This is a genomic window from Corynebacterium yonathiae (assembly GCF_027570195.1).
GTDB classification, from domain to species: Bacteria; Actinomycetota; Actinomycetes; order Mycobacteriales; family Mycobacteriaceae; genus Corynebacterium; species Corynebacterium yonathiae.
Genome location: NZ_JAKMUZ010000009.1, coordinates 56932 through 102354 on the forward strand (window position 1 = coordinate 56932; position 45423 = coordinate 102354).

Genomic DNA, 45423 nt, shown 5'->3' on the forward strand with positions numbered 1-45423 from the left:
TCCTCTTCCAAGCGGTTGCGGCGAGCACCCATCAAGGAGAACTCGATAATCACAAAGAAGCCGGATGCAGCGATGATAAGCAGGGTAACGAGGAGGTTAAACCACCAAGATTCAGTCATTATGCGTCCTCCTTTTTATCCGCGTCATCATCGGAGCGGTCGGAATAATCCTCCACCAGCTCGATGGCAAGGACGGACGGCACGTGGCGGTCCACCTCTTGCACCCGCAGGCGGATGGAGCGAACGGGCGCCTCATCGTGGTCCACCCAGTCATCGGGCTCAGCCTCGAGCTGGATGGTGTGTTCCTCGCCTACCTCAGGCAGCGAACCAGAGTGGGCAATGACCAGGCCGGCGGCGGTCTCGAAGTCGCCCTCGGGCAGGTCGTGGCCGATGGCGCGCTCGATCTCATCAATCGGCGTATCGCCGTCGACCAACCAGTGGGAGTCATCCTGCTCGGTGATTTCCTCGGTTTCTTCGATATCGTGCTCATCGGTGACATCGCCCAAGATTTCCTCGGCCAAGTCCTCCATGGTCACGATGCCTACGAAGCCACCGTATTCATCGATAACACAGGCCATCTTTTGCTCGCTATCGCGCAGCTCCACCACCACATCTGGAAGCGGCATCAGTTCAGGGACCACCACGGGTTCCTGCATGATGCTGGTGGCCTTGGTGGCGGCGGGAAGGTCGCTTCCCAGGACGTCGATAAGATGCACCACGCCCACCGGGTTATGTTCGTCATCGATGACGGGGTAGCGGGTGTGGTCGGAAGACATCATCTCGCGGACCTCGCCGAGGGTGGTGTCTGGGTCAATGACGTCCACGCGGGAGCGCGGAATCATGGCATGCTCTACGTCGTGCTCAGGGAAGTCCAGCAGGCGGTCGAGCACCATATAAGTATTCTCATCCAAATCGCCGGCCTCATGGGAGGAATCCACGATGGACTCCAAGTCATCGGCGGTGGCGGAGGAGTCCACGTCTTCTACCGGTTCAATGCCAAAGACCTTGAGGATGGCATTGGAAGAATACTCAAAAAAGTGGATGAGCCAGCCGAAAAGGCGTAGGTAAATTTGCGTGGAAGCGGCCAGCCAGCGCGCCGTCTTCATGGGGGCAGCGATGGTGTAGTTCTTGGGGAAGAGCTCCGCGAAGAGCATCGTTGCAATCGTGGAGATGAACAGTGCCGCGATGGTGCCCACGGTGACAGATACCGCGGAGGGAACACCGACGCCGCCGAGCAGGGTACCTAGTCCCTGGCCTACGAGGGGTTCTGCTACATAGCCGATGAGCAGGCCGGTAATCGTAATACCAAGCTGTGCGCCGGAGAGCATGAACGAGGTCTGCTGGGTAATGGCCAACGCGCGTTGGGCTGTTTTATCCCCCTCAGCAGCCTGAGTCCGTAGCTGCGTGCGGTCCACGGACATAAAGGAAAATTCTTGGGCCACGAAGTATGCGTTCGCGACGATGATGAGGCCAATGACTACGAATCCGGCCAGTATCATCAAAATAGCCGATAACATGATTTACTCCCCACCGCCTAGAAGGTGGTAGGGACATCGACTCGGAGGTTCCACTGAGGATGCCTTTCTACTTGGGAAGATGCAAATATACTACATGCTTAACCCCGCTTTCGGCCATTTTGTTCCCGTCCTATTAGGGTTTTATCCATGACTGAACCCTTCGGGCTGTATATTCACGTTCCCTTCTGTGCCACTCGCTGTGGCTATTGCGATTTCAATACCTATACTCCAGGCGAGTTAGGCAGCCCGCGCGATCTCACCGGGCCCTATCTGGATGCTTTGGACCGCGAGTTGGAGTTGGCGGCCGCGCGGGTGGGGCGGCCGGCCGAGACTGTCTTTATCGGCGGCGGCACGCCTTCCTTGCTGGGAGGGCGGGGCCTTGCCCGCATCCTTAATACCGTCCGTTCCACCTTCGGCTTGGCGCCCGGGGCGGAGGTCACCACCGAATCCAACCCGGAGTCCACCTCACCGGAGTATTTTGCCCAGCTTGCCGACGCCGGCTACACCCGCATCAGCCTCGGCATGCAGTCCGCATCTCCCGGCGTCCTTCAGGTTCTAGAGCGTGCCCACACCCCCGGCCGCGCCTTCGATGCCGCTCGCGAGGCCCGGGCCGCTGACTTCGAGCACGTCAACCTAGACATGATTTATGGCACGCCCACCGAAACGGATGACAATGTGCGCGAAACGCTAGACCGCGTATTGGAGACCGGTGTGGACCACGTCAGCGCTTACTCGCTCATCGTGGAAGATGGCACCCGCATGGCCCGCAAAGTCAACAAAGGCATCTTGCCCGCGCCTGATGAGGACGTGCTGGCTCGGCGCTACGAGATGATTTCAACCACCCTCGAAGCGGAAGGTTTTGAGTGGTACGAGGTCTCCAATTGGTCTAAGCCCGGCGGCGAGTGCGAGCATAACCGCATCTACTGGGTAGACGGCAATTGGTGGGGCGCAGGCCCCGGCGCCCACTCGCACTTAGGCAACGAGCGTTTCTTTAACGTCAAGCACCCCTCGCGCTATATCGACGCCCTTGGCCGCGGCGAGCTGCCCATTAAGGAAACCGAAACCCTCACTGAGGCCGACCGCCACATGGAAAAGATCATGCTTGGCCTGCGCCTACGCGAAGGCATCCCGGAGACCTGGCTCGATGCCCACGCCGCTCCCGCCCTCGAGCGTTTCATCGGCCGCGGCCTGCTCGAGCGCGCCGGCGAACGCATACGTATAACCAAGCCCGGCCGCTTGCTGGCCGATGGCATCATCACCGATCTCCTCGTCGCGGAAGAAACCTAATCTTCGTCCCGTCTACACTCGAAAGCACGTGAAAGAGCCAAGCGAATAGGAGTGACAAAGTGTCTACCTCAACCGATGCTCGTCGCAAGGAAGTCCTGCGCGCCATCGTGGCGGACTATATTGCCTCCCAAGAACCGGTCGGTTCCAAAACGCTGCTGGAGCGCTACCAGTTGGGCGTATCCTCGGCCACTATCCGCAACGACATGGCAGTGCTGGAATCGCAGGGGCTAATCTCCCAGCAGCACGCCAGCTCCGGCCGCGTGCCCACCCAGCAGGGCTACCGCCACTTTGTTGACTCCCTCCATGAGGTCAAGCCGCTTTCAGCCCCGGAGCGCCGCGCGATGCTCAGTTTTTTGGAAGGCGGCGTGGACTTGGAGGACGTACTGCGTCGCTCGGTGCAGCTATTGGCGCAGGTGACAAAGCAGGCGGCCGTCGTCCAGCTGCCCAACCTCAAGGTCTCGCGTGTTAAGCACTGCGAGGTTGTGGCGCTGTCCTCGGTGCGCCTGCTGCTGGTGCTTATTACCGATAACGGCCGCGTGGACCAGCGCAACGTGGAGCTCGATGAAATTATTGACCAGGATCAGACCTTTCGCCTGCGCGACATCGTCAATAGTGCGCTAGTGGGCAAGACGCTTAGCGACGCCTCCGTGGAACTTGCCCACCTCGTCGATGACGCTCCCTTGGATATCCGCCACCATGTGCTCAAGGTGGCCACCACGCTCATCGAGACCCTAGTGGAGCAGCCTTCCGACCGGCTTATTATGGCCGGTGCTTCCAACCTGACACGCGTGGCCCGCGAGTTCCCGGAAGGTTTGCCCAAGATTATTGAGGCGTTGGAAGAACAAGTCGTCGTCCTCAAGCTGCTTGCCCGCGTGCCGGATCTAGGCAACGTCTCCGTTGTCATCGGCGAGGAAAACGAAGAAGACCAGTTGCGCCAAGCCTCCGTTGTGGCCACGGGCTATGGCCTCGGCACCGGCGATGAGGTGGCCACGCTCGGCGGCCTTGGCGTGGTGGGGCCTACCTTTATGGATTACTCGGGAACAATCTCTAAGGTCTCTGCTGTTGCACGGTATGTGAGCGAAATTTTGGCCGGCGAGCAGTGCGAGTAAACTAGCTGGCCGCGCATTATTTTTTCAAGTTAACCCCAACAAGACGATTTAGAAGGAATATCTCTTACAGTGGCTCGTGACTATTACGGCATCCTCGGTGTTGATAAAAACGCAACTGACCAGGAGATTAAGAAGGCCTACCGCAAAATGGCCCGCAAGTATCACCCGGATCTAAACCCGGATGATGAAACCGCGGCTGAAAAGTTCCGCGATGCCGCGCTGGCCCAGGAGGTCCTGCTGGATCCGCAAAAACGCCAGATTGTGGACATGGGCGGCGACCCCATGGAACAGGGCGGCGGTGGCGCCGGTGCCGGCGCGGGTGGTTTTGGCGGCTTCGGTGGCGGCGGCCTCGGCGATATCTTCGCCGAGTTCTTCGGCGGCGGTGCTGGTGGCTCCCGCGGCCCGAAGTCCCGCGTCCAGCCGGGCAATGATGCCCTGCTGCGCACCCGCATCACCTTGGAAGAGGCCTATACCGGCCTGAAGAAGAAGGTCACCGTGGATACCGCCGTGCTGTGTGATAGCTGCGGCGGCACCGGCTCTGAGTCCAAGTCCAAGCCGGTTACCTGCGATAATTGCAATGGCATGGGCGAAATCCAGGAGATGCAGCGCAGCTTCTTGGGCAACGTGATGACCACCCGCCCGTGCCCGAAGTGCCAGGGCTTTGGCGAGGTCATTACCGATCCATGCAATCACTGCGCTGGCGATGGCCGCGTGAAGAAGCGCCGCGATATTACCGTTAATATCCCGGCCGGCATCAATGACGGCATGCGCATCCGCATGGCGTCCCAGGGTGAGGTCGGCCACGGCGGCGGTCCGGCCGGTGACCTCTATGTTGAGGTCCATACGGAGGAACATCCCGTCTTCCAGCGCAATGCCGATGACTTGAACCTCACCGTCCGCGTGCCGATGATCGATGCCGCACTGGGCACCAACTTCACCATCGACCAGCTCAATGGCGAAGAGCTCACCATCGATATTGAGCCGGGCACCCAGCCGGGCGAATCCATCAAGGTGGACGGTGCCGGCATGCCGCGCTTGCGCACCGATGGCTATGGCAACCTCTTTGCCCACGTGGACGTCGTTGTGCCCAAGGACCTGGACCGCAAGACCCGCGAGTCCCTGGAGAAGATCCGCAACTCCCGCGACGAGGGCGCGCGCGTGCGCACCACCGGCGATGGACAGGAGGAATCCTTCTTCAGCCGCATCCGCGATAAGTTCCGCCGCTAATGTCGCTGCCCGTCTTCATCCACCCGGACCTTTCCACCGCGCGCACCGGCGAGGCCTTCAGCTTTTCCGGACCGGAGGCCCGCCACGCCGTGACGGTCAAGCGTATGGGGGAGGGCGAGCGCCTCGAGCTTATCGACGGCACCGGTATCCGCCTCACCCTCACCATCACCGCCGCCACGGGCAAGGACTCCCTGGAGGGAATGGTCGAGTCCATCGCCACCACGCCTGAGCCCATCCCGCGGGTGACCGTGGTACAGGCCATCCCGAAATCCGAGCGAGCCGAGCTCGCCGTGGATCTGGCCACCCAAGCCGGCGCCGATGAGATTATCGCCTGGCAGGCAGACCGCTGCGTGGCTAAATGGGACGGCAAGAAGGCACCCAAAGCGGTGGCCAAGTGGCAGGCGGCCGCAGATTCTGCGGCCAAGCAATCCCGCCGCGCCCGCATCCCGCAGGTGCGCGGCCCGCTGACCACCCCGCAGCTCGTCCAAGAACTCAGGCGCGACCGTGCCGCCGGTGATGCGGCGGCTGCACCCACCGTGCTCGTCCTGCATGAGGAAGCTACTGCTTCTATCAAAGACGTGCCGCTAGCAGATGATGTCGTGGTGTTTGTAGGCCCCGAAGGCGGCATCGGCGACGCTGAGCTCGATCGCCTCAAGGAGGCCGGCGCAACGCCTATCAAGCTCGGCCCGGAAGTGCTGCGCACAGCCAGCGCGGCAATGGTGGCGCTAGCGGCTATCGGCATGCGCACCCAGCGGTGGTAGCAGGCGCTGATAGCAGGCGCTGGTAGCCTAAAGCACGTGCCTATCATCACGAAGAAATGTGAGCTAGATTCCGCCTACGTTAGCAGCGTGCTGGGTAGCGCGGACGATAACTTGCGCGTGCTCAATAACCGCCTGGATGCGGACCTTTTTGCCCGCGGCAATGTCGTTACTATCACCGGTCCCGATTATGAGGTAGCCCGCGCCGTCAAGATCCTCGACGAGCTCGAAGCCATCGCTCGCCGCGGCCACGCCGTATCCACCGATACGGTCAAGCACACCATGGACATGGTGGCGGTAGAGGCGCCGCAGTCGGTTTCGGCGGCGCTGGCGGCGGACATCGTCAAGCGCCGCGGCAAGGCTATTCGCCCGAAGACGGTGGGCCAGTCTGAATACGTGCAGGCCATCGACGATAATACAGTGGTCTTTGGTATCGGACCAGCCGGCTCCGGTAAGACCTACCTCGCGGTAGCCAAGGCGGTGCAGGCGCTGCAGACCAAGCAAGTCTCGCGCATCATCCTTACCCGCCCAGCCGTGGAGGCAGGGGAGAAGCTGGGCTTTTTGCCGGGCACGCTCAATGACAAGATTGACCCGTATCTGCGCCCGCTTTACGACGCCCTGCGGGACATGCTCGACCCAGAGATGATCCCAAAGCTCATGGAAGCTGGCATCATTGAGGTTGCCCCGCTGGCTTATATGCGCGGCCGCACGTTGAACGATGCCTTTGTCATACTTGACGAGGCCCAAAACACCACGCCCGCGCAGATGAAAATGTTCCTTACCCGTCTAGGTTTTGGCTCCAAGATCGTGGTCACCGGCGATGTCTCCCAGGTGGATCTCCCACATGGCCAGGTCTCCGGCCTGCGCATCGTCCGCCGCATCCTGCGCAACGTGGATGATATTCACTTCGCGGACTTGGGTTCCAAAGACGTGGTTCGCCACCAACTGGTGGGGCGCATTGTCAATGCGTATGAGACCTTTGATAATAAGAAAGCCGCAGAATACGAGGGAATGGAATGAGTATCGAGTTTCTCAATGAATCCGGCTTCGAAGGCGTCAATGAGGAGATGCTGATTGACGTCGCCTCTTTTGCTTTCGGCGCCATGGACATCAACCCCGATGCCGAGTGCACGATTACCTGTGTGGATTTGAAGACCATTGAGGATCTCCACGTGCGCTGGATGGATCTGGAGGGCCCCACCGATGTCATGAGCTTCCCCATGGATGAGCTCACCCCCGGTGCCATTGCTGGTGGCGGCCGTCCCGATGCCGCCGATCCAGGCCCAGCCATGTTGGGCGATATTGTGCTGTGCCCCGAATTTGCTTTGCGCCAAGCAGAAGCCGCCGGACACTCCCTGGGCCACGAGCTCGCCCTGCTCACCGTGCACGGCTGCCTGCACCTATTGGGCTATGACCACTCCACTCCGGCCGAGGAAAAGGAAATGTTCGGCCGCCAAAACGAGCTGCTCGCGGATTGGTATGACGATGTGGCCGAGCGCGGCGTTTCTTATCAGCCCAAGCCTTCTGGTCCGAAGGCTTTTCCCGACGCCGCTGAGCGCGCCAACCTGGACAAGCAGGTTCCTGGTGGGGGCATACCTGCGGTGGGGGAACCACAAGATCGCCCGGAAGAATAATTTTTCGGTTTCTTTTGTGGGCGCGTGCGCCGCGTAGCACAATGGACACTTATGACTATCCTTTCCATCCAGTCCCACGTCACCTACGGCCACGTTGGCAACTCCGCGGCCGTCTTCCCTCTGCAGCGCGCTGGCCACGAGGTTTGGCCGGTTCACACGGTGAATTTCTCCAACCACACTGGCTACGGTGACTGGGGCGGGCCGATGATTCCGGCCAGCGATGTCACCTCCATTATTGATGGCATTGAAAAGCGCGGTGCCTTCCCGCAGATCGACGCCATTCTTTCTGGCTACCAGGGCGGCGCCGACATTGCCGACGCCATCGTGGAAACCGTCCGCCGCATCAAGGCAGCTAACCCAAAGGCCCTCTACGCCTGTGATCCGGTGATGGGCAACGCTAAGTCTGGCTGCTTCGTTTCCGATGAGATCCCGCCACTGCTGCGCGATCGCGTCGTACCCGTTGCCGATATCATCACCCCCAATCAATTTGAGCTGGGCTACCTCACCGATTCCGAGGTCGGCACCCTTGATCAAACCCTCGCCGCGGTGAAGAAGGCTCAGGAAATCGGCCCAAAGACCGTTCTGGTTACTTCCGTTAAGCGTCCCGAAACCCCAGAGGACCAGATCGAGATGCTCGCCGTCGACGGCGAGCGCGCCTTCCTGGTATCCACGCCACTATTGCCGTTTAAGCGCAACGGCTCCGGCGACGTTACCGCCGCTTTGTTTACCGGCCACTACACCGAGACCAGCGACGTCAATGAGTCTCTGCGCCGCACTGCCTCTTCCGTCTACGACCTGCTAGAAAACACCTATGAGGCCGAGACTGCCGAGCTTCAGCTCATCCAGTCCCAGGATGTATTCGCACATCCGCGTATGCAGTTCCACGCGGAGGAGCTCTAAGTTCTAACGGTACCGCTTGTACTAGGCCAGTAGAACTCCAACCGAGCCGGGGAAGCTTTCCTCGCTCGGTTCTTTTGTTTTGCTCCGTTCATTTTCGAGGACTGCTCTTTGCGGTTTCCCGTTGACTTCAAGCCGGTCTCAAATACGAGACCATTCCTCCAGATTAGAGTTGTGATGTAATCCTAAATTTTCAGTAATATGGTCGTCGTCACATACTTCGGTTTGCGATAGGAGCTCCAATGTCTAGTACTGGTAGCATCAGTGCATCCCCCGACGGCCTTTTGATGGCCCTCATTCAGTACCCCGTCCCCGTGGTTAACACCCCAGAGGACGTCCAAGCCAGCGTGGATGAAATCTGCCGCATGGTTGCCTCCACCAAGGCGGGTTATCCAGATCTTGACCTCATTGTCTTCCCGGAATATTCTTCCTCCGGTCTCAATACCAAGATTTGGTCTTATGATGAATTCCTCATTGGTCTCGATGATCCCAAGGTAGATCAGTTCAAGCAGGCTTGTAAGGAAAATAACATTTGGGGCGTCTTCTCCATCATGGAGCCCAACCATGAGGAAGGAAAGCCGCCATTTAATACCGCGATCATCATCAACTCCGATGGCGAAATTGCGCTGCACTACCGCAAGCTCCAGCCATGGACTCCCATCGAGCCTTGGTATCCGGGCGATTTGGGTATGCCGGTTTGCGACGGCCCCAAGGGCTCCAAGCTTGCAGTGAATATCTGCCACGACGGTATGTTCCCTGAGCTGGCACGCGAAGCCGCATACAAGGGTGCCAATGTTTATATCCGAATTTCTGGTTACTCCACGCAGCCCCAGGATCAGTGGATCATGACCAATAAGACCAATGCCTTCCAGAACCTGATGTTTACCGCTTCGGTGAACCTGGCTGGCTATGACAACACCTTCTACTACTTCGGTGAAGGCAATATCTGCAATTACGATGGCCACATGATTTCTGAGGGGCACCGCAACCCGGGTGAAATCGTCACCGCCGAAATCTTCCCAGAATTGGCCGACAAGGCGCGCATCAATTGGGGCCTTGAAAACAACATCTTCAACCTGGGCAACCGCGGGTACGTTGGCTACCCCGGCGGCAAGACCGAAAACTATCTCACCTGGGTCGAGGACCTGGCCAAGGGCGAATACAAGCTCCCTTGGGCTGACGACGTCCGCATCAAGGACGGCTGGAAGTACTACCCAGACGGCCCGCAGCTTGGCCCGCTGCCGGACGAGTTTAAGTAAGCTTTACTAATCTAGCCGCAAGCCCTGCACCCGTTTCGACGGGCGCGGGGCTTTGACGTTGTTCAGCGTGCGGTCTTTTACCTGCTAATACTCTTAGCCTTCTACGGCACCTGTATCGGCAAAGGCTGGAGTATCTAACACAGCGTCATACTCTGGTGTGTACCCAGCATCTACGTCGCCATAGTCATTAAACGAATCTGAATCTGACGGTGGAAGGCCTCCATTGCACAGTTCAGCCCATTCCTCGGGGTACTTATACCGGCCGTCTAGACTGCCGCACACTCCTTCTGCACGTACAGATCGGCGATGAGCGGGGGTGTCGCATAGCTCTGTGGGCCTTTCCGTGCCGTCAGAAAATGTACCGATGATGGTCAGGTTTCCTGGATCGCAATACAGTAACTCCGGCTCCGCAGCCGCAGCCTCGGCCTGGGTTTCCGGCTCGGGAGCAACGCTATGTGCAGGTTTTTCAGCCACGCTCTCTTCGCTGCTGCTGGTAGCGGCAGAAGAGGCCGTACTCGAAGAACTGGTGGCGGTCGAAGAAGAGGTCGTCGAAGAGGTAGCGCTCGTCTCCGGTGATGTTTCAGAATCGGGCGAAGAGCACGCGGAGAGGAAGAGAGTGAGTGCAACGCCCACAAATAGGGCAGGGGACTTGCGGGGCATGAAGGGGCCTTTCGGAGAGTGAGCACGGTGTGTGCTGGGAAGAGAGGTTTCTTCACAGATTAGCGCTATGTCGTGTCACCGGTGCGATTTGACCGTGAACTAATCGGAGATCTTGACTCTGTGGGCTATTATTGCGGGTAATGAGTTCTGATTTTGATGCACAGTTTGATGCGGCATTCGAGGGTCTTCCGGAAGACCCTGATGATGCCGTGCCGGAAGACGCCGAGAATGCGGCCGCCCCGCTTGATTATTCGCAGTACACCGATACTCCTGAGGGATTCCGTTCCGGCTTCGTGTCCTTTGTCGGCCGCCCGAATACCGGTAAATCGACGCTGACTAATGCCCTGGTAGGCCAAAAGATTGCGATCACAGCCGACCAGCCGGAGACCACCCGCCACACCATCCGTGGCTTGGTACACCGCGAAGACGCCCAAGTTATCGTCGTGGATACGCCGGGCCTGCACCGCCCACGCACCCTGTTGGGCGAGCGCCTTAACGAGGTAGTCAAGGATACCTATGCCGATGTGGATGTTATCGGCTTGACCATTCCGGCCGATGAGAAAATCGGCCCGGGTGACCGCTGGATTTTGGAAAACGTGCGCTCCATTGCGCCGAAGACGCCGATTATCGGCATCGTCACCAAGCTGGATAAGGCCAGCAAGGACCAAGTAGGTGCCCAGCTTCTGGCCCTGCACGAGCTACTTACCCAAGATGATCCGAATGCGGTAGTCATTCCGGTGTCCTCCAAGGAAGGTGTGCAGCTCGATGAGCTCGTGCAGGTTATCGTGGATCACCTGCCAGAAGGCCCGAAGTTCTACCCGGATGATCACATCACTGATGAGGGCCAGGAAAAGCGCATCGAGGAACTCATTCGTGAGGCCGCATTATCCGGCTTGAAGGCGGAACTGCCGCACTCGGTGGCAGTACAAGTAGACGAGATGCTGCCATCGCGCACCCGCGAGGGGGTATTGGATATCCACGCCATTTTGTATTTGGAGCGGCCTGGCCAAAAGCGCATTATTGAGGGCAAGGATGGTTTGCGGTTCCGCCGCATTGTGGGCAATGCCCGCAAGGAAATAATTCAGCTGCTGGGCCAGAACGTCTACCTAGACTTGCGCATTAAAGTGTTGAAAAATTGGCAGTCTGACCCGAAGTCACTGGGCAGGCTCGGTTTCTAAGCAGATATGCGCGAGAACTATCGTGACCGCGCAGTGGTCATTCGAACCTACGATTTTGGCGAGGCCGATCGCGTCATTGTCCTGCTCACCCGCGATCACGGCCTTGTGCGCGCGGTGGCCAAGGGTGTGCGACGCGCCAAGTCGCGCTTTGGCTCGCGCCTGCAGCTCTTCGTCAACCTTGATGTCCAGCTGTATGTGGGCAAAAATCTAGCCACCATTTCCCAAGCGGATACGGTGGATTACTTTGGCGCGCGCCTCATCGAGGACTATGAGCGCTACACGGCAGCCTGCGCGGTGCTGGAGTCAGCCGAGCGCCTTGCGTTCGCCGACGCCGCCCATGACCCCTACCTCTACGAATCCGTTACCGCGACTTTGGGGCGGCTGCAAACCGCGGACCCAACCATGACGTTGGATGCCTTTTTGCTGCAGGCAATGGCGCATGCCGGTTGGGCGCCGAGCCTCTTTAACTGTGCCCAGTGCAACCGGCCAGGTCCACACCACGCCTTTCATCCGGCAGTTGGTGGGGCGGCGTGCCACGAATGCCGGCCTCCGGGTGCCGCGGAGGTGGATCCGGAGACCCTACATCACCTGTGGCTTTTAGAGCATAATTATCCGACGAATCCCACGAATGCCCAAAAGCAGGAGGGGCATCGCCTAGCGCGGGCGCACCTGCAGTGGCACATGGAGCGCAATGTTTCCGCATTGCAGGTTATGGAGCAGTAGAATATAGCCCGTGATTACGCCAGATCCGAACCGCACTTTGACCCCGCCGAATATCCCGGACGAGTTCATGCCTCGCCATATCGCGCTGGTCATGGACGGCAATGGCCGCTGGGCTCAAGAAAAAGGCATGAAGCGCACCGAGGGGCATAGGCGCGGCGAAGCCGTGCTTCTTGACGTCGTCGATGCCTGCCTTGCCGCCGGCGTTCCTTACCTTTCTGCCTACGCGTTCTCCACCGAGAATTGGCGCCGCAGCCCCGAGGAGGTCCGCTTCCTTATGGGCTTTAACCGCGATGTGCTGCGCCGCCAGCGTGAGTGGCTCAATGAGCGCGGCGTGCGCGTGGTGTGGGCTGGGCGCCGCCCGCGCCTATGGCGCTCAGTGATTAAGGAGCTTGAGGCTGCCCAAGAGCTGACCAAGGATAACACCAAGATGACCTTGGCCATGTGCGTGAACTACGGCGGTAGGGCAGAGCTGGTGGATGGTTTCCGGGACATCGCCAAGCAGGTTGCAGCCGGCGAGCTCAACCCGCGCGATATTAAGGAAGAAACCATCGCGCAGCATCTCTATGATCCGGGCATGCCGGATGTGGATCTCTTCCTGCGCCCGTCCGGGGAGAAGCGCACCTCGAACTTCCTGTTGTGGCAGTCCGCGTATGCGGAGATGATTTACCAGGATAAGCTCTTCCCAGATTTCACTCCCGAGGATCTCTTTGCGGCCATCGAGGAATACGCGCGGCGCGACCGCCGTTTCGGTGGCGTTAAGAAGTAAGGCGAAGCACCAAAGCGGTGTGCGTTAATATCTCAGGGAGGAAAATATTCTCGATTGACCAAGAAAAGTGGCGTGACGCGTTGCCACTGAGTGCCGCACAAGAAAACCCCAGGCTCTGGGGGAGAGACTGGGGCTAGGGGAGGAGCGGCTTCGCTAGGCGGAGTGAGGATGCTTAAGCGGAAGCGGCGCAGTCGCTGCAGATGCCGAAGACTTCGGCGTCGTGACCGGTGAGCTCGAAGCCGTAGTCCGCGGCCACGGAGGTTGCCCACTTTTCAATGGGCCCACCGTCGATCTCCTCGGTGCGGCCACACTTGGTGCACACCAAGTGGTGGTGATGGGCGTCGGTCTCGCAGTGGCGATAAAGGGTTTCGCCATTGGGCATGTGGAGTGCGTCCACTGCATCGATATCGGTCAGGGACTGCAGGGTGCGGTACACGGTTGTCAGGCCCACCTTTTCCTCGCGCTCCTGGAGCTCGTGATAGATCTCCTTGGCGGAGGCGAATTTCTCCATGTCCCGCAGCACTTCGACGACTGCGGTGCGCTGCTTGGTATTGCGCGCTCCTAGTTTGGGAATACTGTCGTGTAAAGCCATGACCATAATATTATCAATTCTTTTTCAACAACTGCATGCTCAGGCGGCTTTATATGCGCGGCGAAGGGGTGGGCTAGGAGGCGATCCTTGCGGCGTCGGCAAGCAAGTCCAAAACTCGTGGGGCAATGAGCGAGTAAGTTACCTCGCGGCCGCTGCGCTCGGAATCAACAATGCCCGCCTGCTTGAGCACGCGCAGGTGCTGGCTAATAAGCGGCTGGGACTTGCCGGTGGCCTTAACTAGCTCGTGCACGAAGTGATCGCGCTCGGCCAGGCGGGAGATGATGGCAATGCGTAGGGGCGAATCGAGGGCAGCGATCACGCCGGCGGCCGCAGAGCTATTAATCGCCGTATCAGTGGTCGTCATAGGGAATGTCACCTTCAATTAAATAACTATTACCTGTCGGGCACCCTTATATTACCCGATGTGTGCAATAGCTCGTATATATTTCAAATTAAATTCATGCCCCAATCCCACCGCAGGAGAGTGCTACGGGTTAGACTGAACGAGATTGTCAAGACTGTCCCCTACCAGAGGAGTCCGAAAACTTATGGCATCCGTCATCGATACCGTTGTAAACCTGTGTAAGCGCCGCGGCTTGGTCTACCAGGCAGGTGAAATTTACGGCGGTTCCCGCTCCGCGTGGGACTACGGCCCTCTTGGTGTAGAGCTCAAGGAAAACATCAAGCGCCAGTGGTGGCGCCACATGGTCCAGTCCCGCGCGGACGTTGTGGGTGTAGATACCTCCGTCATCCAGCCGCGCCAGGTCTGGGTATCCTCCGGCCACGTTGAAGTTTTCTCTGACCCGCTGGTGGAATCCCGCCACACTGGTAAGCGCTACCGCGCCGACCACCTCATTGAAGCTTATGAGGAAAAGCACGGCCACGAGCCGGAAAACGGCCTGGCAGATATCAATGACCCGGAAACCGGCCAGCCGGGCGACTGGACCGAGCCGAAGGCATTCTCTGGCCTGCTCAAGACCTTCTTGGGCCCAGTAGACGACGAGCAGGGCCTGCACTACCTGCGCCCGGAGACCGCACAGGGCATCTTCGTTAACTTCAAGAACGTGATGACCTCCTCGCGCATGAAGCCGCCGTTTGGTATTGCGAATATTGGCAAGTCCTTCCGCAATGAAATTACCCCGGGCAACTTCATCTTCCGCACCCGCGAGTTCGAGCAGATGGAGATGGAGTTCTTCGTTAAGCCGGGCGAGGATGAAGAGTGGCACCAGTACTGGATCGATGACCGCTACAACTGGTACGTCGACCTCGGCATCAAGGAAGAAAACCTGCGCCTATACGAGCACCCGAAGGAAAAGCTCTCCCACTACTCCAAGCGCACCGTGGACGTTGAGTACGCCTTTGGCTTCAAGGGCTCCAAGTGGGGCGAGCTGGAAGGCGTGGCCAACCGCACGGACTATGACCTGTCCGTACACGCCAAGGGCTCGGGCGAGGACCTGTCCTACTACGACCAGGCCAATGACGAGCGCTGGATCCCGTACGTCATCGAGCCGGCCGCCGGCCTGGGCCGCTCCATGATGGCCTTCCTGGTTGATGCCTACGATGAGGAAGAAGCTCCCAACGCCAAGGGCGGCACTGATAAGCGCGTGGTTCTGCGCCTGGACCGCCGCCTGGCGCCGATCAAGGTAGCCGTACTTCCGCTGTCGAAGAAGGAAGAACTTTCTGAGCCTGCCCGCAAGCTGGCCGATAAGCTGCGCGCTCACTGGAACGTGGACTTCGATGTCTCCGGTGCCATCGGCCGCCGCTACCGCCGCCAGGATGAGATCGGTACCCCGTTCTGCGTCACCTTCGACTTCGACACCCTCGATGATGACGCCGTGACCGTGCGCGAGCGCGACACCATGGAGCAGGAGCGCGTGAAGCTCGATGACCTCGAGGCCTACCTCGCTGCTCGCCTGATTGGGTGCTAAGGATGCATTACACCAGCTGGGATCGCTCTGACCGCGCAAAACCCGTGCTCTTGGCCGAGGATGGCCCGGAGCAGTTGGGCGTATTCTCGGAGCATTCCGCGGAGGTGGACGGCCACTTCTGGCGCACTGAGGTCAGCGATCTAGGCGCCTCTGCCACGCTTGCCGACGGCTCCATCTACCGCCTCGCCGGCCGCCCCGGCCGCGATAAGTGCCTAGAGGCATCGCTCAACGGCCGCACTTTTCACTTCATCAATGAAAACAGCGGCGACTGGATCATCGATGATGTCGATGATGAAAAGGTAGGGCAGTTCTCCGCGCGAAACTCCGGCGTGCGCAAGTCCATCCTCGAATTCGAGCACGATGCCGAAGGCCTGACCACCGCCGAGATTGCCGGTTTGAGCTGGTTTACTCGCGTCATCCTGGACGCTAACACCCAAGGCAAAGCCTGGGCTTGGATCATTACCTTGGTCCTAGCATCCATTGTTGCCATCTTCGCGCTTTTCATCTTCTAATGACTGTGCAGTGGGCTTGGCGCGCGGACGTGCTCACCAACGCCGCAGGGGAGCAACTGGCTTCCGTGCGCGATGGTGAGCTCACCACCGCGGGAGGAGAGCACCTTTCCCTAGAATCCTCGCTGGATTCCTCCTCCCCGCGCTTTTTCCTGCGCGCGCAGACCGCGGCGGGCGCGGGCGAGGAATTCGCGGTCTCCCAGGCCGGGATTACCGTCACCCGCCTGCGTGCGGTCTGCGGGGAGCGCGAGTACCTGCTGGAGCGACGCAATCCATTCCGCCGCGAGCGCCGCATCGTGGCCCGCGGCACCGGCGTCGAGGTCGCGCACACCGCGCCGGCCGGCGCGGGCCTGCGCGTGAGCGTGGGCGAACTGCCCGAGCTAGACGCCATTTTCTTGAGCTACGCCTGCGCGCTTCTCGACGCCACCCCGCGCACCCTGCGCACCTAGTTCGGCGCAATCAACGAAGGCGCCGCCCACGGAGTGAGGCGGGGTGGGCGTTGCGCTGTTAGAAGGAGCCGCCGCGGAAGCCGCCTCCGCCACCGCCGCCGAAGTCTCCGCCGCCAAAGCTGCCTCCACCGAAGCCGCCGCCTCCGAAACCACCGCCGAAGCCGCGGCCGCCGCCGAGCATCTGGCCAAGGACCATGCCAGTGACGATATTGCCGGCCGCATTGCCCATCTGCTGCCGCTGCTGGCGGCGACGGTGCTCGTCGATGTCATTCTTGGCGCGCTGCAGCGCCGCCTGGGCGGCGGCCACCGCTTCGCGGGAGGACTGCAGCGCGGCGCGAATATCGCTGCGCTCAGTGTGGAGGGCTTGGGCGTGGAGACGTTTGGCGTCGGCAAGCGCGGTGCGTGCTCCCGAGCCGATGATGCGTCCGCGGGAGGAAATGAGGTCCTCCGCGGCCTGAATATTGGATTCCGCCACGGAAATCTGCTGGCGGAAGAGATCCAGCTGGCGCGCGTGGGTGGAGGTCTTTTCCCGCACGCGGTCGAGCGCCTCATCCAGCTGAGTATCGATCGAGGTCAGCGCGGTGTGCTGGCCCAGCGGATCCTGCTGGCCTTGGGCTTTGGCCTCAGTGACTGCGGTACCGGCCCGACCGAGCAGTTCCTCCAGCGCGTTCCAATCCGCTGTGGTTCCCTGGGCCTTTCCTTGGCGCTCGAGTTCGCGGGCCTCGTCGATTTCGCCTTCGACCTCGGCAATGAGGGACTCGAGGTTAGCGCGAGCCGTGGCGATATTCTCCTCGGCGTTTTCCACGCCGGTCAGCAGGCGATCCGTCATCGCGCAGGCATGTTCAATATCGCGGATGAGCCCTACCAGCGGGCCCTGTTGCCCGGCCGGCTGGGCTTGGACTCCGCGGGCCTTTTCTAGCAGCTTTTCTGCCTCAGCAAGCGAAGCAGCGGCAAGCTCCGGGTTATCGGCAATGGAGGACAAAACGTGCTCATCATAGTTATCCTTCAATCCGGCCAGCGTGGATTCGGCCTCCGGTAGGCGGGCGCGCAGGCCCACGGTGCGCTGGGTGAGCTCGTCCAGTTTCTCATCGGAGTGGATAAGTAGGTCGCGCATCTGGGCAAATTCTGCGGCCTGCGCGTCTAAGGCATCATCGGCCTGTCCGCATGAGGAGACGATTTGCACGAGCATCTGGCGGCGTTCGGCTGGGGACTCCGGAACGGCATCATCCAGGCGTTGGCGTAGGTGGAAGGCCTTTTGCAGGGTAGAAGTGGAGTGATTCATTGCCTTGGTAAACGGGCGCACGCGCTCCGGGCCAAACTCCGAAAGCGCGATATTGAGCTCCTCCTTGCCACGGCGAATGGACTCATCAGTAGAGACCAGCTCTTCCTGCGCCAGCTGGTCCAAGGTCTCAAGCGGCAGGCGGTTGAGTTGATCGGTATCGCCCGGGGCGATTTCGCGGGCTGACTCAAGCGTCTGCGCACTATTCTTCTTAGTGCTGCGGCGCGAGTAATACATGATGCCGCCGCCGGCGGCGACGATGGCGGCCGCGCCGCCACCTAGCCACGCTATGCCGGAAGAATCGGAGGAGTTGGAGGAGCTGGAGTTGCCTAGGGCGGCGTCGGCAAGCGCGAGGGCGGAAGCACCGTACTCATCGCCGGTCAGCTTGTCATAGGCGGCGTCATACATCTGATCGAGCCGGCCATTGGGCCAATCCTTGCCGGTCTGCACGCCCATTTTGCGGTCGTTAATGGAGAGCGCATAGACCGCGGAGTTCGGCCCCTTATCCTTGACTGCTTGGTTGGCAAAGCTTTCCGGATCGGTGCCCAAGTCATTGGTGATATAAACAAAAAGCGTTAGGTGCTCGTTCTTTTGCAGCTGGCCAATCTTTTCTCTCAGCTCGGCCTTTTCTTGGGTGCTTAAAACGCCCGCGTCATCGGTAACCTTCTCCGTGAGGGGGGCCGTACCGGTGCCCTGCGCCACGGTGGTGGTTTCAGCGGCGAAGGCAGACCCCGCACCGATGGAGGTGCAGCCCAAAATGAAAGCGGCGATGGCCGCGCGGCCCAAACGTGCACTCAAATTCATGCCCACCACTTTACCGGTTCCGTTTCGCCCTCCGGCGGGTAGTGTAATGGGGCAGTGAAGTACGTAATTGTTTTAGGAACCGCCCAATATGACGGCCGGCCCTCCCGCATCCTTGCCGGACGCCTGCGCCATGCCGGTGAGCTAGCCACGGCCGAGGGACTGGAAGTCATTACCGTGGGTGGCAAGCTACCCGGAGATAGGTTTACCGAGGCCGGCGTCGGCCGCACCTTTCTGCGCGAGCACTTCCCGCACCTGACCGTCCACGCGGTGGAGGAGGGGATGGATACCCGCAGCTCCCTGGAAGCGGTCAAGGAAGCCTTCGCGCTTTCCGACGACACCATCATCACCGATCCCCTCCACCGCCCGCGCACCGCACTCATCGCCCGCCAAGAAGGGCTAAAAGCCACCGTGTCCGGCACGCCGTATTACCCGGCCGCACGCTTTTCTAAACCCTGGTGGCGCTACCTTGCCCACGAAACCGGTGGCGTGGCCTATGCATTAGTGGCCGGAGTGCTGCCTCCGCGCGGTGCCGCCGCACTGCGCAATGGTTTCTACCGCGTGGAGCGGGTGCTGCGCCCGAATCAAAAGCTGCGGCATCAGACGATTGAACAGGAAGACGACCGCACTTAGGCCACGTTGCTCACCCAAAAGACCAGTTCGCGGAATAAACTTGGGGCGTGTCCTATTCTTATTCCGCCGCCGACTTCGCCCGCCTGGCCGATGAAAAGCCGAAGGGATCAGCCTTCTATAGCGTGGAAGAACATCGCGGCGTCTTTGCCCGTGACCGCGCCCGTGTGCTGCACTCGGCAGCCCTGCGGCGCCTGGCCGATAAAACTCAGGTCGTCGGCCCGCGCGATGGCGACACCCCGCGCACCCGCCTGACCCACTCGCTAGAGGTGGGCCAAATTGCGCGCAGCATCGGTGCTGGACTCGGACTCGATCCTGACCTATGCGATATGGCAGGGCTTACCCATGACATCGGCCACCCGCCCTATGGGCACAATGGCGAAAACGCGCTCAATGAGGTGGCCCTCAATGGTTTCGAGGGCAACGCGCAGACCCTGCGCATCCTCACCCGCCTCGAACCGAAGGTCATCGTGGACGATGCCCACGGCCAGCCGCAAAGCTATGGCCTCAACCTCACCCGTGCCGCCCTCGACGGTGCGTGCAAATACCCCTGGACTATGACCAATCCCGATGGCAGCACCAACCGGAAATACGGTGCCTACGATGAGGACGCGCACTTACTGGAGTGGCTGCGCGAGGGCCATAGCGATAATCGCAAATGCATCGAAGCCCAGGTCATGGACTGGTCCGATGATATCGCCTACTCCGTGCATGACGTGGAAGATGGCATCATTTCTCGGCGCATCTCCCTCAATGTCCTATGGGACCTCGTCGAGCTAGCCCAGCTGGCGGAAAAGGGCGCTAAGGCCTTTGGAGGCACCGCCGATGAGCTCCTGGAAGCGGCCGATAGCCTGCGTAACTTAAGCGTCATCAATGCCATCGGCGATTTTGACTACTCCTTGCGCGACTATGCCAACTTGAAGAAGATGACCTCTGAGCTCGTGGGCCGCTATGTAGGTGCCACTATCGGCGCTACCAGCGAGGCCAATGCCGAGCTCATCGCCTCCGATACCCTTGGTCGCATGCACGGTGACCTCGTCGTGCCTAAGCAGGCCGAGGCCGAGGTCAAGCTGCTTAAAACCATCGCGGTCCTCTACGTCATGGACGAGCCCGCCCACCTAGCCCGCCAAGACCGCCAGCGCGAGCGCATCTACCGTGTCTACGATTACCTCGTGGCTGGCGCCCCCGGCTCTTTGGATGCCACCTTCCGGCTGTGGTGGGAACAGGCCGATTCTGATGCCGCCCGCGACCGTGCCATCATCGACCAAATTGCGTCCATGACCGAGTCCCGTCTCGAGCGCCTAGCCCGCCGCAGTGCGGAGCTATCTGGGTTTTTGAGTTAGCTGCTCACGCAGCTAGCGCACCAACTTCACGCCCTGGTCCTCCAGCACGGTGGCAATAGCGTCTAAGCCTTCGCCGTCCATATCCATATGGGATGCGACAATGACGCTGGTGCGCTGTTCGCGCAGGAAATCCGCGAGATCATCGAGATTGCGCGGACCGCAGTCTTCGCAGCCGCGGGTGCGGCCAAGTGCGTTAAAAAAGTCTGCGCGAGTGCGGATGTGTTCAGTAATGAGGATGCGTCGCATTATTATTCCTCCGCGTCCGGGATAGAACAGAAGCTTTCATAGTGGTCATCGGTGTAGTACCACACGTCTGGGTCGGTCTCGCTGCCGCCACCGGTAATAATGCGGCGGGCGCCGCGGTTGTGGCTGCCTGGTGTTTCTACCGTGTATTCGCGGTAGTAATTCTTGTCCTGCTGGGGCAGCCGGCCTTCGTAATTGCCAAAACGGGCATTGTCATTATCCGGGTAGTCGTAGGGGCCACCGGCCAGGATATCGTCCGCGGTGTCTTTGGCCTCGGCGGGGAGGGAAGACATGTTGCAGGTATCGGCGTCGCCAGTCGCGGTCCCTGCTGCGGACTCCGACGGTGAAGAGGCAGAGGATTCATCATTGCCGCCGAGGTCGAAGCCGAAGTAGCCTGCCACGACGGCGAGCGCAAGGCCGCCGAGGGCAACGGGGAGCGATTTCTTGGACGCTTGGGACTTGGGCATACCTTTATTGTTGCAGGTGCGGCGCTAAAAGTAGAAATCGTCCCGAGTCAATAGCGAGGTCAAAAATTCCCCCGTCACGGGGGTAGGTAACAGTGCGTGGAAAGTACCCCAACAGAGGGTAATTTGTGCCCAAACTGTGAACCCTGGCGAAGGGCCCCTTCCTGCCCTATGCAGTTAAGCGTTCCTACCGCACGCGGGGTAGTCTGTACGCATGGCAAAAGGCAGAATTCCGGACAGCGATATCCAAGCTATCCGTGAACGCGCGCCTTTAGAAGAAATCGTCGGCGAGTACGTGCAGCTCAAGCCCGCTGGGCACGATTCGCTCAAGGGCCTTAGCCCCTTCAAGGATGAAAAGACCCCTTCCTTTCACGTGCGCCCGCAGCGCGGCTACTATCACTGCTTTTCCACCGGCAAGGGCGGCGATGTTTTCAGCTTCTTGATGGAAATGGAGCAGGTCTCCTTCCCGGAAGCGGTTGAAGCAGTAGCGCAGAAGATTGGCTATCACATCAACTACCAAGGCGGTTCCACAGGCGCGCGCAATGAGAAGCCGGGCACGCGGCAGCGCCTCATCGCTGCCAATAAGGCCGCCCACGAGTTCTACCGCCAGCAGTTGGAGACCCCACAAGCGGCAACAGCCCGCGATTTCCTGCTGGATCGCGGCTTTTCTCGCGAAGTCATCTATGACTTCGAGTGTGGCTATGCCCCAGAGGGCTGGGATACGGCCACCAAGCACTTGCTGCGCCTAGGCTTTTCCTTTGAGGAGCTGGAAGCAGCTGGCATTTCCAAGATGGGCAAGCGTGGTCCCATTGACCGCTTCCATCGTCGTTTGCTGTGGCCGATTAAGGACCTTTCCGGCAACGTCATTGGTTTTGGTGCCCGCAAGCTTTTCGACGACGACAAGCTCGGCAAATACATGAACACCCCAGAGACCATGCTCTACCGCAAGTCCAAGGTGCTCTTTGGCCTTGATTTGGCCAAGCGCAATATCGCCGAAAACCACCAGGCTGTGGTGGTAGAGGGCTACACGGATGTCATGGCTATGTATGCCGCAGGTGTTAAGACCGCTGTTGCTTCCTGTGGCACTGCCTTTGGCGGCGAGCACCTGCAGGTCCTGCGCCGGCTCATGCTGGATGATTCCTACTTCAATGGCGAGCTCATCTATACCTTCGACGGCGATGAGGCAGGGCAGAAGGCCGCCATGCGCGCCTTTGACGGCGAGCAAAAGTTCACCGGTCAATCCTTTGTCTCCGTGGCCCCCGACGGCATGGATCCGTGCGATCTGCGTCTGCAAAAAGGCGATGCCGCCGTGCGCGAGCTCATGGCGGACCGCATCCCCATGTTTGAGTTCGTTATCCAGTCCGTCATCGCGGAATACAGCATCGACAGTGCCGAGGGGCGTTTGCAGGCCCTGCGCCGCGCGGTACCCGTAGTAGCGCAGATCCGTGATCAACCTTTGCAGCGTGAATATGCCCGCCGGCTAGCCGGTTGGGTGGGCTGGCCCGATCCGGAAGAGGTTCTCCGCCAGGTGCGCGCGGAGGCACGCAAACCCAAAAAGGCCGAAAAGCCCATCATTCGACGCTTCGAAAATGCGAAGCAGCAGCCGGCGCAGCAGGATGTGCCGATGATCCATCCGCCGAGCCCGAAGGAGACCCACCTGTGGCCCCAGCGCGAGGCCCTCAAGCTGGCTTTGCAGATGCCGCAGGTGGCTGGTTCTTACTTCGATGGCATTACTGCCGACGCCTATACCAACGACGCCTACCGCCTCGTCCGGGAGGCCATTTCTACTGTGGGTGGTGCAGCTCAGGGCGCCACCATGCCGGCCGTGGAATGGATCGCCGCGGTGGCCGACGAAATGCAAGATTTTACCGGCCGCAATTTCGTCTCCGAGCTTGCCGTGGAGGCCATTTTGCCAACCGACGTCGGCCCCGAAAAATACGCCGACTCCGTGCTCTCCCGATTGCAAGAGACGGTGGTGGGCGATCAAATCGCCCAGCTGAAGGCCCGCCTTGGCCGGATGCGTCCCTCCGATGATGAGGCTAGCTATAACTCGCTTTTCGCTGATCTCGTCGCCCTGGAACAGGCCCGCCGCGAGCTCAATGACCGCGCCTTCCGCGGCACGCCTCTTCAAGGCTAAAAATCTCCCCTCGGCACCGGGCTTAGTTAGCACCGCGCCGAGGGGAGGGAAGAGGCCTAGAGGCTAAACTTTAACGAACCTAGTCTTCATCGGGTTCATATATTCGGTCCGCGTTATCCACTTGGGATCCGCGCAGCCGGCCTTTGCCCTTGCGCTTGGAAGATAGATCGCGAACCTCGCGCATGCGCGGTTCTGGGTCCAAGCGATTGGCTACCGCCTTGCGTGCGGAAGTGACGGCAGACTTGGTCACGGGGGAGTTGATGGCCTTCTCGTAGGCGCCCTTAATCTGGTGGTAGCGCTTGCGGCCAGCCTTAGTGCCAAAAACGTATCCTGCTGCGGCGCCGAAGACGAATTGGATCATTATCTAGCGTGTCCCCTTATTCCGGTGCGAGTAAAAGTTCCCCACCACCCTACCGCGAAGCCCCGCCGTGCGCTGCTAGCCACTAATAAGGGGTGGCATTATCCGCAATTTGGACTAGCGCTTTTCAGGGCGTGGAATACGCGCTAGTTTAAATGTGTGGAAAATAACAAGCGCAGGGACTCAGCGGTGGCCTCAGCAGTGGCGCTGGCCGCGCTTTTTACCGCAAGCATCACTGCGGAATCCTCCGGCCACCAGCCGGACTCCGCTGCGGCTTATCCGGCCCCCACGTGGCCCGAAAAGCGCTAATTGGTATCCGCAAAGGTCTATCCGCTAGCTCTTAATTGTGCACGCGGGTTTAGCGTCACGTTCACCTAGTTGTAACTTTAGCTAGATATTATGCGTGGGAATTCGTTACTAGTTAAAGGTTTCCACGTTGAACTATCGGAATAATCTCCGCCCGGCAGTTCGCGCACTCGCCTTGTGCGCGGCCACCGGACTGACCATAACGCTGGCACCGGCTGCTAGCGCCGCCCTTCCCGTGACGGTGCCGCAGCTCCGCGAGCCTGTTACCCAGCAGACCACCGGCGCCCTTCCGGTCCAACATCCCGGTGCACCGGTTCCGGAGCCGTTTAGCACGGACTATATTGCGGGCTTTGAATCCGATGTTTCCTCTTATCAATTTGGCAACTACTGGCAGGTAGTCCAGCTCTTTGACCACATTAAAGCCCAGCCAGAAATCCGCCAGGAAAATATGGATAAGGCCGTGGCCATAAATAACGCCGCGGCAGGGGACCAAGCCCTTATTCAGCGTGCGCAGTCCGACGCCAAGGCCAGCTCTACCAGCGTGCTCAACGCGGTGTCTGATGCTATGGGCAAGAATCTTGGCGATGCCTTCCGTGCTTCGCTTGCCGAGCACCGCCTGCCCAAAACCGAGTACCTCCTGGGCAATGGGTACGCCGCTCGTGCAGGCGGCCTAGCCAATTCCACCATGTCAGAGAAGTACTACTTCAACTATCAGCGCCCGTACCAGCGCGCGCCGCAGGCAGTTAAGCGCTATGATGACGGTTCCAAGGATCTCTATCCCACCTCGCCAGCCTTCCCCTCGGGCCACACTAATCAGGCAACGTGGATTACCACGCTGATGTCCTTCATGCTGCCGGAGGTAGGCCCACAGCTCATGCTGCGCGGCGCTGAGGCCGGCAACCACCGGGTAGTCCTGGGCGTGCATTACCCATTGGATGTCATAGGTGGGCGTATGACCGGCCAAGCCGCCGCGGCCGACCGCCTCAACGATAAGCGCATGCGCCACGCCCTATGGGAAGCCTCGATGGAAGTGCGCCAAGAAATCAAATGGCGCACCGGCAAGACGGTAGAAGAACTTGCGACCCAAGATAGGGAAGAGGGCACCGACTATCGGTCCACGAAGGATGCGGTGGAGCAATATTCCAAGCTCATGGACTATGACTTTGCCCCGCGCTACCGAACCGACGCCCCGATGGTGGTTCCGCAGGCCGCTCCAGTGCTGCTAGCAGCGTCCCACCCAGAACTGAACTGGGATCAGCGTGCCGAAGTGCTCCGCCAGACCGCCCGCCCAGCCGGCAACCCATTGGACTGGCAAGCAGAGGGCGGCTCTTGGCAGCGTCTCGACCTGGCCCGCGCCATGGCGGCCAATGTGACCATCACCCCAGACGGCGGCGTGAGTGTTAGCGGCTAGCACGTTCGCAATCCTGTACGGGGTTACAAGGCTCCCGTACATGTTCAATAAGGAGGAATCTTCATGTACCTAGAGGAAAAGTAATGATTAAGCCCAAGGTAATGACCATCTACGGCACCCGACCGGAGGCCATCAAGGTCGCCCCTGTGATCAAGGCGTTGGATAATGATGAGCGCTTTGAATCTATTCCGGTCTCTACCGGCCAGCATAAAGAGATGCTGGAACAGGTCAGTACCATGTTTGGCATTAGCCCGAAGCACGACCTCGTCTTTATGAAGCCGGGCCAGGGACTCAATGAAATTGTTTCCCGCGCAATTGCGGGTCTGGATTCCATCATTGAAGAGGAATAGCCGGGCGTCATCATCTCCCAGGGCGATACCGCTACCGCTATGGCTGCAGCACTCGCTGGTTTCCACCGCGGGGTAAAGATCCTGCACCTTGAAGCCGGTTTGCGCACCGGCGATATCCATTCGCCGTTCCCAGAGGAAGGTAACCGTAAGCTTATTGGCCAGGTAGCCGAGCTGATTCTGGCTCCGACCGAAGGCTTGATGGAGAAGCTGCGTCGCGAAAATGTGCGTTCCAAGGACATCGTGGTCACCGGTAATACCGTCATTGACGCTCTGCTGGAAGCAGCATCGTGGGATGCCAAGTTCGCGGACCCTGCCCTGCAGGAAGTCGCAGAGTCCGATAAGCGGCTTGTCGTGGTTACCACCCACCGCCGCGAGAATCTTGAGGCGATGAAAGAAATTGGTGGTGCAGTCAAGGACTTGGCAGAGGCCTATCCAGAGATTAACTTCGCATTGCCGCTGCACCTAAATCCCAAGGTGCGCCAGGCCGTTCTGTCGGAGGTCGAGCACCTGCCAAATATCATCATTACGGATCCGCTGCCTTACGACCAGTTCACGCAGCTACAAAACCGTGCCACCATCATCCTGACTGACTCCGGCGGAGTCCAGGAAGAGGCACCAGCATTGGGCAAGCCGGTGCTAGTCATGCGCCAGAACACCGAGCGCCCCGAAGCCGTGGTTGCCGGCACGGTTAAGCTGGTGGGCACTAATCGCGAGCTCATTGTGGCAGAGGCAAAGCTTTTGCTTTCCGACGCCGCCGCATTCGACGCCATGGCCAACGCCGTTAACCCCTATGGCGACGGCAAGGGTGCTCAGCGCGCTATTGCGGCCATCGCGGAGTTGACCGGGGTAGGCAAGCGTGAAGAAGATTTTCTGCCGGAGGTCGATTCCTCTAAGGGGCCCCAAGGCAAGGAATAACTCGCTCGCCTGTCGGAGAAAGCGGATATATTAAAGGTATGAAACCGCTGGATATCCGCTGTAACCACCGAGAACGCACGAAAGCTGCAGACATTTTAGGAGATGCGCTTTCGGGAGGGCAGATTGACCTCGATGATTTTGAAAAGCGCTCGGCCGCCTGCGTAAATGCAACGACCCGCGCTGAGCTCATCGAGCCACTGGCTGACCTTGTAGAAGACCCAGAAGTTCTCCTATTCGGGCAAGAACGAAAAATCGCAAAGGCCTATGCGGGCCAACAAGAATCCAAAGCCATTGCCAAGGTGGAGCAGGCCATCCGCCAAGTGCAGCCGAGCGCGCAGGAGACCCGCTCCCTTGCGGTGGGGATTTTCGGCGGTTCCACTGTCAGCGGTGGGGCAGTGGATCGTTCCCTGACGGCCTTGGGCCTTTTCGGCGGCGTGGACATTGATCTCACGGGCGTCGCCCTGCACGGTCGCACCACTACCATCAACGCGGTGGGCGTCTTTGGTGGTGTCGATGTCTATATTCCCGAAGGCTTCCGAGTCCACGTCAGCGGCGTAGGCCTTTTTGGCGGGCATGACCTCAAGGTAGAGAACGGCGCCATCCATCCGAATGACCTGCCAGTGGACGCGCCAGAAATCAACATCAATTGCTATAGCCTCTTCGGTGGCGTAGACGTTCACGTGGGGCGCCGCTACGGCGAGTAACCAAGTGCGATTATAGTGCAAGCAACCACTTGCACTAATGAGGGTGGGCCAGTGCTTAGGCGGCCTCGATAATCGCAGCTAGACCTTGTCCGCCTCCAATACACATGGTAACCAGCGCGAGCTTACCGCCGGTGCGGTGAAGATGATGCGCGGCGGTGACGACGATGCGGGCACCGGTAGCACCCACGGGATGGCCGAGTGAAATGCCAGAACCGTGCGGGTTGAAGCGCGGATCATCTGCCGAAATACCCCATTCTTTGAGAACAGCCAATGCTTGGGCAGCAAAGGCCTCATTGAGCTCAATGAGGTCGAGGTCGTCGAAGGTGATGCCGAGGCGATCCATAACCTTACGGGACGCCTCCACCGGGCCGATGCCCATGCGTTCCGGATCCACGCCGGCTAGGGCCCATCCCTTGAGCGTGACCATTGGGGTAAGACCCAACTCCTCGGCCTTTTCACGGGTAGTCACCAGGACGGCCGCGGCACCATCGTTTTGGCCGGAGGCATTGCCAGCGGTAACCGTTGCCTCTTCGTCCTCCTTGCGCATGACCGCGCGTAGTTGAGATAGCTTGTCTGTACTGGAATCTGGGCGGACGTGTTCATCCTTGTCTACGACGATAGGCTCTCCCTTGCGCTGGGGGACGGTGACGGGGATGATTTCGGCGTCGAAAAGCGATTGTTCCTGTGCAGCGGCGGCATTGCGGTGGGAACGTGCAGCGAGCTCGTCTTGGGCGACGCGCTTGATGGAGTATTCCCGACGGAGATTTTCGGCGGTCTCAATCATACCGCCGGCAATCGGGTGGTGCTTTCCGCCGGCGGTCTCGCGGGCTTCTTGGAGGCGATCGCGAAAGATCATATTTCCTCCCTTTGCTCCCCAGCGTACATCCGCATCAACGGTGTATTCGGTGCGGGACATAGACTCCGCGCCGCCGGCGATGATGACATCAGCAGCGCCAGTAGCAATGTGGGCACCTGCGGTAATAATGGCCTGCAGACCCGATCCGCAGCGGCGATCGAGCTGCATACCCGGCACGGTGGTGGGCAGGCTAGCGTCTAGGGCAGCCACGCGGCCCAAAGCGGGTGCGGCACCATTAGGGGAACCTTGGCCCAAGATGACGTCATCGATTTCGGTGGGGTCGATACCGGACTCATCCACAATGGTCTTGACCACGAGGCTGGCTAGTTCTTGGACGGGGACGGACTTTAGCGCGCCACCATAACGGCCGACAGGGGTGCGCTTGGGGTAGCAAAGGACTACGTCGCGGGTGTGCATGATAATTCTCCTTTAAGAAAGTTCGGTGGTGGCAAGGTCATGGGAGATTGCCTTGCAGGTAGCGATGAGCTCCGGCAGGATGCGCGTGGTGAGATCCTCAGTGGAATAGACGGATGTTTGGGTTGAGATATTGATGGCTGCAGCAGTGCGGCCCGAACCAGAGCGAATAGGAACTGCAATGGAACGCAGGCCCTTCTCTAGCTCTTGGTCTACGATGACCCAACCACGTCTCCGGATCTCCGCTAGGCGCGCCCGAAGATCCGCGGGTGCGGTGAGCGTGTGAGGGGTGACTTTCTCCAGCGACGCCGTTTCTAGGAATTCATCCAACTGCGCTGGAGTGAGATCCGCTAAAAGTACCTGTCCCATTGAGGTCGCGTGCGCGGGAAAGCGGGTGCCGATGGTGATATTGGTGGCCATGATGCGGTGTGCAGCGGCGCGGGCGATATAAACCACGGAGTCCCTATCCAACACACTGACAGAGCAGGATTCATCGAGTTTGGCGGATAACTCCCTCAAATGGGGCTGGGCAATATCGGGAAGACCCAAACTCGATAGGTAGGAATAGCCCAGTTCCAAAACCCGGGGGGTAAGCCAAAACTCAGAGCCATCCGTGCGCGCGTACCCCTCCGTTACCAAGGTGTGCAAAAAACGGCGTGCAGTGGCACGTGCTAGCCCTGTGACCTCGGCAACCTGGGCCAGAGTCTGGCGTGGGCGCTCGCCATTAAAAGAGTGCAAAACGGCTAATCCGCGGGCGAGTGACTGCACCGTGGGGGTGTCATTCAAGGTGTGGTCTCCGATTCTAAAAATTGATGAAGTGGCCTACATCTCGTAATTGTATCCAAAAATGTTCGCACTGTGAACCCTTGTGCAACATATGAACCACACGTAGGCTGAAGCCATGTTAGATAAAGTCATCGACTCAGTAGAAAATGCCGTGGCCGATATTCCAGACGGCGCTTCCATTGCGGTGGGCGGATTCGGACTCGTGGGAATTCCGGCGCGTCTTATTGGTGCTCTGCGTGAACTCGGCTCTGGAGACCTCACCATCATTTCCAATAACCTTGGTACCGACGATTTCGGGCTCGGGCTCTTGCTTAAAGATCATCGCATTTCCCGCTCTATTGGTTCCTATCTCGGAACGAATAAGGAGTACGCCCGCCAGTATCTCGAAGGTGAACTGACTGTGGAATTTACCCCGCAGGGAACGTTGGCCGAGCGTATGCGCGCTGGCGGTGCCGGCATTCCCGCCTTCTATACCAAGGCCGGTGTGGGAACCCCGCTTGCGGAGGGAGATATCCCCACCCGCTATAACCCGGATGGATCCATAGCGCAGACTTCTAAGCCGAAGGAAACTCGTGAGTTTAACGGCGAGCTCTACGTGCTGGAAGAGGCACTGACCCCAGATTTCTCCTTCGTTCATGCCGCTCGCGCAGATCGATACGGCAACTTGGCTTTTGCTAAGACTGCGCAGAACTTTAACCCGGATGCCGCTCGTTGCGCTGATATCACCATTGTGCAGGCGGAAGAATTGGTGGAGGCGATTCCACCGGCCGAGGTTGACGTGCCGGGCATCTACGTCGATCGCGTCGTAGAAGTGGGAAAGCAAGAAACTGGAATCGAATTTAGGACGGTGAGCAAGTAATGACCTGGTCACGTGAAGAAATGGCGGCTCGGGCCGCACAGGAATTGAAAAACGGCGACTACGTCAACCTAGGAATTGGCATGCCAACGTTGATTCCTGGGTTCCTTCCGGAGGGCCTTGAAGTGGTGCTTCATTCTGAAAACGGCATCTTGGGCGTAGGCCCGTACCCGGCCGAAGATAAGGTGGACCCAGAGCTTATCAATGCTGGCAAAGAGACCATCACCGCTGCCTCCGGAGCTTCATTCTTTTCTTCTTCGGAATCTTTTGGAATGATTCGCTCGCGTGCTATCGACGTAGCGGTACTCGGCGCCATGGAAGTATCCCAATTTGGGGACCTTGCCAATTGGATGATTCCGGGCAAGATGGTCAAAGGTATGGGCGGTGCCATGGATTTGGTGCACGGCGCCAAACGCATTGTGGTGATGATGCAGCACGTGTCCAAACATGGTAAGTCCAAGATCCTTTCAGAATGCCAACTGCCGCTCACCGGCGCGCGCTGCGTGGACCTTATTATTACGGACCGTGCCGTCTTTGAGGTCGATGAGTTAGAAGGTCTGACTTTGGTTCAGATGGCCGAGGGGGAGACCGAGGACTCCATCCGCGAGGTTACTGATGCCCCATTCATGCTGGACCTGTCCTAGTCCTGAACTATTCCCGAAAGCCCGCCTTCTAGCATCCGGAAGGCGGGCTTTCTTCTTCTTTCTAATGAGAGGGGGCTTCGGTGCTGAATTAGCTAAAGGCTGGGCCGAAATGATTCATGGTTCGGCCCGGCCTTACGTGGGAATGAGAGAGGTACTAGTTAGACATCGCGTAGATCTACACCCTTGGTTTCAGGGAGAATGTACATGCTAATCATGGTGAGGACGCACAGAGCGATGACATAAAAGCCAGAGGCCCACGCCAGATCGTGTGCGACAAACCACTGGTAGATATAGGGCGCGGTTCCGCCAAAGACAGCTACAGAAAGGGAGTATGCAAGTCCGATACTATGTGTGCGCTGGGCGGTAGGGAAAACCTCGGACATGATGGAAGATAGCAGCGCGCCACCGGCGGCGACGATGATCACGCCTACAGTAGAAGCGATGAGCAAGGTCCACGGACGTGAATCGATCAACGCCATCAGTGGGATTTGCAAAACGGCCATACCTACCGCGCAGATATAGATGACGGGTTTGCGCCCAATCTTGTCCGAGAGACTGCCCCACAGTGGTAGAGCGATAAGGCCAGCAACTTGAGCAACCACCGTGACCCAGTACGCGCCTTGTGTGGTCATTCCTTCGTGGCTAATGGCATAGGTAGAAACGTAGGAGGTCCACGTGTAGTGCGCTGAAGTAACGCCGGAGACCATGCCGATAACGAGCAGGATATTGATCCAAGCCGGACGAGTAGCGGAGGCGGATTGTGGGATTGCTGGACGCTCCTTGCGCGCTGGGGTGTCTACGCTGGGCTCGGAACTGTCGATTTCCTTGAAGTGATCGGACTCTTTCATGTGGCGGCGTAGGTATAGCGCTACACAGGCAGAGAGCGCGCAGAGGAAGAAGGGGATGCGCCAGCCCCATGAGGCAAGTTGTTCATCATTGAGTACGAGGGAGATTAGGCCGCCGAGCACGTAGGCGATGACGGAGCCACCGAAAATGGAAACGTAGACCATAGAGCCCCATTTACCGCGGTGGGCGTTGGGGGCGATCTCTGGGATATAGCTATTGGCGGCAGCTGATTCACCTCCGTGTGCGAAGCCCTGCAGGATACGGATCACCAAAAGGCCTACAGAGGCCCAAATGCCGATCTGGTCATAGGTAGGCATGAATCCGATGATCGCGGAGGCGATGGCCATCATGATGATGGTCATCATAAGTACGGATTTTCGGCCACGCTTATCTGCTACACGGCCGAAGACGATTCCTCCGAGCGGGCGCACAAGGAAACCAACGGCAAAAACGCCGAAGGTAGCCAAAAGGGCGGAGGTGGAGTCGCCTTTATTGAACATAGCGGTGGCAATGAATGGGGCAAAGACTGCATAGGAGCTCCACTCATACCACTCCAGGATTTGCCCGGTAAGGCTGGCTCCTAGGGATTTGATGTCGGTGGTAGAAGCTGCGTCTTTACCGGATTCGGTATCTGGTGGCGATGTCGGCTTGGTGGTAGAGGTCATGAGTTCTCCTTGTAGTGGGACCGGTACGGTTGGGGAAAATATTACCCAGATCACACAAAAGGGCGGCGGGGATCTAAAGCGCTGAGCTGGCGGTGACGTCATTGATGTTGTTTGTCGTGTGGGAAACTGCACGTGATGAACCCCTTTCGGGGACAACCTGTGGTTAGATTTATGGTTCGCATTGTGAACTTGAGTGCGCATAGTGGCCCCACTTGGGGGTAGTTGGGTAAATGTTTAGCGTTTCTGAGCTTGGATAACGGCGGGAAAGCTCTCCTTAGGCAAAAGTTTTAGGTTCACAGTGGTGGGCACTGGTGTAGCGTGTGACACATGACACGGACGGAAAGGTATGAGTCCTAAGCCACCCGAGTCTTGTCGGAGCCGCACCCTAAGGAGGGATTTATGACTGCTCTTAGCCCCGAGGAATTGAGCACAGAAAGCCTCGCCGAAGTCATGGCCGCGGGCGGACGCCCAGCCGATAGCGAGCGTGAAATTAAGATCATCGATACCACCCTGCGTGATGCGCACCAGAGCATCTGGGCCACCCGCATGACCACGGAACACATCCTTTCCCTGTTGGATGACGTCACCAATGCAGGGTTCGAACACGTCGACCTAGTCGCCCCCATCCAGTTCGACGTGGCCGTGCGCTACCTCAAAGAGGATCCCTGGGAGCGCGTACGTCTCGTCCACGAGCATGCGGCTCCCGGTACTAAGTTCCGCGCGCTGATTCGCTCCAAGAATCTGGCATCCTTTGACTTCCTGCCGGATGATGCCATCCTTAACTGGACTGAACGCCTTTATGCCAACGGCTTCCGCGTCATTGGTTCTTTTGATGGGCTCAATGACATCAACAACATTGACAAGGGTCTCAAACTTGCCAAGGAACTTGGCGCTGAAACCTTTGGTGCGCTGTCCTACTGCCTTAGCCCAGTGCATACCGATGAGCTCTACAAGCAAAAGGCGGAGGAGCTGCTTGAGCGTACCGATGTTGACCGCATCATGCTGAAGGATGCTGGCGGATTGCTCACTCCGGACCGCATGAAAACCCTTATCCCGGCTATCCGCAGCTCCATTGGAGAAGATATCCCGCTGGAGGTACACACCCACTCCCTGACCGGCTTGTCTCCATTGACCTATCTCTTTGGTGCGGAGCTAGGCGTGGATTCGATCCACACTTCCATCGCCCCACTTGCCAACGGCCCCGGTCAGCCTGCGACCCAGGCTTTGGTACGAGATCTGCGGGCGCTCGGCTATACCGTAAACGTTGACGATGATCGCATCGCCTCTGCCAGCGACCGGATCCAGGAAATCGCCGATACTGAGGATAAGCCGGTGGGTGTGCCCCGTGCTTTCGACGGCCTCCACTACATGCACCAGCTGCCAGGCGGCATGCTGACGAACTTCGAATCTCAGCTGGAAACCGCCGGCCTAGGAGATCGATTTGAGGAGCTTCTCTATGAGGTGGCTCGCGTGCGAGAAGAGCTGGCATACCCCATCATGATTACGCCATTTGCCCAGTTCGTGGGTACGCAGGCCGTCATGAATGTGATGACTGGCGATCGCTACTCCGTGGTCCCAAATGAGATTAAGAAGTATGCCCTGGGCTACTACGGTGAACCTCTGGCTCCGCTGGACCCAGAGGTATTGGAAAAGATCCTGGCCAACGGTTCCTCCGAAATCACCGAGGAAATCCCAGAACTCAAGCCGGTACTGCCGGGCCTGAAAGAGGCGCATCCGGACGAGGACATCGACACCCTGCTTTTGCGCGTTATGTTCGCCGGCAGCCAAGTCGATGAAATGAAGCGCTTTGTAGCTGAGGGCCGCGCCGGCGAGGGCGAAGGCGTCAAAGGCGGCGTCTTGACCTCCCTCGTCCAGCAAATCTACAACTCTTCCGATACCACCGACTTCCACCTCAAGACCTCTGACTTGGAAATTAACCTCACCAAAGGAGAAAAGTAATCATGACTGATACCACCAACCTGCAGGATCTGAAGGCCCTCCTGAAGTGGGCCAACCTTTCCGATGACATCCAAGAGCTGCAGATCAAGTATGGCGACATCGAACTCGCCATGTCCCGCACGCCTGGCGGCCTCAACCGCCCAGCCCCGGCTCCGGAAGCAGCTGCCGCACCTGCAGCTGCTCCAGCCGCATCCCCGGCAGAGCAAGTCCCCGCACAGCAGGCGCCTGCGCAGGAAGAGCCCGCATCGGCACCCGCTGCACAAGAACCAGCTGATCAGGAGCAGTCGAAGGCTTCCGGAGCTCCGGCGGCAGAGGGCGAGACCGTCACCGCTCCTATGGTCGGTACCTACTATGCTTCCCCGAAGCCGGGCGCGGACCCATTCGTCAAAGTTGGCGATGAGGTCGAGGTAGGACAGGTGCTGTGCATCGTCGAGGTCATGAAGCTGATGAACAATATTGAGGCCAAGTTTGCCGGAACTGTCAAGGAAATCCTCGTGGACAACGAGGATGCCGTTGAGCACGGCCAGCCACTAATGATCATCGAACCAAAGTAAACCCCGTTCCCGCACACCGATCTGGAGGAAAACATGTCAGATCTCTTAAATAGCGTTCTGATTGCCAACCGCGGCGAGATCGCCTTGCGCGTTATCCGCGCCTGCAAGGAGCTGGGGATAAAATCCATCCTCGTCTACTCCGAGGGTGATAAGGAATCCTTGCCTGTCAAACTAGCTGATAAGGCAGTCTGCATCGGCCCAGCCAACGCCGCGAAAAGCTATAACAGCCCCGAGCTCATCCTTTCTGCGGCCATGGCTTTTAAGGCTGACGCCATCCATCCCGGCTACGGATTCCTATCTGAAAAGCCCGACTTTGTACGCATGGTGGAAGAAGAAAACATCGGCTTTGTCGGTCCCTCTGCCGAACACATCGGCTTGATGGGAGACAAGATCGAGGCAAAACGCATCGCACAGGCTGCCGGGGTGCCCACCGTGCCCGGCTCCGATGGAGTAGTCACCGAAATTGATGAGGCGATGGAAGTCGCCCGCAACACAGGCTTCCCGCTGCTTATTAAGGCTGCAGCCGGCGGCGGAGGTCGTGGCATGCGCGTGGTTGAATCCGAGGACACGCTGGAAAAAGATCTCAATGAGATCATGAACGAGGCCGAATCGGCGTTCAACGATCCCTCGGTGTACATCGAGCGCTATCTCACCGATATTAGGCACATTGAGATTCAGGTGCTTTCGGATGGAGAGAACGTCGTGGCCTTGGGAGAGCGTGACTGTACCTCCCAGCGCCGTAACCAGAAGCTTATTGAGGAAGGCCCGTCCCCGGTCCTGACCGAGGAACTCCGAGCGGGTATGCAGGAAGCTGCCATCAACCTGTGCAAGGAAGTTAAATACAAAAACGCCGGTACCATCGAGTTCGTCTTCGACAACACGGAAAACAAGTACTACTTCATCGAGATGAATACCCGTATCCAAGTCGAGCACCCGGTTACGGAAATGATCACCGGCGTGGACCTCATCAAGGAGCAGCTACGCATTGCCTCCGGACAAAAGTTGTCCATCAGGCAGGATGAAATTGAGATACGAGGCCACGCTATTGAATGCCGCATCAATGCTGAGGACCCGAACCAAAACTTCGCTCCTCGCCCCGGCAAGATCGAACACTATCGCGTTCCAGGCGGCTTTGGTGTACGCATGGATACCCACATCGAAACCGGCTACACGATCCCACCTTTCTATGATTCTATGGTCGGCAAACTAATCGTGTGGGCAGAAGATCGCGATGAAGCCATCGCCCGCATGCTGCGCGCTATCGATGAGCTAGAGGTGGAGGGCGTGGTGACGACTGCGCCGTTCCAGGCGATGTTGCTCGATAGCGAAAAGTTCCGCAGCGGTGAGTTCAATACCGGTTATGTGGCCAAGCTACTGGAGAACACTGACTCCATTCCCACGGATTAATAAATCTTCTGGTAGCTAGCCCGCACCATCTCATGGCAGTGCTACCGCCATTCCGAGAGTGCAGTCCCACAACCCTGGGCCTGCACTTTCAGTGTTTCTGCATTGTGCAATGAGGCAGAAGCCATGCTTGGCGATGCCCCCAGCTGCTTACAAGAAAGGACGCCCTATGTTGGTCATTGCCGCCCTGCTGGTCGGCGCCATAGTGCCGGTACAGACGGCCATTAATACGCGGTTTCGTGAAAGTATTGGCTCGCCAATTGTGGCGGGATTCTTTTCCTTTATTATTGGCTTGTTCGTTTCTGCGCTTATTGCTCTTGCGCTTACCGGCCACCTAATTCCGGATTTAGCCACCGCTGCGCAACAGCCCTGGTGGGTGTGGCTCGGCGGGTTTATGGGAGTTTCCTTCATCGTGGGAAATATTCTACTTTTCCCTCGCATCGGCAGTGTGGAGACCGTTATCTTGCCTATCTTGGGGCAGGTAACAATGGGTCTGCTTTGCGATACCACCGGCATATTTAATTCCCCACACGTTGGAGTCGGCCCGCTGCGCATCCTCGGAGTGGCCGTGGTGTTGGTCGGAATCGCGTTGGTATTGGAAATCGGGCGCGGTGCCGCTACTACGCATGCTACAGCCAGTGGTGTGAAGCTGTGGTTGTGGCGGCTTTTTGGGGTTCTTATTGGAATGGGCTCAGCAACCCAAACTGCTGTCAACGGCTTCCTCGGCCGTGCATTGGGCAACCCCCTTCCCGCCGGCGAGGTTTCTCTAGCAGTCGGCGTGCTCTTTCTTGCAGTGCTGTCTATCGCCCCCCGTGGTCCGCGGCGTGCTCTTTTCACCCGTCCCGCCCCTGGTCCGTGGTGGATGTGGTTCGGTGGAGTGCTTGGGGCACTTTTCGTGGTTGGTGGGGCTAAGCTTTCTCCCATCTTGGGCACGGGAACGACCGTGATTGGATCGCTGGTGGGATCAATTGTGTGCGGTCAGGTAGTAGAGTCGCTCGGCTGGGGGCATGCGCGCCGGGGACTGCCCCCTATTCACCGCGTAGTGGGACTGGCCTTAGTCATCATTGGGGTCGTGATGGTGCGTTCGCTCTAAAACGTAGTGCCTTAGCGGCGCCAGCGCTCGAGCACCAGGCGTCTATCCAGTGACCGTGAAACGCAGGGCGCAAAGGCGCCGTCTGCATGCATTTGCTCATTAAAGACGGAATCTCGATGATCTGGCTCGCCTTCTATCACTTTCATAACGCAGGTGCTGCAGGTGCCTTCTAAACAACGTGACATCACCGGCAAGTCAGCTTCCTCGAGTGCCTCGAGCACAGTGGCATTGGCTGGAACGTGTACGGTTTCCCCACAAAATTCCACATCGAAAGCGCAACCGCCTGCACCGGCATTTTTCTCTCCGCTAAGCGCTTCCATATCAGGGTGGAAGTTTTCCCAGTGGAAATTCTGGTGGGGAAGATAGTCCAGCACTACCTCCTTCGCGCCGGACATGAACCCTTGCGGACCGCATACATAAAACACTGTTTCCTGCGGGGCTTGGGATAACAGGTGTCGGTAGATTTCTTCTTGCCGTGCACGGGGTGAGCCGAAAACTTCAATGAGACTATCGCCGCATATGCTGCGTAATTGGGGCAGGAGTACGGCGCGGGTAATGCTAGAGACAAAGTAAAGCACCATGAAGGGTTTGCCTTGGTGCTGTAGCGATTGGGCCATGGATAGCATAGGCGCAATACCCACACCGGCGCCGACGAGTACATAGTAGCTGGCGGTGTCAACGAGTTCGAAGTTATTGTGCGCTGGGGAGATAAGCAACTCATCGCCCGCGCGAAGTTGCATCATGACAAGGGAACCACCCCGCGAATTCTCTTCGCGTTTAACGGCGATGCCGTAAGTTAAATGTGCACCGGCGTCACAACTGGAGATCTCCTTGGGTGGCATTTCAAAAACGGAGTACTGGCGCACTAATTCCGTTTCTTCTGGTCCGGTGAGTGTGACGTCTACGTGGCAGCCGGGGGAGTAGTCGGGGAGTTCCTCGCCATCCTTTAAGCAGAATTCCAGCACCATAAGGTCATCAGCGACTCGGGTGATCTGTTGTACTGTGGCCCGCAGCCGCGAACCTTCGCTCCTTTTTGCTGTGCCTCGTGCCGGAGAGTGTTTTAAGGAAGTTTCGTCCATTGTGGCCCCTTTCTGCTCAATGGCGTGGGCGGATCGAGGGAAAAATGTGAAGCCTTTACACGTCCTGCAGTTCGTTCGTGTCTCGCGGTAGCGATTCACGCCATTCAGCCTTTTAAAGTGATTGAGGACATAGTATCTACTAAACGAGCCCCATGTCACTCATGTGGCAAGCCTGCGTCGATTAACCGTGTTTGATACACCCACATGGGTGGGTGAACGCTTCCAATTGAAAAATCTTTTGGCGCATCCACCCGCTTTATTTCTCGTGGTGGGGGAGTGTAGTCCGAGACCTTTTACCTACTTTTGAGAGTTTAAGACAAAGCAAAATGGGCAAACCTCAGCGGGTTCCGTTGCGGTGTGATCTGACTCCCTATACGATAACCAGTAGATACCAAAAGTGATTTAGCACACAGATTGTTCAACAGTGCGTAGTATGACACTTGAAATAAGAAAGAGAGTCACTGCAATGTCAACTCCCACCAAGCCCTTGGCGAGCGAAGCCACGCAGCCAGAGATTTTGCCGATGTCCGATAATCCTTATGAGGATTTCCGCTATTTTTACCGCGATGGAATGCCGCTGCGCCCGGCGCCTAAGCGGCGCACCCCCACCCCGAGCTGGTCCGCGCTGCGCCATAATATTTTTGATTCTTGGCACTCAGTGGAAGATTCTTGGGAGGGCTACGGTACTGCGCAAACCCGCCTTTTAGATGACCACATGTGGCAAACCGATGAGACGGGTGAGAAGCTCGCCCAAGCCTTCCGTCGCGATGGCGCGAAGGAATCGCGGAAAAAATTTGAGCAGGCGCTAAATCAAGGCATCGATACTGTGCGTGAACCTGCCCCTGAGCTGGTGGAGTTTTTCCAAGAAGTAGATCGGATCCCCAATTGGCTAGACCTCGAGGCCGCCGAACGCGGGCGCATAGCCTATTACAACGTCACCCGCACCTCAGAGATTCTTGCTATCGCCTTTGCTTATTGGGCAACTACGTTGGAAGACCGCACCTCTGCGGCCACGGGCGAGACCGGAATGTTTGAGTTCCAAGCCATGCAGCGGTCTATTGAGACTGCACAGTTCTTTGTGGATCTAGGAAAGAAGAACGTTTTCGAGCGCTTTGGTGAGGGGCGCAAGGCGGCGGTTCGCGTGCGCCTGCTCCATGCCCAGGCAAACCGCGGATTGGAAAAGATATGGGGACCGGAGCACTATAACGAATTCGGGCGTCCAATCGGCTCTAGCTTCCTCGTCTCTGGAGAAGGCTGGTTTGGCATGATGCCGCTTGCGATCGACGAGTTTTTTGGCCGGCCGCATAGCGGCCAGGAATGGGATGACGTGGCTCAGTATTGGGGATACATCCTCTACATGATGGGAGCGGAGGAGCGCCTTATCCCTAAAACTGGCGATGAAATGCGCAAGATGACTGATTACATCTATGGCAATGGCGGATATTCCTCTGCTTACCATGAGCGTGTGGCTACCGCGCTGATGTCCATCCTGGAAAGCCTCAACCCCCTCGTGCCACACGTTGCCCTTGGCGCACTATCTACCATCTGCGGCGAGAAAGATACCAAGTTTATGGTGCAGGGCACGCGCTGGGAAAAGATCAACTTTAGGCCTTGGGCCATCCTCTTCAAGGCGGCCGCTAAAGCGGAAGCTCGTGCGGCCCGAGTTCGGGACAAGCTGCCAGGTGCGAAAAAGGCCAGGGTAAAGCGTGCCAATAATGGCAAACCCCCTTGGACTGCGGTGACGGAGGTGATCAAAGACTACATCGCTAAGAACGAGCCAGATACCAAGTCCGATTACACCTTGCACGATGACTCGAAAGAAGCCCGCAGCTAAACCGACTTTACCAACTCTCATCAGGCTATAAGGAGAAACCACAATGAATGCACCAGCACCGTTGAGCACCGTAAATGAATGGCCTGCCGGCCGCGGTAGCCGCGAAGAATTTGTGGCCAAGTATGGCACGCAACGCGCAGACCGTTACCAAGAGGCCTTCTGGGCTATGGATCCCGTGGCGGACGCTCTATTCACCAGCGGTCATACGGTTAAGGAAATCATGCCCAACCTGCGCGAGGCCTTAGCTCGCGGCACCGCCGATGACGATACCCTGCCGGAGGTAGCGGCATTGATTGAGGATATGACCAAGGCACTTGCTGGTCTAGACGCGGAAAAGCTTGAGCGTGGTCGCCGCACCTACCTATCCATCCCGCCGTTGAGTCACGGTCTGGCGTTGGGCCCTGGTTCCTTGGTGCATACGTATGCTACCCCGGCCATCGCTGACCTTTTGATTAACACCGGCGAGCTTACTGACGGTGCAGTCAAGCGTCTTGCCTACACCACAAATTGGACCTATTCGCTCTACCTGCCGGATGCTTTGCAGCCAGGAGGGGAGGGTTTTATTCATACAGGCATGGTGCGCGCGATTCACGCTCATGTGCGCCGCGTACATAACCGCAAAGGCTTGGACTATTCCGACTATGGTGCACCGATTAGTGAATTCGACATGCTGCGTACCTGGTTCGATTTCACGTATATCCCATATGCCGGGCTGCGCCGCATGGGCTGGCAACTCACCGCGGAAGAAGAAAGAGATGTGTTTTATCTGTGGAAGATAGTCGGCCGCATGTTAGGCATCCACTCCGATCTCTTCCACGGCGAAGATGGTGTAGAAGCCTCGCAGGAGACCATGGACGCCATCCATGCGGTTGACGGTGAGATTAACGAGGCTGCCCGCCAGCTTGTCGATGCCCTGATGTCCGGCTTCGTTGTTAATGCTAAGGAACTCACTGGCTTCCCAGAAGACACGCTTGCAGATTGGACCGCTGCGCACGTGCGCATCATCCACGGCGATGAGGTGGCTGATGCCTGTGGCGTGGCGCAGTCCGTGATGCAGCCCATCTTGGAGATGGAAGCTCCACTGGTACAAGAACGTTTTGACCTGCTGCGCCAAGACAAGGAAGCCCTCGAGGCGGAAATCCAAAAGAATGAGGACATGGTGCGTCAAATGCTTACCCGTGATGCCACCTACATGAAGCAGGATGAGGGCGTGAAAATGAAGGACGGTTCGATGGCCGTCGGCGCTTAAATCGGTGACATGTATAACAAAAGTAGCGTACTGTTGTGACAGGCACAATGCCTGCGCGATGTACATCAATATCAACACCCCATAGGAAGGAAGTCCCGATGTCTAAGGGCTACGCAGTTACCAACCCCGCCACAAATGAAGTGGTAGAAACCTTCGATACCTTTACCGATGAGCAGATCCAGGATGCACTAGCCAAGTCTCACGAGGCTTTTCAAACCTGGCGTAAGACCCCAATTGACGAGCGCGCCAAGATTGTCTCCCGTGCTGCTGAGCTCTTTAAGGAGCGTAAGAGCGAACTAGCCAAGATTGAGGCCCAGGAAATGGGCAAGGCGACCCCGGAAGGGGAGTGGGAAATCAACTTCTCTGGCGATATCTTGCAGTTTTATGCGGATAACGCGGCAGAGCACAATAAAGACAAGCCAGTCGATGTACCCGGCGGAAAGGCCGTGGTTCGCCGCCTTCCCGTTGGCACGCTCCTGGGCATCATGCCGTGGAACTATCCCATCTACCAGGTCGCCCGCTTTGCCGGACCTAACTTGATGAACGGCAATTGCATTTTGCTAAAGCATGCCGAAATTACCCCGAAGTCCGCCGCTGCTATCGAGGAGATCTTCCGCGAGGCTGGCCTGCCCGAGGGAGTGTACATCAATATCTATGCCGATCATGACCAGATTGCGGACGTCATTGCTGATTCGCGCGTCCAGGGTGTTTCTCTCACTGGTTCTGAGCGTGCCGGCGCCGCCATTGCGGAAATCGCCGGCCGCAACCTTAAGAAGGCTGTGCTGGAGCTCGGCGGTACTGATCCGTATATTATTCTCGATTCCGCCGATGTCACTAAGGCGGCTGAGGAAGCCTGGGTCAAGCGCATCGAGAACGTCGGCCAGGCCTGCACCTCCAATAAGCGCATCATCGTCATGGAGGATATCTACGACGAGTTTGTTGATGAAATGGTGCGCATCGCCGAGGGAATGGCACAAGGTGATCCTTCCAGCCCAGCGGATAACCAGTACTACCCAATGTCCTCGCGCAGCGCCGCAGAGAACCTAGACAAGCAGGTCCAGCGCGCCGTGGACAATGGCGCCACCATCCGTACCGGTGGCGAGCTGCATGAAACCGCGGCCTATTACACGCCAACCGTGCTTACCGACGTCCCCGTAGGCTCCGACTCCTACTATGAGGAGTTCTTCGGCCCTGTGGCCGAAATTTATAAGGTCTCCTCCGAAAAAGAAGCAGTGGAGCTAGCCAATAACTCCAACTACGGTCTGGGCGGCGCCGTCTTCTCTGAGGACACCGAGCGTGCCACCAACGTGGCTGACCAGATCGATACCGGAATGATTCACGTCAACCTGGGACAGTACTTCTCCCCAGTGCTGCCTTTCGGTGGCATCAAGAATTCCGGCTATGGCCGTGAACTTTCTGTCTTCGCCCTAGACGAGTTCGTGAACAAGCAGTACCTGTACATCAACGACTAGGACAGAGTGGCGACCGGCTAGCAATATGCTAGCCGGTATTGCCGTTGCCGTTTAATCAGAATCTAACATTCGTAACTACCGAGCCTGACCCCCGGAAAGTAGACACGTCGGGGTTAGCTATGCTGCTTGGATCAGTGTAGCTGATGTGAGTGTTTCGAAGTCATCGGGAGCTAGAAGGTTGCACCAGGAGTGTCGTCTGCGCGTGTTGTAACGCATGCACCATCGAAAGTCTTCCTGCCGGCAGATAATGGGATTGTCAAAGACTTTCCGATCACGCAGCACTTCACGTTTTAAGGTGGCGTTAAATGACTCTGCCAGGGCATTATCGGCACTAGGTCCCACTGCACCCATGGATTGGCGCACACCAAGTTGGGCACAGTGGTCCCTAAACGCCTGTGAGGTGTGCACACTGCCATGATCAGAATGGAAAATTGCCCCTTTAAGGCTTCCGCGGACTTTGCTGGCATGAGACAAAGCTTCGATAGCCAGAGATACCCGCATGTGATCGGCTAGTGCATGGCCGACGAGCTTGCGCGAGTAGGCGTCAATGACCGTTGCAAGGTACATGTTCTTGCCACTCTTACACGGCAGGTAGGTGATGTCGCCTACATAGACGTGGTTCGGCCTGTTAGCGGTGAATTTACGGCCTACTAAATCTGGCATGACACGGTGACCAGGCTTGCGCCTAGTGGTGATGCATCGACGCCGTTTACTAAAGCCTTTTAACCCCATGGCTTTCATGATGCGTGCGACCTTCTTATGGTTGATCGGGCCGAGATCCGTATCGTCGTTGAGGCTTGCAGCGATGCGTTTAGCACCATAAAGCCCGTGCTCATCATCGAAGGTGGTTGTGATTCTTGCACCAATAAGGGCATCAGAATACATCTTTAACCTGCGCTTTTCACGGGTTTGCACCCATTTATAAAACGAGGAACGGTTCAGCTTTAACACGCGGGACATCCGTGTGAGCCGAGTACTTGGTTCGGTGGTCATAGAAAAACTGGAAGCGGATTACCAGCGTGTCTCTTCGGCAAGATACTTCGCGGCCTTGCGCAGGATGTCGCGTTCTTCGCGCAACTTTGCGTTTTCTTTTGTCTCACTGGCGGATTCGCTCAGAATCAGTCGTCGCCTGAGTTTTATCACGCATGTTTTTCGAGTGGGCACGTTTGCCGGTGCCGTACTGCTTAAGCCGGGAATAAAGTGAAGAACGATTGATTCCCAGCTCTGCTGCAGCCGTGTGAAGTGAGAGGTCCTCGTTGTTTTCGTAGAGGGCCACAGCATCACGTTTGAACTGTTCGGAGTACCTAGGCATGGTGGTAGATTACCTTTCTTCCCAACCCAACCGGGCTGGATATCAGGTGTCTACCAAACAGGGGTCAGGTCCCGAGCGCATTTGGGTGGAATGAAACAAGACTCCACCAATGCTTAGGATGCAAACCTTGGTCGAAGGTGAAGAAAGTTGTAGGAGAAGTACCTGTCAGACGGAAAATTGCAAAAGGAAACAAGAGCTTAGAAACTAAGTCAGGACGCTACACCTGAAGCTCAAATGGGCATTTAGTTAAGTAGGCATTTCAGTCCTTGTATTCAGCGCTCTTTTTAATAAATGCTTCCAATCTCCCGTAGGGAATGTACGGCCACACCGTAAGAGTTCAGCAGCAAAGCGCTCAGAATAGCTCTTTTGCATTTATATTTCATCGAAAATCTTCGCGTAATATTCGTCCATACAGGAAAGCGAGGCTTTTGAGTTTGTGCTCTGAGTCTAACTTTAAGATTCCCTTGTATACAGGGGATTTGTGTCTAAGACCCACTTCCGTATATAGTTAATTCTCGTTGCACGGAGAACGGTGAGTTCGAAGTGCTAGCAATAAAATATTCCTCCATAGCTCAGTTGGCAGAGCATTCGACTGTTAATCGAAGGGTCACTGGTTCGAGCCCAGTTGGAGGAGCAGTTAGGGCCTGCTGTTTACAGTGGGCCCTGTTTTGTTTAAACGACACTTGGGGATGCAGAAATTTTTAGGAATACCCAGAGGGGTAGCTTGCGGGTTAAGTAGCGAAATGGGTTTTGCTCATCACGTAGCGGAGCTCATTGGGCCAGTAAATTAGTAGGCACTGCATAGCGGGTGAGAGTGTGAAATCTCAGGATTGGGCCTAATCAGTTTGTTGGGACGTCAAGAAGCTGTTGTAGAGGGTACTCGAGCATTGTCGCCCAGCCTTGTCTTTAGAAGCGGAACCGCTTTTTCTACATTGGCGCAGCGCATAAAGAGGCTTAAGGGACATTT

General features: G+C 57.9%; 42 protein-coding genes, 1 tRNA gene and 2 pseudogenes (1 of these 45 only partly in view). 31 read left to right on the top strand and 14 right to left on the bottom strand.

Features of this window, described 5'->3' with window-relative positions; translation table 11 throughout:
• Together L8V22_RS05900 and L8V22_RS05905 are read right to left on the bottom strand one after the other, a co-directional pair.
• Positions 1–119, bottom strand: the beginning of a protein-coding gene (locus tag L8V22_RS05900; protein ID WP_238801463.1) for a CNNM domain-containing protein. The gene continues 940 nt to the left of window position 1, outside the view; only the first 119 of its 1059 coding nucleotides appear in the window; the start codon lies at positions 117–119; its stop codon lies off the left edge, out of view.
• The gene (locus tag L8V22_RS05905) at positions 119–1516 is read right to left on the bottom strand and encodes a hemolysin family protein (RefSeq protein ID WP_238801464.1); all 1398 of its coding nucleotides are present in this window, start codon (positions 1514–1516) and stop codon (positions 119–121) included. The genes L8V22_RS05900 and L8V22_RS05905 overlap by 1 nt, the downstream gene beginning before the upstream one ends.
• Before the next feature lie 147 nt (positions 1517–1663).
• On the opposite strand from L8V22_RS05905, the gene hemW reads away from it, so the two are divergent.
• From hemW to L8V22_RS05945, 8 genes are all read left to right on the top strand, one after another.
• Positions 1664–2803, top strand: a complete 1140-nt coding sequence (gene hemW / locus L8V22_RS05910) for a radical SAM family heme chaperone HemW (RefSeq protein ID WP_238801465.1) — start codon at positions 1664–1666, stop codon at positions 2801–2803.
• Between the two features lie 59 nt (positions 2804–2862).
• Positions 2863–3912: a heat-inducible transcriptional repressor HrcA gene (gene hrcA, locus L8V22_RS05915; protein ID WP_238801466.1), complete on the top strand. Its 1050-nt coding sequence runs from the start codon at positions 2863–2865 to the stop codon at positions 3910–3912.
• A 69-nt stretch (positions 3913–3981) separates the two neighbouring features.
• Positions 3982–5139 carry a molecular chaperone DnaJ gene (gene dnaJ / locus L8V22_RS05920; protein WP_238801467.1) on the top strand — a complete coding sequence of 386 codons (1158 nt, stop codon included), beginning with the start codon at positions 3982–3984 and terminating at the stop codon, positions 5137–5139.
• Positions 5139–5900: a 16S rRNA (uracil(1498)-N(3))-methyltransferase gene (locus L8V22_RS05925; protein WP_238801468.1), complete on the top strand. Its 762-nt coding sequence runs from the start codon at positions 5139–5141 to the stop codon at positions 5898–5900. Before dnaJ ends, L8V22_RS05925 begins: the two co-directional genes overlap by 1 nt.
• Positions 5901–5936: 36 nt before the next feature.
• A complete protein-coding gene (locus tag L8V22_RS05930) occupies positions 5937–6917 on the top strand; it encodes a PhoH family protein (RefSeq protein WP_238801469.1) in 981 nt (326 codons plus the stop codon).
• Complete coding sequence (ybeY, locus tag L8V22_RS05935; RefSeq protein WP_238801470.1) at positions 6914–7531, top strand: rRNA maturation RNase YbeY; 618 nt, start codon at positions 6914–6916, stop codon at positions 7529–7531. The genes L8V22_RS05930 and ybeY overlap by 4 nt, the downstream gene beginning before the upstream one ends.
• Before the next feature lie 51 nt (positions 7532–7582).
• On the top strand, positions 7583–8431 hold the full coding sequence (gene pdxY, locus L8V22_RS05940; RefSeq protein WP_238801471.1) for a pyridoxal kinase PdxY: 849 nt from the start codon (positions 7583–7585) through the stop codon (positions 8429–8431).
• A gap of 239 nt (positions 8432–8670) precedes the next feature.
• Positions 8671–9687 (top strand): formamidase, encoded by a 1017-nt coding sequence (locus L8V22_RS05945; RefSeq protein WP_238801472.1) that lies wholly within the window; start codon positions 8671–8673, stop codon positions 9685–9687.
• Positions 9688–9780: 93 nt separating this feature from the next.
• Here L8V22_RS05945 and L8V22_RS05950 read toward each other — a convergent pair whose 3' ends face one another.
• A complete protein-coding gene (locus tag L8V22_RS05950) occupies positions 9781–10347 on the bottom strand; it encodes a hypothetical protein (protein WP_238801473.1) in 567 nt (188 codons plus the stop codon).
• Between the two features lie 140 nt (positions 10348–10487).
• Between L8V22_RS05950 and era the strand changes: the two genes are divergently transcribed.
• The 3 genes from era to L8V22_RS05965 are packed head-to-tail and all read left to right on the top strand — an operon-like array spanning position 10488 to position 13014.
• Entirely contained in the window at positions 10488–11525 is a 1038-nt protein-coding gene (gene era, locus L8V22_RS05955) for a GTPase Era (protein WP_238801474.1), read from the top strand.
• Between the two features lie 6 nt (positions 11526–11531).
• A complete protein-coding gene (gene recO, locus L8V22_RS05960; protein WP_238801475.1) occupies positions 11532–12248 on the top strand; it encodes a DNA repair protein RecO in 717 nt (238 codons plus the stop codon).
• A 10-nt stretch (positions 12249–12258) separates the two neighbouring features.
• On the top strand, positions 12259–13014 hold the full coding sequence (locus tag L8V22_RS05965; protein WP_200288787.1) for an isoprenyl transferase: 756 nt from the start codon (positions 12259–12261) through the stop codon (positions 13012–13014).
• A gap of 172 nt (positions 13015–13186) precedes the next feature.
• Here L8V22_RS05965 and L8V22_RS05970 read toward each other — a convergent pair whose 3' ends face one another.
• Both L8V22_RS05970 and L8V22_RS05975 read right to left on the bottom strand, forming a co-directional pair.
• Positions 13187–13612, bottom strand: coding sequence for a Fur family transcriptional regulator (locus tag L8V22_RS05970; protein WP_420839967.1), 426 nt, complete (start codon positions 13610–13612; stop codon positions 13187–13189).
• Between the two features lie 67 nt (positions 13613–13679).
• Complete coding sequence (locus L8V22_RS05975; RefSeq protein ID WP_238801477.1) at positions 13680–13970, bottom strand: ArsR/SmtB family transcription factor; 291 nt, start codon at positions 13968–13970, stop codon at positions 13680–13682.
• A 184-nt stretch (positions 13971–14154) separates the two neighbouring features.
• On the opposite strand from L8V22_RS05975, the gene L8V22_RS05980 reads away from it, so the two are divergent.
• The 3 genes from L8V22_RS05980 to L8V22_RS05990 are packed head-to-tail and all read left to right on the top strand — an operon-like array spanning position 14155 to position 16492.
• Positions 14155–15534, top strand: a complete 1380-nt coding sequence (locus tag L8V22_RS05980) for a glycine--tRNA ligase (protein WP_238801478.1) — start codon at positions 14155–14157, stop codon at positions 15532–15534.
• Positions 15535–15536: 2 nt separating this feature from the next.
• Positions 15537–16046 carry a hypothetical protein gene (locus L8V22_RS05985; protein WP_238801479.1) on the top strand — a complete coding sequence of 170 codons (510 nt, stop codon included), beginning with the start codon at positions 15537–15539 and terminating at the stop codon, positions 16044–16046.
• On the top strand, positions 16046–16492 hold the full coding sequence (locus tag L8V22_RS05990; protein WP_238801480.1) for a hypothetical protein: 447 nt from the start codon (positions 16046–16048) through the stop codon (positions 16490–16492). The genes L8V22_RS05985 and L8V22_RS05990 overlap by 1 nt, the downstream gene beginning before the upstream one ends.
• Positions 16493–16550: 58 nt before the next feature.
• Here the strand turns inward: L8V22_RS05990 and L8V22_RS05995 are convergent, their stop codons facing one another.
• Entirely contained in the window at positions 16551–18575 is a 2025-nt protein-coding gene (locus tag L8V22_RS05995) for a TPM domain-containing protein (RefSeq protein WP_238801481.1), read from the bottom strand.
• 54 nt (positions 18576–18629) lie between these two features.
• Here L8V22_RS05995 and L8V22_RS06000 point away from each other — a divergent pair, with 54 nt between their 5' ends.
• Positions 18630–19205 carry a YdcF family protein gene (locus L8V22_RS06000; RefSeq protein ID WP_238801482.1) on the top strand — a complete coding sequence of 192 codons (576 nt, stop codon included), beginning with the start codon at positions 18630–18632 and terminating at the stop codon, positions 19203–19205.
• Between the two features lie 47 nt (positions 19206–19252).
• Positions 19253–20545, top strand: coding sequence for a deoxyguanosinetriphosphate triphosphohydrolase (locus L8V22_RS06005; protein WP_238801483.1), 1293 nt, complete (start codon positions 19253–19255; stop codon positions 20543–20545).
• Positions 20546–20557: 12 nt separating this feature from the next.
• Here L8V22_RS06005 and L8V22_RS06010 read toward each other — a convergent pair whose 3' ends face one another.
• Together L8V22_RS06010 and L8V22_RS06015 are read right to left on the bottom strand one after the other, a co-directional pair.
• Complete coding sequence (locus L8V22_RS06010) at positions 20558–20791, bottom strand: barstar family protein (RefSeq protein ID WP_238801484.1); 234 nt, start codon at positions 20789–20791, stop codon at positions 20558–20560.
• A 2-nt stretch (positions 20792–20793) separates the two neighbouring features.
• Positions 20794–21255: a guanyl-specific ribonuclease gene (locus L8V22_RS06015; RefSeq protein ID WP_238801485.1), complete on the bottom strand. Its 462-nt coding sequence runs from the start codon at positions 21253–21255 to the stop codon at positions 20794–20796.
• 211 nt (positions 21256–21466) lie between these two features.
• On the opposite strand from L8V22_RS06015, the gene dnaG reads away from it, so the two are divergent.
• Complete coding sequence (gene dnaG, locus L8V22_RS06020) at positions 21467–23389, top strand: DNA primase (RefSeq protein ID WP_238801486.1); 1923 nt, start codon at positions 21467–21469, stop codon at positions 23387–23389.
• 79 nt (positions 23390–23468) lie between these two features.
• On the opposite strand, the gene L8V22_RS06025 is transcribed toward dnaG, so the two are convergent.
• The gene (locus tag L8V22_RS06025; protein ID WP_023021011.1) at positions 23469–23750 is read right to left on the bottom strand and encodes a hypothetical protein; all 282 of its coding nucleotides are present in this window, start codon (positions 23748–23750) and stop codon (positions 23469–23471) included.
• Between the two features lie 156 nt (positions 23751–23906).
• Between L8V22_RS06025 and L8V22_RS06030 the strand changes: the two genes are divergently transcribed.
• The 4 genes and pseudogenes from L8V22_RS06030 (at position 23907) to L8V22_RS06045 (ending at position 27433) form a co-directional block, all read left to right on the top strand.
• Positions 23907–24056: a hypothetical protein gene (locus L8V22_RS06030; protein WP_238801487.1), complete on the top strand. Its 150-nt coding sequence runs from the start codon at positions 23907–23909 to the stop codon at positions 24054–24056.
• Between the two features lie 127 nt (positions 24057–24183).
• The gene (locus L8V22_RS06035; protein WP_238801488.1) at positions 24184–25464 is read left to right on the top strand and encodes a phosphatase PAP2 family protein; all 1281 of its coding nucleotides are present in this window, start codon (positions 24184–24186) and stop codon (positions 25462–25464) included.
• A gap of 83 nt (positions 25465–25547) precedes the next feature.
• Positions 25548–26729: pseudogene (wecB, locus tag L8V22_RS06040) on the top strand (non-hydrolyzing UDP-N-acetylglucosamine 2-epimerase).
• Positions 26730–26767: 38 nt separating this feature from the next.
• Positions 26768–27433 (top strand): DUF1707 SHOCT-like domain-containing protein, encoded by a 666-nt coding sequence (locus L8V22_RS06045; protein ID WP_238801489.1) that lies wholly within the window; start codon positions 26768–26770, stop codon positions 27431–27433.
• Positions 27434–27488: 55 nt separating this feature from the next.
• Here L8V22_RS06045 and L8V22_RS06050 read toward each other — a convergent pair whose 3' ends face one another.
• Complete coding sequence (locus L8V22_RS06050; RefSeq protein ID WP_238801490.1) at positions 27489–28706, bottom strand: acetyl-CoA C-acetyltransferase; 1218 nt, start codon at positions 28704–28706, stop codon at positions 27489–27491.
• Between the two features lie 12 nt (positions 28707–28718).
• Positions 28719–29489 carry an IclR family transcriptional regulator domain-containing protein gene (locus L8V22_RS06055; RefSeq protein ID WP_269966418.1) on the bottom strand — a complete coding sequence of 257 codons (771 nt, stop codon included), beginning with the start codon at positions 29487–29489 and terminating at the stop codon, positions 28719–28721.
• Between the two features lie 115 nt (positions 29490–29604).
• Here L8V22_RS06055 and L8V22_RS06060 point away from each other — a divergent pair, with 115 nt between their 5' ends.
• Together L8V22_RS06060 and L8V22_RS06065 are read left to right on the top strand one after the other, a co-directional pair.
• Positions 29605–30348, top strand: coding sequence for a CoA transferase subunit A (locus L8V22_RS06060; RefSeq protein ID WP_238801491.1), 744 nt, complete (start codon positions 29605–29607; stop codon positions 30346–30348).
• Positions 30348–30989 carry a 3-oxoacid CoA-transferase subunit B gene (locus L8V22_RS06065; protein WP_238801492.1) on the top strand — a complete coding sequence of 214 codons (642 nt, stop codon included), beginning with the start codon at positions 30348–30350 and terminating at the stop codon, positions 30987–30989. The genes L8V22_RS06060 and L8V22_RS06065 overlap by 1 nt, the downstream gene beginning before the upstream one ends.
• 158 nt (positions 30990–31147) lie before the next feature.
• Here L8V22_RS06065 and L8V22_RS06070 read toward each other — a convergent pair whose 3' ends face one another.
• A complete protein-coding gene (locus L8V22_RS06070) occupies positions 31148–32500 on the bottom strand; it encodes an MFS transporter (protein ID WP_238801493.1) in 1353 nt (450 codons plus the stop codon).
• A gap of 399 nt (positions 32501–32899) precedes the next feature.
• On the opposite strand from L8V22_RS06070, the gene L8V22_RS06075 reads away from it, so the two are divergent.
• The 4 genes from L8V22_RS06075 (at position 32900) to L8V22_RS06090 (ending at position 37510) form a co-directional block, all read left to right on the top strand.
• Positions 32900–34459 carry a pyruvate carboxylase gene (locus L8V22_RS06075; protein ID WP_238801494.1) on the top strand — a complete coding sequence of 520 codons (1560 nt, stop codon included), beginning with the start codon at positions 32900–32902 and terminating at the stop codon, positions 34457–34459.
• 2 nt (positions 34460–34461) lie between these two features.
• Positions 34462–35013, top strand: coding sequence for an acetyl-CoA carboxylase biotin carboxyl carrier protein (gene accB / locus L8V22_RS06080; protein ID WP_238801495.1), 552 nt, complete (start codon positions 34462–34464; stop codon positions 35011–35013).
• 33 nt (positions 35014–35046) lie between these two features.
• A complete protein-coding gene (gene accC, locus L8V22_RS06085; RefSeq protein WP_238801496.1) occupies positions 35047–36420 on the top strand; it encodes an acetyl-CoA carboxylase biotin carboxylase subunit in 1374 nt (457 codons plus the stop codon).
• A gap of 166 nt (positions 36421–36586) precedes the next feature.
• A complete protein-coding gene (locus L8V22_RS06090) occupies positions 36587–37510 on the top strand; it encodes a DMT family transporter (RefSeq protein ID WP_238801497.1) in 924 nt (307 codons plus the stop codon).
• Positions 37511–37521: 11 nt separating this feature from the next.
• On the opposite strand, the gene L8V22_RS06095 is transcribed toward L8V22_RS06090, so the two are convergent.
• Complete coding sequence (locus L8V22_RS06095) at positions 37522–38688, bottom strand: PDR/VanB family oxidoreductase (protein WP_238801498.1); 1167 nt, start codon at positions 38686–38688, stop codon at positions 37522–37524.
• A 367-nt stretch (positions 38689–39055) separates the two neighbouring features.
• Between L8V22_RS06095 and L8V22_RS06100 the strand changes: the two genes are divergently transcribed.
• The 3 genes from L8V22_RS06100 to L8V22_RS06110 all read left to right on the top strand — a co-directional run bounded on the left by L8V22_RS06100 (position 39056) and on the right by L8V22_RS06110 (position 43144).
• On the top strand, positions 39056–40423 hold the full coding sequence (locus L8V22_RS06100) for an oxygenase MpaB family protein (RefSeq protein ID WP_238801499.1): 1368 nt from the start codon (positions 39056–39058) through the stop codon (positions 40421–40423).
• Between the two features lie 43 nt (positions 40424–40466).
• Positions 40467–41672 carry an oxygenase MpaB family protein gene (locus L8V22_RS06105; RefSeq protein WP_238801500.1) on the top strand — a complete coding sequence of 402 codons (1206 nt, stop codon included), beginning with the start codon at positions 40467–40469 and terminating at the stop codon, positions 41670–41672.
• A 98-nt stretch (positions 41673–41770) separates the two neighbouring features.
• The gene (locus L8V22_RS06110; protein ID WP_238801501.1) at positions 41771–43144 is read left to right on the top strand and encodes an NAD-dependent succinate-semialdehyde dehydrogenase; all 1374 of its coding nucleotides are present in this window, start codon (positions 41771–41773) and stop codon (positions 43142–43144) included.
• A gap of 117 nt (positions 43145–43261) precedes the next feature.
• Here L8V22_RS06110 and L8V22_RS06115 read toward each other — a convergent pair.
• A pseudogene (locus L8V22_RS06115) lies at positions 43262–44456 on the bottom strand (IS3 family transposase).
• A gap of 561 nt (positions 44457–45017) precedes the next feature.
• On the opposite strand from L8V22_RS06115, the gene L8V22_RS06120 reads away from it, so the two are divergent.
• A tRNA-Asn gene (locus tag L8V22_RS06120) sits at positions 45018–45090 on the top strand.
• Positions 45091–45423 lie beyond the last annotated feature (333 nt).

Excerpts from the sequence above, each read along its gene's own strand:
- hemW (WP_238801465.1), top strand. The coding sequence starts at position 1,664 with ATGACTGAACCCTTCGGGCTGTATATTCACGTTCCCTTCTGTGCCACT.
- L8V22_RS06110 (WP_238801501.1), top strand. The coding sequence starts at position 41,771 with ATGTCTAAGGGCTACGCAGTTACCAACCCCGCCACAAATGAAGTGGTA.
- L8V22_RS05980 (WP_238801478.1), top strand. The coding sequence starts at position 14,155 with ATGGCATCCGTCATCGATACCGTTGTAAACCTGTGTAAGCGCCGCGGC.
- L8V22_RS06025 (WP_023021011.1), bottom strand. The coding sequence starts at position 23,750 with ATGATCCAATTCGTCTTCGGCGCCGCAGCAGGATACGTTTTTGGCACT.
- L8V22_RS06015 (WP_238801485.1), bottom strand. The coding sequence starts at position 21,255 with ATGCCCAAGTCCCAAGCGTCCAAGAAATCGCTCCCCGTTGCCCTCGGC.
- L8V22_RS05985 (WP_238801479.1), top strand. The coding sequence starts at position 15,537 with ATGCATTACACCAGCTGGGATCGCTCTGACCGCGCAAAACCCGTGCTC.
- recO (WP_238801475.1), top strand. The coding sequence starts at position 11,532 with ATGCGCGAGAACTATCGTGACCGCGCAGTGGTCATTCGAACCTACGAT.
- L8V22_RS05945 (WP_238801472.1), top strand. The coding sequence starts at position 8,671 with ATGTCTAGTACTGGTAGCATCAGTGCATCCCCCGACGGCCTTTTGATG.
- L8V22_RS05990 (WP_238801480.1), top strand. The coding sequence starts at position 16,046 with ATGACTGTGCAGTGGGCTTGGCGCGCGGACGTGCTCACCAACGCCGCA.
- L8V22_RS06105 (WP_238801500.1), top strand. The coding sequence starts at position 40,467 with ATGAATGCACCAGCACCGTTGAGCACCGTAAATGAATGGCCTGCCGGC.
- L8V22_RS06100 (WP_238801499.1), top strand. The coding sequence starts at position 39,056 with ATGTCAACTCCCACCAAGCCCTTGGCGAGCGAAGCCACGCAGCCAGAG.
- L8V22_RS05905 (WP_238801464.1), bottom strand. The coding sequence starts at position 1,516 with ATGTTATCGGCTATTTTGATGATACTGGCCGGATTCGTAGTCATTGGC.
- L8V22_RS05975 (WP_238801477.1), bottom strand. The coding sequence starts at position 13,970 with ATGACGACCACTGATACGGCGATTAATAGCTCTGCGGCCGCCGGCGTG.
- era (WP_238801474.1), top strand. The coding sequence starts at position 10,488 with ATGAGTTCTGATTTTGATGCACAGTTTGATGCGGCATTCGAGGGTCTT.
- L8V22_RS06060 (WP_238801491.1), top strand. The coding sequence starts at position 29,605 with ATGTTAGATAAAGTCATCGACTCAGTAGAAAATGCCGTGGCCGATATT.
- L8V22_RS06075 (WP_238801494.1), top strand. The coding sequence starts at position 32,900 with ATGACTGCTCTTAGCCCCGAGGAATTGAGCACAGAAAGCCTCGCCGAA.
- ybeY (WP_238801470.1), top strand. The coding sequence starts at position 6,914 with ATGAGTATCGAGTTTCTCAATGAATCCGGCTTCGAAGGCGTCAATGAG.
- L8V22_RS05995 (WP_238801481.1), bottom strand. The coding sequence starts at position 18,575 with ATGAATTTGAGTGCACGTTTGGGCCGCGCGGCCATCGCCGCTTTCATT.
- L8V22_RS05925 (WP_238801468.1), top strand. The coding sequence starts at position 5,139 with ATGTCGCTGCCCGTCTTCATCCACCCGGACCTTTCCACCGCGCGCACC.
- L8V22_RS05970 (WP_420839967.1), bottom strand. The coding sequence starts at position 13,612 with ATGGTCATGGCTTTACACGACAGTATTCCCAAACTAGGAGCGCGCAAT.
- pdxY (WP_238801471.1), top strand. The coding sequence starts at position 7,583 with ATGACTATCCTTTCCATCCAGTCCCACGTCACCTACGGCCACGTTGGC.
- L8V22_RS06050 (WP_238801490.1), bottom strand. The coding sequence starts at position 28,706 with ATGCACACCCGCGACGTAGTCCTTTGCTACCCCAAGCGCACCCCTGTC.
- L8V22_RS06065 (WP_238801492.1), top strand. The coding sequence starts at position 30,348 with ATGACCTGGTCACGTGAAGAAATGGCGGCTCGGGCCGCACAGGAATTG.
- L8V22_RS06010 (WP_238801484.1), bottom strand. The coding sequence starts at position 20,791 with ATGCGACGCATCCTCATTACTGAACACATCCGCACTCGCGCAGACTTT.
- dnaG (WP_238801486.1), top strand. The coding sequence starts at position 21,467 with ATGGCAAAAGGCAGAATTCCGGACAGCGATATCCAAGCTATCCGTGAA.
- L8V22_RS06090 (WP_238801497.1), top strand. The coding sequence starts at position 36,587 with ATGTTGGTCATTGCCGCCCTGCTGGTCGGCGCCATAGTGCCGGTACAG.
- accC (WP_238801496.1), top strand. The coding sequence starts at position 35,047 with ATGTCAGATCTCTTAAATAGCGTTCTGATTGCCAACCGCGGCGAGATC.
- L8V22_RS06070 (WP_238801493.1), bottom strand. The coding sequence starts at position 32,500 with ATGACCTCTACCACCAAGCCGACATCGCCACCAGATACCGAATCCGGT.
- L8V22_RS05950 (WP_238801473.1), bottom strand. The coding sequence starts at position 10,347 with ATGCCCCGCAAGTCCCCTGCCCTATTTGTGGGCGTTGCACTCACTCTC.
- L8V22_RS06045 (WP_238801489.1), top strand. The coding sequence starts at position 26,768 with ATGAAACCGCTGGATATCCGCTGTAACCACCGAGAACGCACGAAAGCT.
- accB (WP_238801495.1), top strand. The coding sequence starts at position 34,462 with ATGACTGATACCACCAACCTGCAGGATCTGAAGGCCCTCCTGAAGTGG.